The organism is Methyloversatilis sp., from assembly GCF_030696805.1.
GTDB lineage: Bacteria > Pseudomonadota > Gammaproteobacteria > Burkholderiales > Rhodocyclaceae > Methyloversatilis.
Genome location: NZ_JAUYRO010000041.1, coordinates 56,025 through 111,238 on the forward strand (window position 1 = coordinate 56,025; position 55,214 = coordinate 111,238).

Below are 55,214 nucleotides of genomic sequence, written 5' to 3' on the forward strand. Positions count from 1 at the left end.
ATCGTCATGCTTTCACTTCGAGACTGTCTCGATCACAGCAATCTGAGCGAACTGGAAGTCGGCGTGCTCGCCGACTACACCGGTCTGCCAACCATGCTCGCCGCCACGCTGGCCGGTGCAATGCTGCAAAGCGAAGGCGGTGCCGACCTGATGCTGCGCATCCTGCAGGATGCCGACACGCAGGCGTCAGAGCGCCTCGACCTCGATCAGCGCGCACGCACCAAGGCTGCGATCGAACGCTTCTGCACCGTGCATCGTCCCGAGTTGCACTGAGGCCACAAATGCCCGCGCGAGCGGCGCTCGCTCCCACAAAAACCGCGGCTGAACGGTGGACGCGACTGACCTGTCGAGGCAACCCGCCCTTGAGGCGACCCACCGTGGCAGCGACCGAACTGTGGGAGCGACCGCCCGGTCTCGATCCGCACGTCGCCCGGGGTCGTTACCCGAGCGAACGCTTGCGGCTCAGCGCGCCGATGAGGGCGAGCCCGGCTGCGAACAGGGCCCAGACGCCCGGTTCGGGCACCGCGGTGACGGTCAGCGATATGTTGTCGATGCCGGTGTTGAAGCTGTCCGGGCCGAATCGCAGCACGAGTCCGTTGGCGCTCGATACGCCGGGCATGAAGCTGATCGGCGTCAGGCCGGCGTCGAAGGCGCCGGAGCTCCACAACGTGTCGCCGGTGAGCAGATCGAGCACCACGGCGGATGAGCCGTCATTGCGGTTCAGGTAATCGCCGAAATCCATCGAGTTCAGCGTGACGATGTGACCGCTCCCTGGCGTGAAGGTGAATTCAGCGCTGTACAGCGAAGCATTCAAACCGCCCCACGCAACATCCACCAGACCACTGTAGCCCGCCGACCAGAAATTCAGGCTCGATGCAGACGTTTGACCGGTGCTCGCCACCAGCGATCGATGCGACACGTCGAGCACGCCGGCGATATCGCCGTAGCTCTGGCCGATGGCCACGCCGTTCGAGCAGACCTGGTTACCGTCGTTGCCGCAGATGTTGCCGGAGAAATCGAGCAGCACGCCTGTAGCGGCTGCAGCCGGTGCGGATGCCAGCAGCGCGGTCAATCCGAGCGTGGCAAACAGGGTCGGAATCCGGTGATACGTCATGAAGCGCTCCTTGTGGGCCTGAAGGTGTGTCACGCCAGCAAAAAGCAGGCCGTAGCGCGCAAGTGATTGAAATACATACGGTTTGCTCGTCATGTTGCGCGCGAGCTGTAAAGTCGGGCGACACCTGCCCTGCACGGGCTGTAGTGCACGCACTACACAACATTCACATCTGTCGTGATACCGGGTCGGTGCATGGCTGCCTAGCATGGGCACCATGAACCGGCCAGCGAACCTTCCGATGATGTCGCAACGCAAGCGCGGCTTCCGGCTGGGCGTCTATGTGTTCAAGGACGCCGAGATCGTCGACTTCACCGCGCCGCACGGGGTGTTTTCGGTGGCGCGGCGGTTCGACCCGGAACTGGACGTGTTCCTGATCGCCGATGCGATGCGGCCGGTGCAGGCGCAGGCGGGTTTCACCGTACTGCCCAACTACAGCTTCGCCGACCAGCCGGCGATGGATGCCTTCCTGATTCCCGGCGGCGCCGGCACGCGGCAGGAAACCTGGAACACGCGGCTGCACGACTACATCGACGCCCTGCCCTCGACCTGCCTGCTGACCAGCGTGTGCACCGGCTCGTGGATCTACGGCCACATGGGCCTGCTCGACGGCATTCCGGCGACCAACCGCAAGGAACCGGACCGGCTTGAAGCGTCACATCTGGGCAAGGTGCCGATCGACCGCCTGGCCGAAATCGCGCCCGCCTGCCGCATTTCGCGCGCCCGCGTGGTGGACGCCGGCCGCATCGTGACCGCCGGCGGCATCGCCTCGGGCATGGAACTGGGCTTTCACCTGCTGCGCCGCGCCGGCTACGACGAAGGCTTCAGCCGCGAAGTGGCGCGCTGCATGGAATACACCGCCGCCTACGACACCTACGCACACGACATCGAATACGCCCCCAACCCGGTTCCGTGCCACGCGAAGCCAGAGCCGCAATCAACGCATTCGCCGCAATCAACGCTTTCTCAGTCAGTACCGCAGCCCGTCCCACTTTCCCAGCCCGCCCCTCTTTCCCAGTAAGCCCCCTCCGAGGAGATCGTCCATGAGCACATTCAGAAATCCGTTCGACGCCAACGTGAAACTCAGCGGCTGCTCGTGCGGGCGTCACCACAGCCAGGCCGAACACGAACAGGCGGAACTGCTGTCGGAAGAAGCCATGCTCGACCGCGTGGTCGAAGGCGCGGTGATGCGCGCGCTGTTCCCGCACGATGAAACGCGCCGCAATTTCATCCGCGCCGTCGGCACCAGTACGGCGATGGCGGCGATCTCCACCTTCCTGCCGCTGGGCACCGTGAAGGACGCCTTCGCCTCGCCCGGCCCGCTTGAAAAGACCAGGCTCAAGGTGGGCTTCATTCCCATCACCTGCGCCACGCCCATCATCATGGCGCACCCGCTGGGCTACTACTCGAAGCAGGGTCTCGACGTGGAAGTGGTGAAGACCGCCGGCTGGGCGGTGATCCGCGACAAGTCGCTGGCGAAGGAATACGACGCCGCCCACATGCTGTCGCCGATGCCGCTGGCGATTTCGGTCGGCGCCGGCTCCAACCCCATCCCCTGGACGATGCCGGCGGTCGAGAACATCAACGGCCAGGCCATCACGCTGGCCGTGAAGCACAAGGACAAGCGCGACCCGAAGATGTGGAAGGGCTTCAAGTTCGCCGTGCCGTTCGACTACTCGATGCACAACTACCTGCTGCGCTACTACCTGGCCGAGCACGGCATCGACCCGGACACCGACGTGCAGATCCGCTCGGTGCCGCCGCCCGAAATGGTGGCCAATCTGCGCGCCGGCAACATCGACGGCTTCCTCGCGCCCGACCCGGTGAACCAGCGTGCGGTGTATGACGGCGTGGGCTTCATCCACGTGCTGACGAAAGACATCTGGGAAGGCCACCCGTGCTGCGCCTTTGCCGCCAGCAAGGAATTCGTTACCACGATGCCCAACACCTACAAGGCCCTGCTGCGCGCCGTCATCAGCGCCACCGCCACGGCCAGCAACCCGGCCAACCGCAAGCAGATCGCCGAAGCGATCGCGCCGGCCAACTACCTGAACCAGCCGGTCACCGTGGTCGAACAGGTGCTCACCGGCACCTACGCCGACGGTCTCGGCGGCATCCAGAAGGTACCGGGCCGCATCGGCTTCGAGCCCTTCCCGTGGGAATCCTTCGCCGTATGGATCCTGACGCAGATGAAGCGCTGGGGCCAGATCAAGGGCGACATCGACTACCAGAAGATCGCCAAGGAAGTGTTCCTCGCCACCGATGCCGCGGCGCTGATGAAGGAAGTGGGCCTGCCGGTGCCGACCAGCACGACCAAGAAGTTCTCGGTCATGAAGAAGGAATTCGATCCGGCCAAGCCGGAGGAATACCTGAACAGCTTCAAGATCCGGAAGGTATCTGCATGACACGCAACAAACCCTGGCTGGCACCGCTGCTGTCGGCGCTCTTTTTCGCGCTGTTCGTCGGCGTGTGGTATCTCGCGACCTCGACCACGGCGGCCCCGGTCGCCGGGCCGGCGGTTGATCCCGAGTACGCCGCGCTGCTCGGCGCGGAAGCGGCGACCGGCGGCCAGTCGGCCATGCCCGGCCCGGGCGAGGTGGCAGCCAAGATCTGGGAACACGTGACGGACCCGTTCTACGATCGCGGCACCAACGACAAGGGCCTCGGCATACAGATCGGCTATTCGATCGCCCGCGTGCTCGCCGGCTATCTGCTGGCGGCGCTGGTGGCGATACCGCTCGGCTTTTTGATCGGCATGTCGCCGCTGGTCTACAAGGCGCTCGACCCCTTCATCCAGATCCTGAAGCCCATCTCGCCGCTGGCCTGGATGCCGCTTGCGCTCTACACCATCAAGGACTCGGGCATTTCCGCCATCTTCGTCATCTTCATCTGCTCGCTGTGGCCGATGCTGGTGAATACCGCGTTCGGCGTTGCGTCCGTCCGGCGCGAATGGCTGAACGTGGCGCGCACGCTCGAAGTGAAACCGATCCGCCGCGCCTTCCTGGTGATCTTGCCGGCCGCTGCACCGACCATCCTCACCGGCATGCGCATTTCCATCGGCATCGCCTGGCTGGTCATCGTCGCGGCCGAAATGCTGGTCGGCGGCACCGGCATCGGCTACTTCGTGTGGAACGAGTGGAACAACCTCTCCATCACCAACATCATCACCGCCATCCTGCTGATCGGGCTGGTCGGCATGCTGCTCGACCACCTGCTGGCCTGGGTCGCGCGCGCCATTTCGTGGAGAGAGTGACCATGGAAAAACTCTTTGTGGAGCGCCCCCAATGACCCAGCCCTTCCTGAAGATCGAAGGCCTGAAACGGCAGTTTCCGCAGGCCGGCCAGCCGGATCCCGATCCGGTGTTCGAAGACGTGCATTTCGGCATCGAACGCGGCCAGTTCGTCTGCGTGCTCGGCCACTCCGGCTGCGGCAAGACGACCATCCTGAACATCCTCGCCGGTCTGGATGAAGCCACCGCCGGCCACGTCATCATGGACGGCCGCGAAGTGCGCGGCCCGTCACTCGACCGCGGCGTGGTGTTCCAGAGCCACGCGCTGATGCCCTGGCTCAGCGCGCTGAAGAACGTCGAATTCGCCGTGCGCAGCCGTCACCCGGAATGGACGCGCGAACAGGCGCGCGCGCACGCGGTGAAGTATCTAGAAATGGTGCATCTGGGCCACGCCATCGACAAGAAGCCGGCCGAGTTGTCCGGCGGCATGAAGCAGCGCGTCGGCATCGCCCGCGCGTTCTCGATCGAACCCAAGATGCTGCTGCTCGACGAACCGTTTGGCGCGCTCGACGCGCTCACCCGCGGCAGCATCCAGAGCGAACTGATCGGAATCGTCGAAGCCACAAAGCAGACCGTGTTCATGATCACCCACGACGTGGACGAAGCCATCCTGCTGGCCGACCGCATCGTGCTGATGACCAACGGCCCGCGCGCCAAGATCGCCGAAATCGTCGTCAACCCGATGCCCCGGCCGCGCGACCGCGAAACCCTGCATCAGCAGCCGGAGTTCTATCCGCTGCGCAACCACCTGGTCGACTTCCTCGTGAAGCGCTCGCGCGCCTTCGCGCCCGGTGCCGACTGGGACCCGAAAAACCCGCCCCTCGTGTACCCCGGCGCCCCCGCCCGCGCGGCCGCCTGACCCACCCTCAACCATCCAAAGGAGAAGCACATGAAACGCGAAGACGTCACCGACCTCATCGTCGAAGCCAAGGTTGCCAAGGGCCTGAAGTGGGCCGACATCGCCAGCGCCATCGGCCTCAGCAAGGAATGGGTCACCGCCGGCCTGCTCGGCCAGATGACCTTCACCGCCGAACAGGCCGGCATCATCGGCAAGATGCTCGACCTCCCGGCCGACGCCGTCACCCAGCTCCAAGTCGTGCCCTACAAGGGCTCGCTGCCCACCTCCGTCCCGACCGACCCGCTGATCTACCGCTTCTACGAACTGATCAACGTGTACGGCACCACCTTCAAAGCCCTCATCCACGAAGAATTCGGCGACGGCATCATGAGCGCCATCGACTTCAGCATGGACATCCAGCGCCAGGCTGATCCCAAGGGCGATCGCGTCAACGTGGTGCTCTCGGGCAAGTTCCTGCCCTACAAAACCTATTAAGTTCTCAGTAGTGCGGCGGTAACTCGTCGCGTGGATTTCGCAGCACCGGCGCGCTGCCTTCGGGCAGCTGCTGGCGCAAACCCATGACTTCGCGCAGCAGCAGATCGATCTGCTGCTGTTGGCGGTAGATCGTCTGGTTCAGCTGGTCCAGCAGGTCTTCCGCGTAACTGGCCTTGATCTCCAGTTCGGTCAGGCGGGCATCGGTGTTGGCGGGGGTGTCCATGCCGCTATTGGATCACCGTTCCGTCGAGGGGTGCCGCCTGGCGGGCCAGCCAGTCCTCGATGGGCATGGGGCGGGCCAGGTAGTAGCCCTGCATGGCATCGCAGCCGTGCTCGACCAGGAAGTCCGACTGGCTGCGCGTCTCCACTCCCTCGGCCACCAGCTTCAGGCCCAGGCTGACGGCCACCGAGAAGATCAGCTTGACGATGGCGGTGTCGGTGGGATCGGCGGGTGCACCGTCAATGAAGCTCTTGTCGATCTTCAGTTCATACAGCGGCATGCGCTTGAGGTAATTCAGGCTGGAGTAGCCGGTGCCAAAGTCATCGATGGAGAAACGGATGCCCAGCGCCACCAGCTCCTGCATGCGCGCGATGGCGCCGTCCACATCTTCGATGAGCATGCCCTCGGTCACCTCCAGGATGATCTCGCTGGCCTGCGCCTGATTCTCAGCCAGGATGGCGGCAACCCGTTGAACGAAATCGGTCTGGCGGAACTGGCGCGGGCTGACGTTGACGGAGATCGGCGTTGCTTTTCCCAGTGCCTGCAGCCGCACCGAGGTCAGGCACGCCTGCTTGAGCGCCCACTCCCCCAACTCGACGATCAGCCCCATCTCCTCCGCCAGCGGAATGAACTCCGAGGGCGGAACATGGCCGAGCGCCGGGTGGTGCCAGCGCATGAGCAGCTCGGCGCCCGTGGCCTGACCATGGCGGTCGAACTGGGGTTGCAGCACCATCCGCAGCTCATTGCGCGCCAGGGCGTGCGACAGCGCTTCCTCGGTGGCGATGCGCTTCTCCACCACCGCCTGCATGGCGGCTTCGAAGAAGGCGACCTGGTTGCGCCCGGCCTCCTTGGCGCGGTACATCGCGGTGTCGGCCTCGCGCAGCAGGTCGCTGCTGGTCTGTCCCGCCTTGTCGATCAGGGTGACGCCGATGCTGGCGCTGCAGCGATAGCTGCGGCCGTCGATCTCGATCGAGCGGCGCAGTTCGTCGCGGACCTTTTCGGCGATGCGCATGGCCAGACGGGCGCTATCGGCCACTTCGGGCGCGAGCTCGGTGATCAGGACCACGAACTCGTCGCCACCCAGGCGCGCCACCGTGTCCTCGGCGCGGAACATGGCCTGCAGGCGCTGGGCGACCTGCTGCAGCAGCTGGTCGCCCACGGCATGACCGCGTGCGTCGTTGATGTTCTTGAAGTGGTCCAGGTCGATGAAGAGCAGCGCGCCCTCGACGCCGCTGCGTGCTCGCGCAGCCACCGCCTGCTGCAGCCGGTCCAGCATGAGCCGCCGGTTGGGCAACTGGGTCAGCGGATCGTAGAAGGCCAGGTTTCTGATCTCGTCCTCGGCCGCCTTGCGTTCGGTGATGTCCACCAGGGTGCCCACGTAGTTGACCACCGTACCGTCCGGGCTGTGGACCGAGGTGATGGTCAGCCACTGGGGATGGACGGAGCCGTCCTTGCACCGCACCCGCAACTCACCGTGCCAGGACGCGTCTTTCGCAACTGAATTCCACAGTTCGCGCATGAAGGCTTCGTCGTGCTGGTTCGACGGCAGCAGCAGATCGGGTTGCGCGCCGACGGCATCGGCTGCCGCGTAGCCGGTGATCTCGGTGAAAGCCCGGTTGACCTTGAGGATGACCCGCGAGGCATCGGTCACGAAGATGCCTTCCTGCGATTCGAAGGCGGTGGCGGCGATCAGCAGCTCTTCCTGCGCCTGCTTGCTCTGGGTGATGTCGCGATGGATGCCGAACAGGCCCACTGCCCGGCCTTCGGCATCCAGGATGGGCCATTTGCTGGTGCTGACCCAACGCAGCTCGCCCTGGCCGTTACGGCGCTGCCGGGGCTGCTCCAGCAGCGGCTGGCCGGTCGCCATCACGCGCTGGTCTTCGGCGTCCACAACGCGACCCTCCTCGGCCGTGAAGATCTCGCCGGTCGACTTGCCGATCAGCTCGCGCCAGCTGTCGTGCCCCAGGCTTTTCGCCATGGACTGGCTGCAGAACAGCATGCGCGACTGTGCGTCCTTTGAAAACAGCTGGTCGGTGGTGTTGTCCAGCAGGGTGGAGAAGTCGCGGTTGAGCTTTTCCAGCGCGCGGGTGCGTTCCGCGACCCGCTCCTCCAGCGATTCGTTGAGCAGCCGCGTGCGCTTGAATTCGGCGGTGAGCGAGTCTGCCATGGCCTGCAGATTGGTCACCAGCGTGTTGGTTTCGATCATGCTGCCGCGCGGCCATGTCACTGCGCTGCCTGCCGCCAGCTTGGCCGGCAGGTCCAGGGTGATCTCGCGCAGGGATTCGATGGTGGCGGCGATGCGCCGGCTGAAGAGTTCCGCCACGAGGGCCGCCAGCAGCAGCATGGCCAGCAGGAGGCCCATCCGCTTGGCGGCGGACTGGCTGAGCATGCGCTGGATCGGCGCGATCGGCTGCTCCAGCAGAAGCCGCCATTCGGCCAGGTCCCCCACCCACGTCTCGCTCACGTAGGTGGACTGGCGCCAGCGGTCGTAAAGATGGCGGGTATTTGGCAGCTCCGGCATCCACTGGCTGACCCGCTCGTCCAGCCGGGTGAGTTCGCCCGGCCCGCGTACATAGGGCTTGCCCGCGGCCTGGTCCGGGCGGTTGCTCAGGATGACGGCGCCGTTCTTGTCGATCAGCGTGTAGAGAATTTGTTTCTCGGCCGTGTCGTTGTTGATGAGCTCGGCCAGCTGCCCCAAATTCAGCACGCCGGCCACCGCACCCTGGTAGCGCCCCTGGACCAGCACCGGCGCGAGGATGACGGTGATCGGGTTGGGTGTGGGGCCCAGACGCCCCTGCACGACCTCCGACAGCATGGGCCGCAAGGTCTGCCGCAGCACCGGGTAATAGGGGCGATCGGAAAAGTCCACACCGATGGCAGACTTGCCAGAAGCGTCGCGTGGTGGCGAATAAGCCGAGGTGCGGAAGTTCGCATCCAGCAGCCCCAGGCGCAGGAAGTTGGGGTCCGAAGCGCGCGCCTGTTCAAGCCGCCGCTGCATGAGCGCCGGCGCCTCCATGGCTGCCACCTCTGCCAGGGTGGTGACGGCGAGGGTGCGGTTATGGACCCACAGGTCGAGCTGCCCGCTCAGGCGCTGGCTTTCCTGGCCAAGGTCCATGCGCGCGCTCTCCTGGGCGTTTTTCAGCTCATGGCTGCTGTCGTAGGCCAGCAGCAGGAGCATGGGCGTGAGCACCGCCAGCACGAAGGCGTTCTGCAGCACCTCCCTGAACGTGACCAGGACCCGTCCGCTGTAGCGTGCATAGCCCGTGTAGATCAGCCGGGCCAGCAGGGCGTTGCTGATGCCGTTGACCGCCTGTTTGGCCATGGTGACCAGGGCGCTGTCCAGCGCCAGGTTCATCACCTGGTGGTAGAACAGGTAGACCAGCGGCATGCCGATCAGCAGCCAGTAGACCGATACGGCCAGCACCAGGCTGATGCGCAGGCGCTGCATCAGCACGGCGGCGAACCAGAGCTCGGCCGTCATGATGACGATGGCGTAGGGATGGCGCCAGATCCACCAGGTGACGCTGCTGATCAGCAGCGCGGCCAGCACACCGCGCGCGGTACCAAAAAACTGCAGCGCCAGGATCGAGAAGATGCTGCCGAAAAGGAATTCGACGTTCAGGAAGATCGGGTACTTGAGATAGTTCCCGGCCAACCCGGCGCCCAGCAAGGCCAGATACAGCATCCACCGGGACCCGGGCCTCGCATCAGCCGTGGCTGGAAATAATGGTTTCATACCTTGCCGAATTCGCGGCCCGCATCTGCAAGCAGACCTGTGAAGGCCCCGAGGGGCCTTGCTTGACAGAGCCTGGACGGCAGCGCGACCTTGTCTTTACAGGTCACCAAGACGAGCGCTTATTAGTGACCGATGTTGTCCCTGACTCTCGACGGCAGTCTAATGGGAATAGCAGCTCGTCGGGCCATGCCCTGACGATTTCCGGGTCAATTCATGCCTCCCAGGCCGACCCGGATGCCCCAACGCTGCGCCTCGCCCCTGCATCCATCGGTCGCGTCTGTTGTGGCCGCAAGACAAGCCACCTCAAGCGATGCATTAAGTTCCTCCCCTAAGCTGCTTGCTGGCCATGGTGTGCACGTAACAGACTGATTTCTCAGGGTTTTTCGCTGGGATTTCGTGCCGCGTTGAGGCCGCGCAGCCGCACAATAGGCCCAGATTTGCGACATCACCAGCACACCCACAGAGAGGCCGCAACACCATGTTCAGCACCTGGAAAAAATTCGCCGCACGTCCCCAGCCCGTCGAGATGGTCGAGGCGGTGCCGGTACTGAACCGCTCGACGGCCTACCGCCGTTTCCTGCGCTCGGTGTACCAGGCGCCGGCCCGCCTCAACCTGGCGGGCTATATGCGCGAGGTCCAGGTGCTCGATGTGTCCCTCAAGGGCGCGCTGGTCGACATGGGCGCGGCCTTGCCCTGCCCCCTGGGCGCGCGAGGCCGCTTGCGCCTGCTGCTCTCGCCCACCGTCTTCATCGCGATGGACGTGGCGGTGACGCGTGTGCACGGTACCCAGCTGGGCCTGCAGTGCCTGCACATCGACCTGGACAGCGTCACCCACCTGCGTCAGCTGATCGAGCGCAACTCCCAGGACCCCACCCTGCTGGCCCGCGAACTCTCGGTGCTGGTCGGCGCGGCAGCCTGAGCCGCTCAGCCGCGCAGCCGTCTTTGCGATCGCCCGGCGGACGATCCCGGTCTCAGGCGTAGGTGATCCAGCTGGCCAGCTCCGGCCGGTCCAGGTGTGGCAGCGTGTTGTAGCTCAGCAGGCTATGGCGCTTCGGGTTGTAGGTGAACTCGCTCACCGCGCTGTTGCGGATGCGCAGATTGAGCTCGATGATGGTCTCGGGCGTGGTGCCCAGCACGTGACCCACGGCGGTGGCGATCGGCCCCCCGCTGGAAACGATCAGCACGTTGCCTTCGAAGTTCTTGCGCACATGGTCCAGCGCCCCGGTCACGCCGGCCAGGAAGTCGCTGTAGCTGGGCATGCCGCGCGGGCTCACCACGCCATCCATCCACTGGCGCAGGCCGTCGCGCAGCAGGCGGAAATGGTGGCGGTACAACTCGGGGGTGTCGGGATTTTGCAGCGGCTGCGGGTGGATGGCCGCGATCACCGCCTCGCTGTCGTACTCATTCAGGCCTTTGAGCGCCTGCACATCGTTGGCATAGCCGGCTCCCTGCGCAATACCTTCCCAGGTCTGCGCATGGCGGCGCAGGGTGCCGGTGAGCACGGCTTCGAAACTGATGCCACGCTCACGCCAGTACTGTCCCAGGCGCTCACTCTGCTGGCGGCCTAGTTCACTGAGCTGGTCGTAGTCGGCAGCGCCGAAGGAGGCCTGGCCATGGCGCACGAGGTAGAGGGTTCCCATGGCGTGATTGTGGCCAGTCCGGCGCGATGCGCTTGTCACCGCGGCGACGGATGCTATGAATTCAGGAGCAAATCTCGACGATCCCTTTCGGGGTCTGCAGCCGGGCCCGCAACTGCGCCGGGCCGGTCTGCACGGCCACACCCGGCAGGTCCAGCGCGCGACAGGCTGCCGCCAGCGTGTCGGCCTGCGGGTGCTGCAGCGTCAGCGACGACAGCGTCACCCCGCTGGCCGGCATGCTTGCAGCCGGGTGCACCGCGCCCCACTGGATCAGGGTGGGCAAGGCCCCGTCAAAAAGGCGCTGGCCGTCTGCGCGCAACGTGATCTGCCATTGCAGCAGGCCTTGCGGGGTAGGGCGCGAAGCGGCGATGACCTCGCCGCGCTCGATGCCCAGCGCCTGCAGCGCGGCCACGGCGGCATGGGCGTCCGGCACGCGCGACACCCAGTGCGTCAGCTGCGGTCCATTGCGGCGCAGGCGGTCCTGCAGGCCCGGGTCGTCCATGTCGAACCAGCGGCGGCGCGCCGGTGGCGGCCCAGCAGGATCCATCGCGATGATCTCGAAGTAGGCCAGCGGGTAGGTCGGGCTGGCGATGCTGAAGAGGCGGTTGTGTGTGCCCATGAAGGCATGCTGGCCGCCGGGCCCGGGCGTCACGCCCAGCGTGGCCTCGCACCAGGCCACGCCTTCGTCCAGTGAGGAAGCGATCACCACCAGATGATCGAGCGCCGCGCTCACAACAAGACGGTTCCTGTGATGCAGGTCTGCACCTGCCCACCCACCCAGACCTGTCCCTGTGCATCACGCTCCAGCAGCACGCGCCCGGCGCGACCCAGGCAGCTGCCCTGCGCGGCCACGTAGCGCGCGGGCAGCCGGCCCTCGGCCATCAGCCACTGCGCCAGGCTCGCGTTGAGGCTGCCTGTCACCGGGTCTTCGTTGACACCCACGGGCGCAGCGAAGGCGCGCACCTCCAGGTCCGGCGCGGCCAGCTGCGGCGCATCGGCCGCGTGTTCGGCAAAGGCGCGGGTTTCTCGGCTGCTGCGGGCGATCAATTGCACCGCGCCGCTGTCCTGCATGAGCGCGGCCACGCCCACCTTCTGGCCGAGCTCGCGCAGGCGCTGGTGGTCGGGCGCCAGCGCCAGCACCGTGTCCACGCTGTCCAGCAGCAGGCCCAGCCAGGACGGGCCGTTGTCCAGCACTTGCGCGGCCAGGATGTGCTGCGGCGTGATGCCCAGGGCCTGTGTGATCTGGGTCAGCAGTTCGGGCGCGGGCGTGCTGCGCGTGAGTGGTGGTGCGGCAAAGGCCAGCTGCTGGCCGGCGCGGCGGATGCTGACCAGGCCCACGGCGCATTCCTGCACGATTAGGTCTTTGCTTGTCGGCACACCACCGGCTTCCAGCCAGGCGTGGCAGCTGCCCAGGGTGGGATGGCCGGCAAAAGGCAGCTCGCCGCCGGGCGTGAAGATGCGCACCCGGTAGTCGGCGCCGGCCTGCGTGGGCGGCAACAGGAAAGTGGTTTCGGACAGATTGGTCCAGTGCGCGAAGCGCTGCATCTCTTCATCCGTCAAGCCCTTGCCGTCCAGCACCACGGCCAGCGGGTTGCCCCGGTAGGGCGTGGCGGTGAAGACGTCGACCTGCTTATAGGGGCGTTGCAGGTGGCTCATGTCGTGTGCGCCCGGATCACGGCGGCCAGGGCAGCCACGCCGCGTTCGATCTCTTCCTCGCTGGCCGTCACAAAAGACAGGCGCAGGGTGCGCGGGTCCGGCGCGCCGGCGTAGAAGGCAGCGCCCGGCACGTAGGCCACACCGCGCGCCACGGCCTTCGGCAGCAGGGCCGTGGCATCCAAGCCCGCGGGCAGGCGGGCCCAGAGGAACATGCCGCCCACGGGCCGGTTCCAGCTCACCTCCGGGGGCATGTGCCGGCTCAGCGCCGCCAGCATGGCATCGCGCTGCGCCTTGTAGAGCGCGCGGATGCGCGGCACGTGGCGGTCCAGGAAACCGTCTTTCATCACCTCGGCCACCACACGCTGGTTGAAACCCGGGCTGTGCAGGTCGGCCGCCTGCTTGGCCTGCAGCAGCTTGGGGAACACTTCCTTGGGCGCGACCAGATAACCCAGGCGCAGGCTGGGTGCGAGCACCTTGGAGAAGGAGCCGAGATAAATGCAGCCCTGCGGGTTGCGCGCCGTCAGCGGCGCCGGGGGCGGCTGGTCGAACCAGAGTTCGCCATAGGGGTTGTCCTCCAGCAGCGGCAGGGACAGTTCGGCTGCCGTGCTGCTGAGTGCGGCGCGCCGGGCCTCGCTCATCATGCGGCCGCTGGGGTTCTGGAAGTTGGGCAGCACGTAGAGGAAACGCGCAGGTGTGCCCGCGGCCTGCGCCTGGCGCAGCGCGGCGATGTCCACGCCTTCGTCGTCGCTGGCCACGCTAAGCACTTGCGGCTCCATGGGCGCGAAGGCCTGCAGGGCGCCCAGGTAGGTGGGCGTCTCCACCAGGATGCGGCTGCCGGTGTCGATCAGCACCTTGGCCGCGAGGTCCAGGCCCTGCTGCGAGCCGGTGGTGATGAGCACCTGCGCCGGGTCCACGTTCCAGGGCAGGGATGCCGCCACCATCTCGCGCAGCGGGCCATAGCCTTCGCTGGCCGCGTACTGCAGCGCGGCGTTGGCGTCGTCGCGCAGCACGCGCGCGCAGGCCTGCTCGAACTCGGCAACCGGAAAAGTCTTGGGCGAGGGCAGGCCGCCGGCGAAGCTGATGATGCCCGGCTGCTCGGTGAGCTTGAGCAGTTCGCGCAGCACCGAAGGGTTCATCAGCGCGGCGCGCCCGGAGAGCACCCAGGGCGAGGTGGTGGGGCTGCGGTTTGTCATGGGGTGCTTCTTTCTTGGGCAGGGGCTCGGGCCGTATCGACCGGCATTTTGCGCCCGGCGAAGACCACGGCAATGACGGCCAGGCCGAAGCCTACCGTCACAGCATCGAGGGTCTCGCCCAGCAGCGGCACGGCGAAAAGCATGGAGACGAAGGGTTGGAGCAATTGCAGCTGGCTCACGCGCACCGTGCCGCCCCAGGCCAGGCCGCGGTACCACGCAAAAAACCCCAGCCACATGGAGAACACCGCCACGTAGGCAAAGCCGCCCCAGGCCGCGGCCGAGACGGGCGTGCTGGGCCAGCTCCATATCGTCAGCGGCAAGGTCAGCGGCAGGGACAGCAGCAGCGCCCAGCAGATCACCTGCTCGGCCGGCATGTGCTGCGCAAGGCGTGCGCCGTAGCCATAGCCCACGGCGGCACACAGCATGCCCAGCAGCAAAAGCGCATCGGCCGGGTGCAGCGTGAGCCCCGCGCTGCCCGAGCGCAGCACGGCATAGCCCACCACCAGCGCGGTGCCGGCCAGGGCGCAGAGCCAGAAACCCTTAGAGGGCCGCTGCCGCTGCAGCGCCGCGCCCACGGCGGCGGTGGCCAGCGGCAGCACGCCCACGATGACGCTGGCGTGCACGGCTTCCACATGCCGCATCGCGACGGAGGTGCAGATGGGAAAACCGAAGACCACACCGAGCGCCACCAGGGCCAGAGGCTTCCAGTCGGCACGGCGTGGCAGCGGGGCGCGCACCGCCAGCAGGAAGAGCCCCGAGAGCACCGCTGCCACCACAGCCCGCCCTACGGCAATGTACAGGCCATTGAGTTGCGGAGCCTCGGGCGTGCCCGTGGCCAGGCGGGTCATGGGCAGGGTCAGGGCGAAGATCAAGACACCCAGCAGCCCGAGCCAGAGGCCGCGGCGCTGGATGGATTCAGGTGCGAGGGGTCGGTCAGACATCGCACCGACTTTACCGTGCAGCGGCGCGCGCTGAAGGTTTCTCATGAACGGATCGCCTTGACGGAAGGGAGGTGCTTCTGTCGAATACAAAGTCTGCTTGAAGGCAAGCTTGGAAGCGGCGGAGCAGAGAAGGTGATGTGAAATGTGAGGCCTGACCCCAAGGGCACGCGTGAGGCTTGGCCACCGCTCTGTCTTCATGTGTAAGGTGAAAAATCATTGGCCATGAACACACCGAGATGTCAATGCCCCTTTTGGGGGAATGACCAACAGCCTACTCTCTTGATAACCTGAATTTGCATCGATCTTGATGCATTTGATTTCCAAGGGATTCCAGTGAAAAAAATATCTACTCTCGCGCTTGCTTGCTTGGCCGCTTTTGCAGCAAATGCTCAAACCGCCGCGTCATCCAACCAGCAAGGCGCTTTCGCCGAGGCTTCGGTTGGCACGACTACGTTCAAGTTCGATGCGCCCGCGGGCTTTAGCAAGAAAGACAATGACAGCAGTTTTAGCCTGGTTGGTGGTTATATGTTTAACCCGAACATCGGAGTGGAGGCTGGCTACCTGGATATGGGCAAGGCTTCGATCTCAGCAAGCGGATCGGGTTCGGGCACCTTGTACGGCAAGTCCCTGACGTATAACGGAACTCTTGGTGTCGAGGCTAAGGCAACCGGATTTTTGGTTGGCGTTAGGGGCGTACTCCCCGTATCGGAGCAATTTAGTGTCAGCGCCCGCGCAGGCCTTCTGAACTGGACCACCGACGCTACGGCCAAGGTCTCGGGCACGGGAACCTATGACGGCACGGCCTTCTCCGCGTCTGCATCAGCCAAAAAGAGCTACAGCGGCACGGACGCGTATGTCGGCATCCGTGGCAGCTACTCGTTCACCAAGCAAATCTCTGCTGGTATCGGGTACACACAATACCGCTTGGGTGGTGATGTCAGCACCGACGCGAGCAACGTCGACATCAACGTCGCATATCGCTTTTAAGCTTTCACTCCAAGGGTAGAAATTGGGCCCTTCGGGGCCCTTTTTTATAGCTGTCTTTGGTTGGATAACAGGATGACTGATCACTCATCGCCCGGAGTCGCTGGCACATCAGGGGCCAGGCGCATGAACCGGTCAAAATCGCTGCGGTTTGCCTTTGTCGCTTCGGACTTCAGATAGTCCAGTGTCATCACCGAAGCCATCTTTTCTGACACGGCAGCGGCAATGAACTGGTTCACCGAGATGTCGTCGCGCTCGGCCAGTTCGCGCACCTTCTGATGCACGGAGTTGGGAAGTCGGACAGTCAATGCGGTCATGATGATTTACTCCTCAGCAATGTCAAAAATTCTCCCGGCGTGATGGCTCTCACCTTCAGCTCCGGGGCGCGCTTGAAGTCTTTCACGTTGTGCGTCACGATGTACTGGCTGCCGGAAGCCACCGCGCACTCCAGAACCATGTCGTCATCGGGATCGCGCAAGAACGGTCGCCACAGGAAATGCACATCCTGCAGGTGCGCAATCGAAGCCAGGTAGCGCAGGAAACCAACAGCCAGTTCGGCATTGGCTCCGGGTGGCCAGTGCTCCTCCCGGGTCAGGACGGATTGCCACTCCGTGTAAAGCGCAACCGTCAGCGCAATCTCAAACTGACTGCTCGGCAGCATCGACAACAGGCGAAAGCTCGCCCCATGGCGGGAACGGGCAGCAGCCACCAAGACGGATGTATCCAGAATGACTCTCAAAGTGCGTAGGCCGGTAATAGTGGTTGCGCCAGTGATACCAAATTATATCCCTCCCCTTGGGTCACGCAAGTCGCAAAAGGCGCTGTATCCAATCGACGTGTCAGCCCTACCCGCAGTCTGCGGCAGCTCTCAGACGGCCAGCAGACAACCCCGAATTCCTGTGGTAACTCAGGCCGGCAGGGCGCCCAGCGTGCGCAGCAGGGCGCGGTTCACGTCTTCGGGGGCGTAGCCATAGCTCTCGGTGAGCAGGCGCGTGGTGCGGGTATCTGCCAGTTCGAGCGCGCGCGCCAGCTGCAGGGCCGGGTGGTAGGGGCCGCTGTGCTCCAGCAGGGCCTGCAGGATGCGCTGCGACAGGGGCAGCCGCTGGAGCGCCGTGGCCAGTGGCTCGCCCAGCAGGCGGTCGAGCTGCGAGAACAGGCCGCACAGATGGACTTCGCGGCGCAGGTCTTCCTCGTCGCCGGCGTCGAGCAGGTGCTCCAGCAGGCGGGCGCGGATGACCATGCCCAGGCGCACGGGCAGCAGGGCGGGCTCGCTGGCGGCTTGCGGCAGCTGGGCCAGCAGCCAGGCCTGCACGTGCTGCAGGCCCCAGACCTGCAGGCCGCGCTGCAGGGTGTCGATCTCCCCGCGCAGCTGAGGCGCCGTGGTGTTGACGTGCTGCAGGAAGCGGTAGGCCAGCACCGGGTCGGCGCAGAGCAGGGTCTCGATGCGGTCCAGGTCGGCGTCGTCGTCGATGGCGCGTACCACGCGGCTGATGGCCGTGCGGTCGGGCTGCCGGGCCTGGGCGGGCAGGCTGTGCAGCACATCCTCGACGGGCCAGCCGGCAAGGGCCCAGGCGGCGTGCTGGTCGAGTGCGGCGTCGGTTTGCGTCCGGTGGCCGCTGCCCAGCACGATCTGCCCCGGGAACAGGGCTGCCTGCGCGGTGTCCGTGAGGTACACGCTTGGGCGCTGGGTCGTCGGTGTGGCAGGGGCGGGCAGGCGGCCCGGCCAGAGCAGGGGCAGGCCGCGTGCCTGCGCCTGCTGCGCGCGCGGGCGCAGCACTGCGTCGGTTTGCACCTCGGGCGGCAGCACCAGCCAGGGCCCGTCGGCGCGGCCGTGCGCCAGCAGGTCGAGCAGCAGCAGGGGATGGCCCACACGCAGCAGCAGCTGGGGCGCACGCGTTGGCCAGAGTTCGGCCAGCGTGGCCAGCAGGTGGCGGGCATCGATGCCACCGGTCTCGGGCAGGGGGTCGGCGTGCAGCTCGACCGCGGCGATCTCGCGCCGGCGGTTCCAGAGCAGGCGGTAGCCGAGGGTGAGCTGGTCCAGGACGGAGTCGCTCATGCTGTGCCTTGCAGGAAGTGGGAAAGGGCGTGGGCGCGTCAGCCCAGGTAGTTGAACAGCGACAGGCGCTGGATCTGGGCGTAGGTCTGCAGGGCCGCGTCGTAGCCGGTCTGCTGGTTCTGGAACTCGGAGATGCCCTTGATCATGTCGATGTCTTCGGCGCGCGAACGATCGGCCTGCAACTGGATGGTCTTGTCCTCCTGGTTGCCGTCGATGATGTCGGCGCGCTTGAGCAGCTCGCCCGCGACGCCGCGGGCCGACTGGATGCGGTCCATGCCGCTGTCGATCTGCGCCAGCGACAGCGATGTGCTCTGCGCCAGCAGATGGCCGTTGGACTTCTTGTCGATGCCGGCGATGGCTGCGTCCATCACGGCAAAGAGGTCGCTGCGCGTGCTGGGGGCGATCGCCACGGTGTCGCCGTTGACGGGCACGCCGCGCGCGATGAAGGACAGGCCGTCGAACTGGATGTCCTGTCCGTCCACATAGGGCCGGGCCGCCGGCAGCACCGGGGTTGAGGTGGTGGTGTTGAGCACATCGTAGGTGGTCACCGGTGGCGTGGTCGCCGTCACGGTGAAGGTGATGGTGTAGTTGTCGCCCGTCAGCGCGCTGGGGTTGAGAATCTGGCCGACGTCGGTCCAGAGCTGACCGGTGTTGGCACCTCCCAGGCTGAGGTTGAAGACCCCGTTGCCGGTGGGCACGTTCATCCAGACGGCCTGGCCGTCCAGGGCCGAGGGGATGCCCACCGTGGTGCTGGCGCGCTGGCCGGGAATGCCGTTGAAGGTCACGCCGCTGGTCACGTCGGTGAAGGGGTTGCTGGCGCTGCCCAGGCCGCCGAACAGCGGGACGCCATTGCTGTCCTGTTTGTTGGCGTAGGTGAAGATCTGGTCGCGCAGGCTGCGCATTTCCTGGGCAATGCTGCTGCGGTTGACTGAGGTGAGGGCCCCGTCGCCGGCGTTGATGACCAGCTCGCGAAAGCGTTGCAGCAGGTCCAGGCCGTCGCCCAGGGTGGCCTCGGCCGCGGACATGGAGTTGCGCTGCAGGTTCAGGGCGCGCTGCTCGACATCGACGCGGGTCAGGCGCGTCATGGCGCGCTCGGCCTGCGCGGCGCCGGTGGGGTCGTCGCTGGGGCGCACGACCTTCTTGCCGGCGGACAGCTTGTCCTGCAGGTCGGCCAGGCCGGCCTGGCGGCTGGTCAGGTTGGAGCGTGCGAGGTCGTAGGTGTTGGCGGTGCCGAGTCTCATGCTTCAGTCCTTCCGGCGCTCATCTTCAGCGGCCCAGATTCTGGATCAGGGTGTCAAACAGGTTCTGCGCGACCTGCATCATCTTGCCCGCGGCCTGGTAGGCCTGCTGGTACTGGATCATGCGTGCGGCCTCTTCGTCGAGATTGACGCCGGATACCGCCGTGCGGTCCTTCTCGAGGTTGGTGGCGATGTTGGTGGATACCTTGGCGGCCGACTGGGCGCTCTGCACGCGGGTGCCGATCAGCGCAATCGCGCTGGCATAGCCGTCGGTCAGCGGGCCGCCGTCGAACAGGGCGAGGTCACGCAGATTGAGCATGGCCTCGGCGTTGCTGGCGTTGATCTGCGGGTAGAGATTGGGGCCGACGGCAAAGGTGTCGCCAGCCTGCGGCACGCCCTTGAGCGTGAGCGACCAACCGCTGTTGGCCGGCGGGAGCGGCACCGTGGTCCGGTCATCGTAGTCGATGGCCTGGCCCGGCACGTAGGTGTAGCTAACCGAGTTTGCCGGCACATCGTCGGAGCGGGTGAAGTTGCCCGCGCCGGTGAAGGTCAGCGTCACCGTGGCGGGCGTCGGTACCGTGCGCACAGCCAGGTTCTGAACCGTCAGGGTCCCGGCGTTGGCGATGCCGGCGCTGGCGCCGGCCGGGCTGGCCATGGCCAGGCCCTTGGGCGAGGCAAAGGCGGTGGTGATGCTGTTGGCGGCGGTGCTGAAGGGCTTGAGCACGAAACGGTCGCCGGCGTTGGCGGCACCGCCACCGAGCGTGATATTCAGACCATCGATGGCTACCACCTGAGTCGCTGGCAAGGCTGGAAACGTGAAGGCGGTCTGCACGCCGTCGGCCAGGCGCGTGATGGTGCCGGCCGTCGCGCCGCTGAAGTTGAGTTCGTAGTCGGAGGCGACGAAGGCGGGCGCACCGCTCGGATTCGTCTGTACGGCCAGGGCGAGCGTGGCGGTGCCCGTGTTGTCGGTGGATGGGAAGCCGCCGGGCAGGGCCGCCAGATTGAAGAGCGCCGTGCCGGCATTGCCGTTGAGATCCAGTCCCAGGGTCTGCTGCTCGTTCATCTTGGTACCGATGGCCAATGCCATGCGGCCCAGCAGGTTGCCGGCCTCCACCAGGTCATTGTTCTGGAAACGCAGCAGGCCGCTGATCTCGCCACCGCCCAGCATCGATTCGTCCAGCGTGTTCGTGGTGCCGGCAATGGTGATGGCCAGCTTGGCCTTGGAGGGGTTGTTGAAGTCGTCGTTGACGATGGACACCTTCGATACGGTGGTGCCCAGCACGAGCGGCTGGCTGCTGGCAATGAACACGCCGACCGTACCGTCGTCGGCCCGGATGTTGGTGGTCTGGACGTATTTGTTCAGATCCCGGATGAGCTGGTCGCGCTGGTCGAGCAGGTCGTTGGGGCTCTGGCCGGTGCCCAGGGCGCGTGCAATCTCCCCGTTGGCCTTGGCGATCTGGTTGGCGAGGCTGTTGATGGCGATCGCGTCGGTCTTGAGCTGCTCCAGGGTTCCGATCTTGAGCTGGTTGATCTGGGTCTCGAGATCGCGGAAGCGGGACGCCACCTCATCGGCGCGGGTCAGCACGACCGAACGCGCCGTCAGGTCGGTCGGTGCGCTGACGATGTCCGAAAACGCATTGAGCATGTCGCTGACCGAGGCGCCCAGGCCGTTGGTGCCGGTCTGGAACAGGTCCTCCAGCTGGGTCAGCTTGTCCAGACGCGTCGCGTCGCCCGATTCGATGGATTGCGCAATCGCAGCCTGTCGGGTCAGGAAGTCGCTGTAGGTGCGCGTGACGGTCAGTACTTCCACACCCTTGCCGAAATAGCCGCTGCCGGTGAACTGGCCCGGGACGTTCTGCAGCACCGCGCTCTGGCGCGAGTAGCCCGGGGTGTTGACGTTGGCAATGTTGTTGCTGACGGTCTGCAGGGAGGCCTGGTTGGCCTGCAGTGCGAGCACGCCGATGTTCAGAATACTGCTCATGGCGGCTGACCTCAGCTTTGTGCACGCTGCACTTGCAGCGTGGTGTTGATGGCGCGGCTTAGCTTGCTCGCGTAGTCGGGGTCGGTGGCGTAGCCGGCGTCCTGCAGGCCCTCGGACCAGCCCTGCACCGAGCCGGTCTGCTGGCGGGCCTGTGCATAACGCGGGCTGTTCGAGATCAGTTGGGCGAAGTCGCGAAAGGACTCGGCGTGCGAGTCGTAGGCGCGAAAGCGTGCCAGGGTCTTTTGCGGCTGACCGTCGACGTATTCCGTCGTGGTGACCTCGGCGACCTTGCCCTTCCAGCCGGCACCGGCCTTGATGCCGAAGAGGTTGTGCGAGGGGCTGCCGTCCTTCATGAGGATCTCGCGCCGGCCCCAGCCGCTTTCATGTCCGGCCTGGCCCAGCAGGTAGCTCGCGGGCAGGCCGCTGCTGCGCTGCACGTCCTGCGCGGCAGCGCCGTGCTGCTGCACGAAATCGCGTGCGGCCGCTGGTGCCGGCACCGTGGGGGCGGCAGCGGCTGGCGCCGTGCTCGCGTCGGGCTTGGCCTGGTCCTTCATGCTCATCTGCTGCATCAGCTGACGGGCGATCACTTCGGACAGTCCGCCGGGCTGGCCGGCCATCTGCACCGCGAACTGCTGGTCCAGCAGGTCGCTGCCCAGGTCGCTGCCGGGGTTGTCCAGCATGCCGCTTTTCATGCTGGCCGTGGCATCGCGCATGCTCTTGAGCAGCTCGCGCATGAAGAGCGCCTCGAACTGCTTGGCGGTTTCCTTGATGGCCTCGGGCGTGGCCTGGCCGGCCTGGAACTTCAGGCGGTTCAGGCTGGCGCCATCGGCGGCCAGCGACTGCGACATGGGGTTGAGCGTGCCGGACTGCATCTCAGATCACTTCGAGTTCGGCATTCAGGGCGCCGGCGGCCTTGATGGCCTGCAGGATGGCCAGCAGGTCCTGCGGCGTGGCGCCCAGGGCGTTGAGCGCACGCACCACGTCGACCAGCTTGGGGGCATTGGGCAGCTGGATCAGCATGCCGGGCTCCTGGCGGACTTCGATGGTGGCCTGCTCGGTGACCACGGTCTGACCGCCCGACAGCGGGCCGGGCTGGCTGATCACCGGCCTGGAGGTGATGCTGATGGAGAGATTGCCGTGGGCGATCGCACAGGGGCCCAGGGTGACCGCCTGGTTGAGCACGATGGAGCCGGTGCGCGAGTTGATCACCACCTTGGCCGCGGGCACCGAGGATTCCAGCGGCAGCTCTTCCATCTCGGCGATGAAGCTGATGCGGTCGTTCGCGTCGGTCGGGGCGCGCACGTCCACCGTGCGGCCGTCCAGGGCGCGGGCCACGCCGTCACCGAAACGAGTGTTGATGGCCGCGGCCACCCGGCGCGCGGTCTGGAAGTCACTGGCCTCCAGGCCGAGCTTGAAGCTGGTGCCTTCGAGCAGCGGGGTGGGCACGGCGCGCTCGATCTGGGCGCCAGAGGGGATGCGGCCGGCGCTCAGGTGGTTGATCTGCACGCGGCTGCCGCCGGCGGAGGCGCCGGCACCGGCCACGACCAGGCTGCCCTGGGCCAGCGCGTAGACCTGGCCGTCGGCGCCGCGCAGCGGGGTGGAAATCAGGGTGCCGCCCTTGAGTGATTTGGCGTTGCCCAGCGAGGAGACGGTCACGTCCATGCTCTGGCCGGGGCGCGCGAAGGCGGGCAGCTGCGCCGTCACCAGCACGGCGGCCACGTTCTTGAGCTGCAGTCGCGTGGCCAGCTCCGGCGAGAGGGCGATGCCCATCTGCTGCAGGTAGTTGTTCAGCGTCTGCGTGGTGTAGGGCATCTGCGTCGTCTGGTCGCCGGTGCCGTCCAGGCCGATCACCAGGCCGAAGCCGGTCAGCTGGTTGCTGCGCACGCCTTCGATGGCGGCCACTTCCTTGATGCGGCTGGCCAGCGCGGGTTGGGCGACGAGCAGGCACAGGCCCAGCAGCGCTGCGCCTTGGCGCAGGGCGGTGAACAGGGTACGGGGAAGGCCGGTGGTCATGATGAAAGGCTCAAGTTCTGGCGGGAAAAGTCGAAACAAGCGATAACTGATTCTGTAAGCGCTCAGAACGGTGAAATGTTGAAAAAGAACCGGGTTAACCAGCCTACTGTTTGCGCTTCATGTTGCGGGCCACGGCCCTTGGACTCCACGCGCACATTGGCCACGGCGCTGGAGTTGACGATGCTGCCCGGCAGGATGGCCAGCGGATCCACCGTGCCGGTGAAACGCAGCACGTCCACGTTGTGGTTCAGCCCGATCTGTTTTTCCCCGGTGACGACCAGGTGCCCGTTGGGCAGCACCTCGGCCACGGTGGTGGTGATCGAGCCCGAGAAGGTGTTGGCCGCTTCGGTGCCGCCCTTGCCCGAGAAGTCGGCCTCGCTGGCCGCGCCGATGCGGAAGTTGTTCTCGGCGACGGTGCCGGGGAACTTCATGCCCGGTACGGCGGTGATGCTGCCGTCGATGCTGCTGCTTCGGTTGGCCGTGGAGCTGGACTTCTGGCTGGCCGTGACGTTCTCGACGATGCGCACCGTCAGCGTGTCGCCCACCTGGCGCGCGCGCCGGTCCTCGAAGCTGGGGCGGTAGCTGGCGTTCTGGAACAGGCTGCCGGTGGCCGGGCGTGTGGCAGGCTGCACGGCGGCCTGCGCCACGCGCGGCGCGGCGAAGTCCACATTGGCCGGCTTGGGCATGGAGGAGCAGCCTGCGAGCCAGAGCGCGCCGACCATGAGTGCGTAGTGTTTCATCACAGTTGTCCCAGTTTCTGCAGCATCTGGTCCGAGGTCTGGATGGCCTTGGAGTTCATCTCGTAGGCGCGCTGGGTCTGGATCATGGTCACCAGCTCCTGCACCACGTTGACGTTGGAGGTTTCCAGAAAGCCCTGCATGAGCTGGCCCAGGCCGTTGGCGCCGGGCGTGCCGGTGTTGGGCTGGCCCGAGGCCGCGGTCTCGGCAAAGAGGTTCTGGCCGCGCGGCTCCAGGCCGGCGGGGTTGATGAAGCTTGCCAGGGCAATCGTGCCGATGGGCTGGGGCGCCACGTTGCCCGGGATGTTGGCCGTGACGTTGCCGTCGGCCGAGATCGAGACATTGGTGGCGTTGGCCGGCACCGTGATGCCGTTGGCCACAGGCAGGCCGTTGGAGGTGACGATCTGGCCCTGCGAGTTCACCTGGAAGGCGCCGTCGCGGGAGTAGTTGATCGTGCCGTCGGGCATGGTGATCTGGAAGAAGCCGTTGCCCTGGATGGCCACGTCCAGGTTGTTGCCCGACTGCTGCAGGCTGCCCTGGGTGAAGGAGCGGCTGGTGGCCACGGTGCGCACGCCCAGGCCCACCTGCAGGCCGGTGGGCAGCTGCGACTGCTCGGAGGTGCTGGAGCCGGCCTGGCGCAGGTTCTGGTACATCAGGTCCTCGAACACGGCGTGCGCACGCTTGAAGCCGTTGGTGGACGAGTTGGCCAGGTTGTTGGAGATCACGTCCAGCTGCATCTGCTGGGCTTCCATGCCGGTCTTGGCGATCCACAGGGAATTGAACATGGTGGCTTCCTAGGTGTGAGAGTGGGGGCGCATCAGCCCTGCAGGCTGAGCAGCTGGCCGGCGGAGCGGTCGTTGGATTCGGCGCTCTGCATCAGGCGCATCTGCACCTCGAACTGACGGGCGGTCTGGATCATGCCGACCATGGTCTCCACCGCGTTCACGTTGGAGCCTTCGAGCACGCCGGTCATCATGCGGGCGTTGGCATCGTTGGGCAGCGGGTTGCCCGAGACCGGGCGGAACAGGCCGTCGTTGCCGCGCTTGAGCGGGTCGTCGGCGGTGGGCGTGGCCAGCTTGAGTCGGCCCACCACGGTCGAAGGCTGGTTGCCGGTCTTGGCGCTGATGGTGCCGTCAAACCCCAGGCTGACCACCGAGTCCCGCGGCAGCTCGATCGGCCCGCCGCCGTCGGACAGCACGGGCAGGCCGTTGCCGGTCTGCAGCACGCCGGCGGGGGAGATTTCGAAACCGCCACTGCGCGTGTAGCCCTCGGTGCCGTCCAGGCCCTGCACGGCGAACCAGTTGTTGCCCGTGGGCATGGCGTCCAGATCGCGGCCGGTGCGCATGGCCGGGCCGGGCGCCTCGCGATGGCCGGCCGTGGCCTCCAGCGCGAACACGCGGGTGGTGGCACCGTCGCCGCGCAGGGGCACGGCGCGGTAGGTCGAGAGCTCGGCGCGAAAGCCGTTGGTCGAGACGTTGGCCAGGTTGTTCGAGAGCACCGACTGCCGGTGCGCGGCCGCGTTGGCCCCGGTCATGGCGGTGTAGATCAGGCGGTCCATGGCGAATCTCCGTCAGTGGGCGCTTAGCGCAGGTTCACCAGGGTCTGCATCACCTGGTCTTGCGTCTTGATGGTCTGGGCGTTGGCCTGGTAGGCACGCTGCGCGGTCATCATGTTGACGAGCTCGGCGGTCAGGTCCACGTTGGAGTCCTCCAGGGCGCCGGCGCGAGTGACGCCGAACTTGCCCTGGCCCGGCTGGCCCAGCAGGGGCTGGCCCGAGGTGAAGGTCTCGATCCAGTTGTTGCCGCCCACGGGGGCCAGGCCCTGCACGTTGCGGAAGTCGGCCAGGGCCACCATGCCGGCAGCCTGTGACTCCCCGTTGGAGTAGCGCGCCGTGATCACGCCCGTCTCGGAGATGGACAGGCTCACGAAAGAGCCGGAGGTATAGCCATCCTGGCTCAGGTTGGTCACGCCGAAGGCCGCAGCGAACTGGGTGATCCCGGAGACGTCCAGCGTCGCCGAGATGTCGGGGGTGGTCGGAGACGGTGTGGCGATCGTCACCGTCGGGTTGGTCGCCGGTGCGTACAGCGAGCCGGTGGAGTCGAAGCGCAACTGGAACAGCACCGTGCCGGCGGAGTCGCGCACATCCCAGTTGTCCAGCGCCGGCGCCGGGGCGGCGGCTGCCGTGGAGGCGGCGCGCGTGAAGTTCACGCCAAAGGCGATGGGGCTGCCCTGCGTGTCGAAGACGGTGAGCGCCGTGCCGTAGGTGGTGCGCGGCGGGGTATCGGTGCCGGCGTTGTAGACGCGGGTGTCGCTCGCGTCGAGGTTGAGTTCAGCGGTGATGCTGGTGGTCGCCTGCGCGGCCACGGGCGCGCCGGTGGGCAGCACCAGCGCACCCGGGGTCGTGCTGGTGGCCACGCCGGCGGTGTCGGTGGGGTAGCCCCTCAGGCTCGCACCGGTGTTGGTGATGATGGAGCCGTTGTTGTCCAGCTTGAAATTGCCTGCGCGCGAGTAGGCGATGGAGCCGTCGGCCAGCTCCAGCTGGAAGAAGCCCGCGCCGTTGATGGCGAGATCCAGCGCGTTGCCGGTGATCGTGAGATTGCCCTGGCTGAACTGCTGTGCGACCGCATCGATGGCCACGCCCAGCCCTGCCGCATTCGTGCTGGTCCCTGGACCGACGGACGATGCCACCAGCGAGGTGAACTCCGCGCGCGAGTTCTTGAAGCCGGTGGTGTTGACGTTGGCGATGTTGTTGCCCACCACGTCCAGGTTCTTGCTGGAGGCGTTGAGGCCCGAGAGGCCAGTCTGGAATCCCATGATGTTTTCCTTCGGTTAATTAGAGAACGGCGGAGATGCCCGTGTAGGGCACGCGCTTGCCGCTGTCGAGGTCCAGCGTGAGCTGGCCGTCGACCAGACCCACCGCCTGAACCCTTTCGGTGCTGTAAGGTGTCGCCGCCACGCCCTGTTGGCCATTGACGGCAGTGACGCGGTAGTTCAGGTTCGGGTAGTTGCTGTAGGCCGAGGCATCCCAGCTGAAGGAGTGGCGGCCCGGGGCCATCGCGCCCGAGTTCACCGTGCCCAGCACGTCGCCCGTGGGCGACAGGATCTCGACCTTCACCGCGCTGGCGCTGCCGCCCAGGTCGAAGGCCGACCCCACCAGGCCGCTGTTGACGTCCCGCGTGAGGCCATTGCCGGGCACCAGCACGTCGTGTCCGATCAGGTTGGCTGCCTGCAAGGTCTGCATGGCTCCGAACTGGCCGGTCAGGCCGGTGAGCGTATCGTTGACCTGCTGGATGCCGCTGACCGTGTTGATCTGCGCCATCTGGCTGGTCATCTGCGCGTTGTCCATGGGATTGAGCGGATCCTGGTTGTTGATCTGCGCGACCAGCAGCTTGAGGAAACGGTCCTGCATTTCGGTGCTCGTGGTCGCGCCAGAGCCGCCCTTGGTGGCGGACGGCGTCGTGGTGCTGTTGCTGATGGAGCTGATCATGGGGTGCTCGCTTTCACTGGCCGATCTGCAGCGTCTTGAGCAGCAGGGACTTGGCGGTGTTCATGACTTCGACGTTGTTCTGGTAGGAGCGCGACGCGGAAATCATGTTGACCATCTCCTCCACCGGGTTCACGTTGGAGTGGCTCACATAGCCCTGCGCGTCGGCCGAGGGGTGGGTCGGCTCGAACACACGGCGCCCCGGTGTCTGGTCTTCCTTGACGCTGCTGACCTTCACGCCGGCCGAGGACGGGGAGTCCATCAGCACGGTCTCGAAAGTCACCTGGCGGGCCTTGTAGGTCTGGCCGTCGGGGCCGGCCACGGCGTCGGCATTGGCCAGGTTGCTGGCCACCACGTTGAGGCGCTGCGACTGCGCGCTGATCGCGCTGCCTGAAACGCCGAAGATGGAAAACATGGACATGATGGTGTTCCTTGGCCGGTGGCGGCTTACTGGCCCTGGATCGCGCTCAAGATCGTGCGCGAACTGCCGTTAATGAAACGCAGGGTGGATTCGTAGCGCACCGCGTTGTCGACGAACTTGCCGCGCTCGCGGTCCAGGTCCACGGAGTTGTTGTCCATGGCCGGCTGGGTCTGCGCGGCGTAGCCCAGGCTGGAGCCCAGGGTGCCGCTGCCGCCGCTGAGCGGGATGTGGCGCGGATTGGCCGCCGCGGTGGCCGGCTGGGCGCTGCCGGCCAGATCCTTGCCGGCCAGGGCCTGGCTCATGGCCGATTGGAAATTGAGGTCACGGGCCACGTAGCCAGGGGTGTCGGCATTGGCGATGTTGCTGGCAATCGTGCGCTGGCGTTCGGCGCGCGCCACCAGGGCCTTCCCGTGGAAGTCCAGTGAACTGGTCAGTCGATCGAACATATGACACCTCTGCTTTTCGGTGGGGCTGCCTATAGCGGACGGCTGGCAGGACCCCGTGCGGAAATTATGGAAAGAACTTTAATTTCCGAGCCGCTGAAATAAGGGGGGAAAGCTGCGCTTTTGCCGGGTTTGCGCTTCGCCCCTGTTCCTATAGTCGGCAATGTGGGTGGAGTCCTGAGCCTTTTTTTGTAACACCCAGCGACACGGCTCAGGCAGGAGGTGCAGTTCATGACAACAGGACAGAGAACAGAAAAGAGGCGCACGGCTGGCTGGCCGGGCGCTTTGCTGCTGGCCGCCTTTATGTGCCTGCCGCTGCCGGGCCTGGCCCAGGCGGTGAGCAGCGAGGCCCAGTTGCCGGCGCTGGCGCAAGCCTGGCTGGACCAGACGCTGGCGACCCAGGCCGTGCGGGACGGCCTGCCCGTGCGCCTGGAAGCTAGCTTGGGCGCGCTCGACAGCCGCCTGAGCCTGTCGCCCTGCGCCCGCGTCGAAGCCTATCTGCCGCCGGGCAGCCGCCTGTGGGGCAGCAGCCGTATTGGTCTGCGCTGCCTGGACGGCGCCCGCCGCTGGAATGTTTCCATGCCGGTGACCGTCAAGGCCACCGGTCCGGCCTGGGTGCTGCGCCGTGACCTGGCGCCCGGCCAGCAGCTCGAAGCGGGCGACCTGATGCAGGCCGAAGTGGAGTGGACGGCCGAAGCCAGCCCGGTGCTGAGCGGCCGTGAGGCCTGGGCCGGCCAGGTGGCCAGCCGGGCCCTGGGCGCTGGCCAGACCCTGCGCCAGAACATGGTGCGCGCGGCCCAGGTCTTCCAGGCCGGCGCCCAGGTGCGGGTGCTGGTGCAGGGCGGCGGTTTCCAGATCAGCGCCCAAGGCCAGGCCCTGTCGCCCGGCGTGGTTGGCCAGCCGGCAAGGGTTAAAACCGATAGTGGGCGCGTGCTTTCAGTCACGGTTCTGGATGCCCGGACCGTGCAGGTTGAGCTCTGAGGCCGCCGATTGCAGGAAAAACGAAGAAAAACCTAAAGTCAGTCATGATGCTGCCGATACCCAACGTACGGGGCTTTTTGTCCCCTCTTGGTGGATAGCCCTATCCGCCGCAGCATTGGAGAACGCCATGAAAGTAGGTCAACCGGCAGACATGCCCAAAGTTTCGACACCGCCGGCCGCGGCGTCTGGCGCGGCTGCACCTGCGAAAAAGGAAGCCGCCGCCACGGCCGCCAGCTCCGCCAACTCGGCTGGCGTGGCGGTGACGGTCTCGACCTCGGTGCGCAGCCTGGAGCAGGCCAACCGCGGCGAGGCGGCTGACGTCAATACCGAGAAAGTCAACGCGGTGCGCCAGGCCATCGAAGACGGCACCTATGTCGTCAATGCCGAGGCCATCGCTGACAAATTGCTGTCCAACGCCCAGGAAATGCTGAACCGCACGCAGAACTGAGCACCCCACGGAGTAACCCATGCTGCCCGCCGAGATTGAAAAACCGCTTGCCCTGATCGAATTGCAGTGCGAGGCCGTGGCGGCCGCCGTGGCCAGCGGCGAGCCCCAGGCGCTGGAAAGCGCCAGCAATGCGCTGCGCCAGGCTGCGGTGGACTTTGCCGGTTTCATGGAAAGCCAGGGCGGTGCCCAGCAGGCCGGCCCCGAACTGCGCGGGCGCCTGAAGAAGCTGGCCACCCAACTCACCATCCAGCGCGAGAACCTGATCCGCCGCAGCGTGGTCGTGGAGCGCGCCCTGCACGCCATGGTGCCCGCCACCCGCAAGAACACCTATGCGGCGCCGGCCGGCCGCGCCAGCGGCTACAAGGCTTTCTCGGCCTGAGCGCACAACGCTTCCAACACAAAGGCTGCCGCGGGCAGCCTTTTTTGTTTCCGATGGAAACCTTGCGGGGTTTCACGGTTTGTTATGAGCGCGGCCCTGCGCTATATTGGCCCGAATTCTTCAAACAAAACAAGCACTTAGCTTGCAGCAAGGGAGGCGCGAAGATGAACGTCCGTCCATGTTATTCCGCACTTTTGCGGTCGATGTCACGTTAGACGGCACTACATGACCTCGCCTACCTCGTCGCGGTTTGAGAAGTACGCTGGAGCCCTCGTTGTGCTCTTGCTAGCTTCGTATGCGCTGTACTGTGGAGTGACGGCTATCGTTACTGGCGAACTCAGTGGCACGGGGACACGGAGGAACAATTGGCACCATACTGGCCTGCAGGCTCAACTCGAGGGCGTATTCCTTGTGGCTGTTGGGGCAACGATCGCGCTCCTTCCCTTCGTTGATTTCGTGAAATCGCGGCTGCTGAGGGTCGTTCTCGTGCTCGATCTAATTCTGTTTTTTGTTGCCGCCCTCTTGTACAGGTCTCTATGAGAAGTCCGTTGTTGCTCGCAGTACGGGCGGTGCCGTCTAACAGATCGATCGAGAGTGGATCGCCTACGGCTCCCACTCATCTCAAACGTTAGACAGCACCACACGCCTATTCATCGCGATGTTCGTGTTCACTGTATTCATTACAGCTTTTGTGCTTATTGCGGCCTACAACATCCGTCTGTATCTGCGCACACGCGACAATCCTGGAGCCCTCCGCACTAAGATTGAGCGGGAATTCCGGGCCTACTCGGTTGCCTCACATGATGCGAAGTTTGCGTTTGTTGGCCTAACCGCTGAAGTAGTTAAGGAGGACGAGGAGGTAAGTACGGTCAATTACGCCATCGTCGCGATCAAGTCACGCCGAATAGCTCGCAATGAGAGCGGCGAATACTTTCTGTACGTGACAGACGGAACCGCCAAACCATTTTTCAAGCACATACCTCACTCGAACGCGAAGATCCTGCTGCGCGAAAAGTACACGGAGCCTCCCGATGCTGTCTAACATTTCACTCAACTCGGACCTTTCGCGACAAACCGCGAAAGGCCAGTTAGCTGTACGTTAACCGAACCCCAATGACAAAGGGCTGCATCATGCAGCCCTTTTATCTGGCGCATGCCGTATTCAATGCTGCCGCATCTTCGCCCGTAAGCGTGCAATCGACTGGCTGTGCAGCTGGCACACGCGCGATTCGGTGATGCCCAGCACGGCGGCGATTTCCTTGAGGTTCATGTCCTGCTCGTAGTACATGCTCATGATGTACTGCTCGCGCTCGGGCAGGTGCTTGATGGCCTCGGTCAGCGCGCTGCGGATGCGCTGGTTGCGCAGCAGCTGCAGCGGGTCGGAGTCGCCGTCGACCATGTGGCGGTCGAGGAAGGTGTCATCGCCTTCGCCGCTGCCGGTCATGTCTTCCAGGTACACCAGCTGCGTGCCCTTGACCTTGTAGAGCAGGGCCTGGTATTCGGCCAGTTCCATGCCCAGCTCGGCGGCGATCTCGGATTCGCTGGCCGAGCGGCCCAGCTTGTGCTCCAGACGGGTGAGGGCGACCTCAATCTCTTTCTGGCTCTTGCGCGAGCCGCGGCTCATCCAGTCGTTCTCGCGCAGCTCGTCGATCATGGCGCCGCGGATGCGCTGGGTGGCAAAGGTTTCGAACTGCACGCCCTGGCTGGCCTCGAAACGGGTGAGCGCCTCCGACAGGCCGATGAGGCCGACCTGGATCAGGTCGTCGACCTGGATGCTGGGGGGCAGCTTGGCCATCATGTGGTGGGCCAGTCGGCGCACCAGCGGCGAGTACTGCCGGATCAGGGCGTCGCGGTCGAGCTGACCTTTGGCGGTGTACATCAGAGGCTCCTCGCGGCGCGCGGGGTGCGGCCGGCTGCCGGGGGGGGCGTCCAGCGCGGTGGCTGCAGCGCGTGTTCCAGGGTGCGCAGCGCCAGGCGCTGGACCTCCCCGGCTTGCTCGGGGCAGACGGTCAGGGCCGGCACCTCGCAGGCAAGGAAATCCCGGGCGCAGTCCTGCAGGTTCCTGCTGATGCTGTGCCCCGAGACGCGGGTAGCTAAATTGGCGTTGTCCATCACAGCCACGATGGTAGGCCTAAGTTTGCCCAGGTTCAACAACTGCTTGAGGGCGTGGTAAGCCGTCAGCAGCGCGGCGTCGCTGGTGGAGACCGGCAGCAGCGGCGACAGGCCGCTGCCCTGCAGGCAGCGCGCCAGCTCGTGCGCCGGGGCGTAGAGCAGGATCAGTTCGTAGCCGTGGAAGAGTTCGGCCAGCTGGCGCGCACGGTCGGCGCTGGCGGCGGCCGGCGGGCTGGACTGGGGCGTGCCCAGGGCGGTCAGGCCCAGCGCGGCCGGCACGATGGCCCAGTCGTCCGGGCCCTGGCCCAGGTGGCTCAGTTCATCGCTGTCGAGCAGCAATTGCTGCAGGCCGGGCTGGTCTTCGGTTTCGCGCACGTGCGCGTCCAGCACGGCCACCGGGTAACCCAGGGCCGTCCAGCTGGCGCACAGTTGCCAGAGCAGGGGCAGTTCGCTGCGGCGGTCGCCGTGGCTGGCCAGGGCGACGATGCGCGGCAGGTTCTCGGCCGCCAGGGCGCCCAGGCCGGCGGCCTGGTGGATCCCGGTGTCAAGCATGCAGACGTCCTTGTGCCATGGTGCTACCCGGCGCTGCGGGGTGGGCGAAGTACAGGCCCAGGTCGCTCATCTGCGGGTCGTGGGCGGACTTGCCGGCCGAGCGCATGGACTGGCGCACCAGCTGCGCGGCGTCGGCCCGCTCCCAGTCTTCGGGCACGCGCTGGCCAGTGCTCACGCCGCGCAGCACCAGGTGGTGGCGGATGAGGGTGTCCAGCGCGGGGCCGAGCTTGACGGCTTCGTCGGTCTTGGTCAGCACGGTCTGCTGCACGCCGCCGGCGCGGAAGGAGGCCACGGCCTCGTCCTGCGTGTCGCCGTGGCTGGCCGCGTTGAGCACCAGCAGACGTTTGATCTGCGGCAGCTCCAGCATGTCCAGCATGTCACGCTTGCGCGGGTCGCGCGGGGCCACGCCGGTGGTGTCGATCAGCACCAGCTTCTTGTTGCCCAGCAGGTTGAGCAGGTCCTGCAGCGCGGCGCGGTCGTGCGCCATGTGCGCCACCACGCCCAGCATGCGGCCGTAGGCGCGCAGCTGTTCGTGCGCGCCGATGCGGTAGCTGTCCAGGGTGATCAGGCCCACGCTGGCCGCACCGTGGGTGCGTGCGCAGGCGGCCGCCAGCTTGGCCGCGGTGGTGGTCTTGCCCACACCGGTGGCGCCCACCAGGGCGTAGACACCGCCCTCGTCGTGCAGGGCGCGTTCGCCGGCGTCGGTCTTGAGGTTGCGTTCCAGCACGTCCATCATCCAGCGCATGGCTTCGGTGGGGGCGGCATCGTCGGGCAGTTTTTCGAGCACGGCACGCGCCAGGCCGGGCGAGTAGCCGGCGCGGATCAGCTTGAGCGTGAGGTTGGCGCGGATCGGGTTCTGTTTGGCCTGGCCCAGCCAGGCCATGGTGCTGAAGCGCTCCTCGATCAGCTCCTTCATGGCATGCAGTTCGTTGACCAGGCCTTGCTGCGCGGCAGCGGCAGCGGCGGGCGCAGCGGCCGGTGCGGAGGCCCTGGGTGCAGGCAGCGGGGCCGGCGCGGCGGCGGCCTTGCGCGCCGGGGCCGCGGTTTCGCTGTCGGCCGGAATGATTTCGTAGACGGAGCGCGCCGGGGCGGCGGCGGGTGCGGCCTTGCCCTGCTGGGCCTCATGGCGGCGTTGCAGCATGCGTTCGCGCACATAGTCCTGGAAGGACAGGGTGCTCATGGCCAGCTGGGCGGCGTCATCCTCGACCGGGGTCTGGGCGTCGGCGCGTGGGGTTGCCACGGGCGTAGCGGCCGGTCTGGCGCGGGCTGGCACAGCGGCAGCCGCCGGTGTGGCGGCGGTCGTGGCGGTGGGGACGGTCTGGTCCAGCGCCGCCAGCGCGTCTTCGGTGGTGGCTACCACTTCAACGCCTTGCGGGGTCTGGCGGTTGGAGAGGATCAGCGTGCCTTCACCAAAGGCCATGCGGGCCTTGGCCAGGGCTTCGCGGGTGGTGGCAGCGTAAAAGCGTTGGATGTTCATGTCAGGGCACCTCGAAGGATCGGGCCGATGCGGATGGAATGGGTTTCAGGAATCTCGCTGTGCGCCAGCACCTGCATGCGCGGCGCGGTGCGGCGCACCAGGCGGGACATGGCATTGCGGATGGTGTCGGGCACCAGCAGGCAGGCCGGCACGCCGGTTTCTTCCTGCTTCATGGCCACGGTGGCGGCGTTGCGCGTGAGCATGTCCGCCACGCCGGGGTCCAGCGCGGGGCCGCCGGCATGGCCCAGGGCCTGCACCAGCAGGCGCTCCAGCGGCGGATCGATGGCGATGACGTTGAGTTCCTTGGCGGGGCCGTAGATCTGTTGCACGATGGCCGGCGAAAGCGCCACGCGCACGCGCTTGGCCAGTTCGGCGGGGTCGGTGGTGCTGGTGGCGTGCTCGGCGATGGTTTCGATGATGGTGCGGATGTCGCGGATGTGCACCGACTCCTCCAGCAGCAGCTGCAGGACTTTCTGGAACACGGCAATCGAGATCATCTTGGGGACCACTTCTTCGATCAGTTTCGGCGCCAGCCGGGCCACGTGTTCCACCAGTTGCTGGGTCTCGGTGCGGCTGAGCAGTTTGGCGGCGTGGACCTGCATCAAGTGTGACAAATGGGTGGCCATGACGGTCTCGGAATCAACGACCGTAAAGCCGGCCATTTGCGCCGCTTCCTTCTGGCGTTCGTCGATCCAGTGTGCGGGCAGGCCGAAGGCCGGGTCGGTGGTGGCGGTGCCGATCAGCGGGGTGGTGATGCCGCCCGGGTTGATGGCCAGGTACATGCCGGGGAAGGCCTCGCCGTCGCCGACCACCACACCGCGCAGGCTGATGCGGTAGCCGCTGGGCTTGAGCTCCAGGTTGTCGCGCACGTGCACGGGCGGGGGCAGGAAGCCCACTTCCTGCGCGAACTTGCGGCGCACGCCCTTGATGCGCGTGAGCAGGTCGCCCTGGCGGTTCTTGTCCACCAGCGTGATGAGGCGGTAGCCCAGTTCCAGGCCGAGCTGGTCCACGGGCTGCAGGTCGTCCCAGCTGGCTTCGCCATCGCTCGCAGGCGCCGCGGCGGCGGCAGCGACCTCCTCGGCAGGCTCGGGCTTGTTGGCGATCACCCAGGCAGCGTAGGCCATCAGCGCGGCGATGGAGAGGAACACGATGTTGGGCATGCCGGGGATCAGGCCCAGTACGCCCAGGATGCCGGCGGTGATGCCCAGCGCGCGCGGCGAGACGAACATCTGCGAGGCGATCTGGCGGCCCAGGTCCTGGTCCTTGCCCACGCGCGAGACCACCATGGCCGCCGAGACCGAGACCAGCAGACCGGGGATCTGCGCGACCAGCGCGTCGCCCACAGCCAGCAGGATGTAGCTGTCGGCGGCCTGGCCGGCGGAGAGGTTGTGCTGCAGCATGCCGATGGCAAAGCCGCCGATGATGTTGATGAAGAGGATCAGGATGCCGGCGATGGCGTCGCCGCGCACGAACTTGGAGGCACCGTCCATGGAGCCGAAGAAGTCGGCTTCTTCGCTGACTTCAGCGCGGCGGCGCTTGGCTTCCTTCTCGTCGATCATGCCGGCAGAGAGGTCGGCGTCCACGGCCATCTGCTTGCCGGGCATGGCGTCCAGGGCGAAGCGCGCCGACACTTCGGCAATACGCTCGGCGCCCTTGGTGACCACCATGAAGTTGATCACCACCAGGATGGCAAAGACGATCAGACCGACGGCGAAGTTGCCACCGATCAGGAAGTGGCCGAAGGCCTCGATCACCGCGCCGGCTGCGCCCGGGCCAGTGTGGCCTTCCATCAGTACCACACGGGTGGAGGCGACGTTGAGCGACAGACGCATCAGGGTGGTCAGCAGCAGCACGGCCGGGAAGGACGCGAAATCCAGCGGGCGCAGCATGTAGGCGGCCACCATCATCACCATCAGTGCCACGGCGATGTTGATGGTGAACAGGATGTCGAGCATCCAGGCCGGCAAGGGCAGCACCATCATGGCGAGGATGGCGACGACCAGCAGCGGCGCGGCGGCGCCCGAGAGCATGGCGGCGTGGCGGCCGAAACGGCCTTGCAGGGTCTGGAAGAGCAGGTTCATGCGGCGCTCGGTTTCGGTTGGGCCGGGTTCGGCGTCTTGGGCTGCAGGGGATCAAGTCCGGGGGGGACGGGCGGCTGGGGCGGCTCGCCCGGCATCGGGCCTTCGCCGCGCATCGCGGCGCGCAGGCGGTAGATGTAGGCCAGCACCTGGGCCACCGCGGTGTACAGGCTGGAGGGGATGTCCTGGTCCAGCTCGGCGTGCGCGTAAAGCGCACGCGCCAGCCCCGGCGACTGCAGCACCGGCACCTCGTGCGCCTTGGCGATGTCGCGGATCTTCATCGCCAGCAGGTCGGCACCCTTGGAGACCACGCGCGGCGCGCTCATGGTCTTCTCGTCGTATCGAATGGCCACGGCGTAGTGCGTGGGGTTCATGAGGATGAAGTCAGCCTTGGGCACGGCCTTGATGCTGCCGCGCTGGGCGATCTCGCGCGCCTTGTTGAGCCGGTGGCCCTTCATCTGCGGATTGCCCTCGGACTCCTTGTGCTCGTCGCGCATTTCCTTGAGCGACATCTTGAGCTCGGACTTGTGCAGGAAATTCTGCAGCGGCAGATCCACCATCGCCACCAGCAGGATGACCGTGAGCAGCAGGCCGGTGCCGGTGAGCAGCCAATCGAACATGCTGGCCAGCGCGCCCACGGAAGGCTGCATGATCAGGGCTGCGACCGAGGGCAGGGTGGAGTGGATGAAGGCCGCCGCCAGCGCCAGGACGAAGACCATGATGAAGGTGGTCTTGGCGACCTCGGCCAGCTTCTTCTTGGAAACCAGACCCTTGAGGCCGGCCAGGGGGCTCAGGCGCGTGAGGTCCGGCATGATGGGCTTGAGGCTGAGCACCCAGCCACCCGAGGCCAGGGTGCTGAGCACGGCGACCGTGGTCACGATGAGCGCGAAGACGACGCAGCCGAGCAGGCCGGTGAGCGCCATGACCTGCAGGCGATCGAGCATGCTGTCCGGCTGCTGGACCACCGCCGCGTCGAAGGTGAGCTGACGGCCCAGCGCCAGCTTGAGTTCGCCGTACATGTAGGGGGCCAGGAACAGCAGGGTGATGGCGCCGCCGCCGAGCACGGCGAGGTGACCGATGTCTTGTGAACGCCCGACCTGGCCGTCTTCACGCGCGCGCTGCAGCTTGCGCGGCGAGGCGGGTAAATTGCGGTCCTGACTGCTGGAATCCATGGTGGCGCGAAGCTGAAGTTCACGCCATTGTCGTCAAGGGGTGCCGCAACTAAAGGCCGAAAAGACCGGCCTTTCCACCCTTGATCTTGAGGGGGCTTTTAACGCCAGGGCACCCGCGGAACTGGCTTTGCCAGGCCGCTGGGTGCGCCCCCCTCCCGCCGAAGGCGAGAAAGGGGCTGAGGGCTGCGGCTCCAAGCCTGCCTGCGCAGGCTTGGACAGCCCGAAGAGCTACGGCCTCTGGCCGTCAGCACCGAGCGGCGTAGCCGCTCAGGGGGTTAAAAACCTAAACTGGCCAGCAGGTCGTCGACCTGGGACTGGCTGGTGACCACCTCACCGGACTTGCCGTCATCCACCACCGGGCCGGACAGCACCACGTTGTCCACCCCGATCGCGGCAACGCCGGACGAGGGTGCGCTCACGCGGGACTGCAGCTCGGGTGGGGCGGTCTGGATCAGCAGCTCGACCAGCTGGTCCTCGATGACGGTGGCCAGGTTCACCACGCGGGCGATCACCTGCCCGGTCAGGTCATGGAAGTCCTGCGCCATCATGATCTCGGTCAGGTGCTGGTCGACCTCGCCATTGGCTTTTTCCAGGTCGGTCAGGAAATTCATGATGTGGCCCTTGGCCACGGCGGCCACCGGGTCGGCCACCAGCAGGGCAATCATGTGCCGGGTCTGGGCGCCGATGTGATCGTGCTGGGTCTTGGCCTGGTCGACGCGGTTGAGCACCTTTTCGGCGGCTTCGCCGGTCAGGCGGGCGATGTAGGACAGGCGCGAGCGGGCATCAGGCAGTTCGCCGGCCGTGCCTTGCAGCTTGTCGGCCAGTCCGAGTTCCTGCAGGGCGTCGTGCAGCTGACGGGTCAGCTGGCCAATCTTGTTGTGGACGTCCGGGGCAGCGTCCGGGGAAGTGGCATCCCCGGCGTTGTGGGCAGAGGCGCTATGTTCCATGGTTCAGGCGAGCCCCGCTTTTTTGAGGATGTGGATCACCTTTTCTTCCAGGGTGGCCTTGGTGAAGGGCTTGACGATGTAGCCGGCCGCACCCTGCTGGGCGGCCAGCACGATGTCTTCCTTGCGGGCTTCGGCCGTCACCATCAGCACCGGGATGTGCTTGAGCTTTTCGTCCTTCTTGATCTCGGCCAGCAACTGGAAGCCGTTCATGTTCGGCATATTGATGTCGCTGACGACGAAGTCAAAGTTGCTGGCGCGCAGCTTCTGCAGCGCCACGACGCCGTCCTCGGCTTCGTCGGCATCGGCAAAGCCGCTTTCCTTGAGCAGGTTGCGCACGATGCGCCGCATGGTGGAGAAGTCGTCGACAACCAGGAATCGGGGGTTGGCCATGGCCTAGCCTTTCTGTTTTATTGGGGCTGCTGTATCGGCAGATTATCGCAAGTCCGGGCGATGACCACATCTTTCGGGTGCTTTGCCACGGGATTCATTGTGCCTGCCTGACGGGCGCTGGCGCAGCGCCCGGGGCAGCCGGCGCTTCGGTGGGCGGGGCCGCGGCCTCGGGCTCCGCCAGCACCGGCACCCGGCTCGTGCCCAGCAGGCGCTCCTCCGCTTCGCGGGTCAGGACCATGATGCTGATACGCCGGTTCACCGGCGACTGGGGCTGGTCCGGCTCGAGCAGCACGCTGGAGGCCAGGCCCGTCACGCGGATGAGCTTGTCCTCGGGCATGCCGGCGAGCACCAGTTCGCGGCGCGAGGCGTTGGCCCGGTCGGCCGAGAGCTCCCAGTTGCTGTAGCCCTGCAGGCCGCCGGTGAAGGCCGTCTGGTCGGTGTGGCCGTCCAGGCTGATGCGGTTCTCCACGCCGCCCAGGGCGGTGCCGATCTCGCGCAGGATCTCGCGCATATAAGGCTGAACCATGGCGCTGCCGCTGGTGAACATGGGGCGGCCCTGCTCGTCGACAATCTGGATCTGCAAGCCGTCCGGCGTGGTCTCCAGCCGGATCTGGTTGCTGTACTGGGCCAGCTTCTTGTTATTGGAGATCGCGGCGCTGATCTTGGCGCTCAGGGCGGCCAGGCGTTTGGCATCCTGCTGGGCCGCTTCGGCGCGAGCCAGCTCCTGGGCGCGCCGCTTCTTGAGCGGGTCGGCGCTCTCGCCCTTGTGCTGTTGGCCGACCTGCTGCGTCAGGTCGGCGCCGCCGCCGGGCAGCACGGTGGGGCTGGCGCCGGCACCGGTGCCGCCCGTCATGGCCACCTTGAGCGGCGAGGCGAAATAGTCGGACAGGCCCTTGAGGTCGCCCGTGGAGGTCGAGCCCAGCAGCCACATCAGCAGGAAGAAGGCCATCATGGCGGTCACGAAGTCGGCGTAGGCGATCTTCCAGGCACCGCCATGCACGGCGTGACCGGCCTTCTTGACCTTCTTGACGATGATGGGCTGGAGCTTTTTGGCGTCGGAGGCCATATCGGGCGTCTCTCAGGTCCGCGTCACTTCTTGCCGCGCACGTGGCTCTCGAGTTCGGTAAAGGTCGGGCGTTCGGTCGAGAACAGCACCTTGCGGCCGAACTCGATGGCTGTGGAGGGGTTGTAGCCCTGCATGCTGGCCAGCAGCGTGGACTTGATGCACTCCAGTTCCTTGGAGCCGTCGGCGGCCTTCTGTTCCAGCAGGCCGCCCAGCGGCTCCACCACGGCATAGGCCAGCAGAATGCCCAGGAAGGTGCCGACCAGGGCCGAGGCGATCATGCCGCCCAGCACAGCCGGCGGCTGGCCCACCGAACCCATGGTGTTGACCACGCCCAGCACGGCGGCCACGATGCCGAAGGCCGGCAGCGCGCCGGCCAGCCGGGCAATGGCGGCGATGGGGGCGTGTGTTTCCTGATGGTGGGTCTCGATTTCGTTGTCCATCAGCGACTCGATCTCGTGCGCGTTGAGGTTGCCCGAGACCATCATGCGCAGGTAGTCGGTGGTGAACTCGACCACGTGGTGGTCGTTGCCCACCACGGGGTACTTCTGGAAGATCGGTGATTCGTGCGGGTTCTCGACGTCCTTCTCGATCGCCATCAGCCCTTCCTTGCGGGCCTTCTGCAGGATGTCGTAGAGCATGGCCATCAGCTCCATGTAACGCGCTTTGGTGTACTTGGAGCTCTTGAGCGCCTGCGGGATCATGGCGATGGTGGCCTTGAGCACCTTGGGCTGGTTGTTCACCACGAAGGCGCCGAGCGCGGCGCCAAAGATGGTGGTGAGCTCGAAGGGCAAGGCCTTGAGAATCACATTGATGTTGCCGCCGTGCAGGATGTACACCCCGAAGATGCACACCATGGCGACGACATAACCAATGATAACTAGCATGTTGTTACAGGGTCAGTATGGAGTGGGCGGGTGCGGGTGCTTATGGTCTGTGCCGGACCATTCTAGGGGAAAGGTCGGGTGACGCGCTACGAAAAAAAGGGGGCCAATCGGCCCCCTTTTCACGGAAATGACGGTTTGTTCTGGCGCCTCAGTGCAGCAGGATGCCGCCCGCCGCGCTGCCTTTGCCGGCGCGTGCCGGCGGCTCGCACAGGCCGCAGACGTAATGGCGGGAGTTTTCGTAGGGTTCGGACACAAAATGCCCGCTGCACTTGGAACACTTGGTCATGGCCAGCATGCTGTTGTCCACGAACTTGACCAGGCGCCAGGCGCGTGTCACCGACAGCAGCGGCTCCATCTCCAGGGTGACCATCTGCTCGTTGTAGAGGCGGAAGGCCTTCATCACGGCCTCGATATCCTCCAGGCTGCTGGTCTTGCTCAGGTACTCGTAGATATTGAGAAAGAGCGAGGCATGGATGTTGGGCTGCCAGGTCAGGAACCAGTCGGTCGAGAAGGGCAGTTGGCCCTTGGAGGGCGACTTGCCGGCCACTTCCTTGTACAGGCGCAGCAGGCGCTCGTAGGACAGGCTGGTCTCGCTCTCCAACACCTGCAGCCGGGCGCCCAGCTTGATCAGGGCGACGGCGCGCTCGATCTCGCGCGATTCATTGAGGACGCTTTTGCCGGTGGCCATGGTGCGTGCTCCGGGTTCAGGTGGCTTCGGCGAAACGGCCGGCCATCAGGATGCTGGCATGCAGGCGGGTGGTGGCGTCGTTGTCCACCTTGCGCGCGGCCTGGTTGGCCAGCAGGCTCCACACCACCTCGTCGTCCATGCGGAAACGGCACAGCAGCATGCTGCTGGAGGCGATCTTGGAGATCTGCGCGGGGGAGAGGGCAGCCATCAGGTCGGCCGATTCCTCCGAGATCCCCAGGCGGAACTGCGCTTCGGCCTTGTCCTTGCGGATCAGGTTCTGCGCCAGCATCAGATAGGTGAGGTTGGTTTCACGGATCTCGGCGGTCATCTGTTCGTCGGTCATCTGGGTCTCCTTTACGGCGCAATTCAAAGGTTTCGCGTTGGGGTTGATTCTGAACACCGGTCGCGAAACTTGAATCAGCCGACGGCTGTCTGTGCTGAGAGGTAATGCGTACAGGCTTGTAGGGGGAAATCCTACAAACAGGGTAAAAAGGGAATGCCATGAAATAAGACGCGAACACCGGGCAATTCCTGTTTTCCGGCGGGGCGGGCTGCCTTATTCTGTGCGCCTATATATAGAGTTACAGCCACTTTCAAGCGACGCACCATGAAAGCAGTCATCCTGGCCGGCGGCCTGGGCACCCGGATTTCCGAGGAAACCCACCTCAAGCCCAAACCGATGATCGAGATCGGGGGCAAGCCCATCCTGTGGCACATCATGAAGATCTACAGCGCTCACGGCGTCAACGACTTCGTGATCTGCTGTGGTTACCGGGGTTACGTGATCAAGGAATACTTCGCCAACTATTTCCTGCACACCTCGGACATCACCTTCGACATGGGCAACAACCGCATGGAAGTGCATCGGCGCCACGCCGAACCCTGGCGCGTGACCGTGGTCGATACGGGTGAGGAGACCATGACCGGTGGACGTCTCAAGCGCGTGGCCGACTACGTGGCCGAGGATGAGGACTTCTGTTTCACCTACGGCGACGGCGTGGCCGACGTCAACATCAGCGAAGCCATCCGCTTTCACCGGGCCCATGGCAAGCTGGCCACCGTGACCGCCGTGCAGCCACCAGGTCGCTACGGCGCGCTGCAGATGCAGGGCGACAGCGTCAACGGTTTCGCCGAGAAACCGCGGGGCGATGGCGGCCTGATCAACGGCGGCTTTTTCGTGCTCTCGCCGCGCTGCATCGCCCGCATTGCCGGCGACGCCACCAGCTGGGAAGTTGAGCCCCTGAGTGGCCTGGCGGCCGATGGCGAGTTGAAGGCATACACCCATCAGGGCTTCTGGCAGCCCATGGACACCCTGCGCGAGAAGAACCTGCTCGAAACCCTCTGGGCTTCGGGGCAGGCGCCCTGGAAGGTCTGGTGATGACGCAGGTGCATGCCGGCCGGCCCGATGCCGCCTTCTGGCGCGGCAAGCGCGTGCTGCTGACTGGCCACACCGGCTTCAAGGGCGCCTGGCTGGCACTGTGGCTGCAGCGCCTGGGCGCGCAGCTCACGGGCCTGGCGCTGGCGCCGGCTACCGAACCCAATCTCTTCGAGCTCGCCGGCCTGGCCGCGGACATGGACCACCGCCTGGCCGACATCCGCGATGCAGCGGCAGTGGCGCGGGTGGTGCAGGAGACCCGGCCCGAGATCGTGCTGCACCTGGCCGCCCAGGCCCTGGTGCGAGAGAGCTACCGCGACCCGGTGGCCACCTACGCCACCAACGTCATGGGCACGGTGCACCTGCTGGACGCGCTGCGCCAGCACCCCGGCACGCGCGTGGCCGTGCTGGTGACGACCGACAAGGTCTATCGCAACCACGAGTGGCAGCACCCTTACCGCGAGAACGATGAGCTGGGCGGGCACGATCCCTACAGCGCCAGCAAGGCGGCCAGCGAAATCGCCATCAGCAGCTATCGCGATGCTTTTCTGTCGGCCCAGGGCCTGGCCCTGGCGAGCGCGCGCGCCGGCAACGTGATCGGTGGCGGTGACTGGGCGGCCGATCGTCTGCTGCCGGATGCCGTACGCGCCTGGCAGCTTGGCCAGACACTCCCGATTCGCCGGCCGCAGGCCACGCGCCCCTGGCAGCATGTGCTGGAGCCGCTGGCCGGCTACCTCTGCCTGGCGCAGGCCCTGTGGCAGGACCCGGCGCTCGCCGGCGCCTGGAACTTCGGCCCCCACGCGCACGAACGCGCCACGGTGCGGCAGGTGGTGGAACTGGCACGCGCGGCCTGGGGTGGTGGCGCGGTGCATTACGAGAACGAGCCGACCGGCCCGCACGAGGCGGGCTGGCTCGCGCTGGACACCTCGAAGGCGCAGGCGCAACTGGCGCTGCAGCCGCGCTGGCCCCTGGCGCCGACGGTGCAGCGGACCCTGGGTTGGTACCGGGCCCAAGGGGACGGTGGCGACGCCCGAGCCCTGTGCCTGGCTGACATCGAAGCCTGGGAAAGGGCCGCATGAGCAACCTGACGGTGATCGACCTGCCCCTGGATGGGCTCAAGCGTGTGCAACGCCAGCGCCTGGTGGATGAGCGCGGCGTGTTTGCGCGCCTCTTCTGTGCCGGGGAACTGGCGGACGCCGGCTGGACGGTACCGGTGGCCCAGATCAATCACAGCCTCACGCGCGCGCGTGGCACGGTGCGCGGCCTTCATTACCAGCGTGCCCCCCATGCCGAGATGAAGCTGGTGAGCTGTGTGCGCGGCGAGGTCTGGGACGTGGCCGTGGATCTGCGCACCGACTCGCCGACCTTTCTGCAGTGGCACGCGCAATTCCTGAGTGCGGCCGATGGCGCAGCGATACTGATCCCGCCGGGCTTTGCCCATGGATTCCAGACGCTGAGCGACGAGGCTGAACTCGTCTATTGCCATTCCGCCGCCTACGCGCCAGCCGCCGAGGCTGGCCTGCACGCGCGCGATGCGAGATTGGCGATCCCCTGGCCGTTGCCGGTGCAGGGTCTGTCGCCGCGCGATGCCGGCTTTGCCTGGCTGACACCGAATTTCGGGGGAGTGACTTCGTGAAGTGCCGCCACTGCGGAAATGAATTGCGCCGGCCTTTCCTGGACCTGGGCAGCGCCCCGCCGTCCAACGCCTATCTGAAGCCGCAGGACCTGCAGGCACCCGAGACCTGGTACCCGCTGCGTCTGCTGGTCTGCGAGACCTGCTGGCTGGTGCAGACCGAAGACCACGCCGGGCGCGAGCAGCTCTTCAGCGACGACTACGCTTACTTCAGCTCTTTCTCCACGTCCTGGCTGGCACACGCCCAGGCCTATGTGCTGGCCATGCGCACGCGTTACGGCCTGGCGGCTGGCAGCTGCGTGGTGGAGGTGGCGGCCAACGACGGTTACCTGCTGCAGTACGTGCAGCAGGCCGGGGTGCCCTGCTACGGTATCGAGCCCACGGCCAGTACGGCCGCAGCAGCGCGCGCCAAGGGCATCGAGATTGTCGAGCGCTTCTTCGGCGTGGCGCTGGCGCGCGAGCTCGCCGCCCAGGGCCGGCAGGCCGACCTGATGGCGGCCAACAATGTGCTGGCCCACGTGCCCGACATCAATGATTTCGTGGCCGGTTTTGCCCTGCTGCTCAAACCCCAAGGGGTGGCCACCTTCGAATTCCCGCACCTGCTGCGGATGGTGCAGGAGTGCCAGTTCGACACGGCCTACCACGAGCACTACTCCTACCTGTCACTCACCGCGGTGCAGCGCATCTTCGCGGCCAACGGCCTGCAGGTCTTTGACGTGGAGGAACTGCCCACGCACGGCGGCAGCCTGCGTGTGCATGCCCAGCGCAGCGATGGCGGACGCCAGCCCGTGGGGGCGGCCGTGCCGGACTTGCTGGCGCGCGAGCAGGCCGCGGGGATGACGGCGCCGGGCTTCTACGCCGGCTTCCAGCGCGAGGCCGAGCGCGTCAAGCGCGAACTGCTGGAATTCCTGCTGCAGGCGCAGCGCGAGGGACTGACCGTGGGCGCCTATGGCGCAGCCGCCAAGGGCAACACCCTGCTGAACTTTGCCGGCGTGCGGCCGGACCTGCTGCACTATGTGGTGGACCTGAACCCGGCCAAGCAGGGCAGGTACATGCCCGGCAGCCGCATCCCCATCGTTTCGGAAGACCATCTGCGCCAGCACCGGCCGGACCGGGTGTTGATCCTGCCGTGGAATCTGCGCGCAGAAATCACCACCCAACTGGCCTACGTCCGCGACTGGGGCGGCCGTTTCGTGACGGCCGTTCCGCGGCTGACGCTGGACTGAAATCCCGGTTTCCGGCGGGACGGCTCAGGCCGTGCGGCGCAGGAACCCGTCGGGTGCCACCGTGACCTGCAGCTTGTGCGGGATGGTGGTGTCGATCTCGAAGTTCTTGTTCCCGCTCAGGTATTCGTAGACGGCCGTCTTGGGGTTGTCGCCCGGCGACCACGGACGGTCGGGGAAGAGATCGCTCGGCATGTCCTCGACAAAGGTGTCGAACACCACGCAGTAGCAGCCCACGCTGGTCAGGGGTGCATAGGCCTGCAGTTCGGCCAGCACGTGGGCGTGGGTGTGGTTGGAGTCCAGGCAGACCATGACACGCTGGTGCTTGCGCGCAATGGCTTGCACCTGGGCAATGACTTCGGGCGAGATGCTCGAGCCCTGGATCATCTCGATTTTGTGGGCCATGGGGTGGGCTTCGATGGCCGCGCGGTTGTGCGCGCGGATGTCGATGTCCAGGCCCAGCACCTTGCGCTGGCTGGCCTTCGGGTCCAGCACGCTGCCGCCCTGCACCGCATCGCAATAGTCCAGCATGGCCAGCAGTGAGGCGCTGAGCACCAGCGAGCCGCCGTGCGCGATGCCGGTTTCGATGATCAGGTCAGGCCGTGTGCTCCAGACCAGTTCCTGCATGGCGACCATGTCCTGCGGGTACTGGATGATGGGGCGCCCCAGCCAGTCGAAGTTGTAGACGTACTTGCGTCGCATCGACGCTTCCAGCCAGGCTTGTGACTGGGCCGTGAAGGGGGCATCCTGGGGGTAGCCGGCCACCTGGGCGCGACGTTCCTGGGCGAATTGTTCGGTCGGGTTGCTGGACATGGGTCACCAAGCGGTTCAGGAAAGGGAGGCCTGCGCGGGCAGGACGGACAGGACGGGACGGGGCACAAACGCGAACTCCGTGCGGATGCGGGAGATGTCAATGGGGACAAAGCTGACGGTGGGCGCACCGGGCGCCACGTCCACGCGGCAGCCGGTCTGCCGCTGCAGTTGTCCGGTCCATTGTTCATGGCGCGTCTGCAGACCGCTGGCCACGTTGTACAGGCGCTCGCGGCCCTGCCTGGCGATGCGCGGCAGCAAGTCGGCCACGTCGTCGATATGGATGTAGTCCTTGGCCGAATCCGGCGAAGTCTGCAGCAGGATGCGGCCGCCACGCGCTTCGCGCAGCAGGCTGGGCACGAAGTTGGCCGAGTCGGCGTCCTCGCCCCCGACCACATTGGACAGGCGTGCCACACGCACGCCGGCGCGTCCGCCATGCAGGCACAGTGACTCGCCCATGAGCTTGGACAGGTTGTAGAGATCGGACGGATCCTGCGGCTGCACGCCCAGGTCTGCGTCCTCGCGGCCCAGGGCCGCGCGCGCGTAGACGCGGGTCGACGACAGGTAGAGCAGCGAGGAGAAGTCCGCGCGCTGCAGCAATTCGGCCAGCAGGGCCACATGGGCCTGCACGGTGTCAAAGGGGCGCTGGCGGAAATCCGCCGTCAGGCCGATGGCGTAGATCACCTGGCCCAGCGGTCGCTGGTACAGACCGGGGTCGCCGCGCTGCGGCGTGTCGACCATCTGGCCCTGCGCGCGCAGGTGTGCCGTCAGGTGCCGGCCGATGACGCCGCTGGCGCCCAGCACGGTCCAGTTCATTGCCGCTCCCCCACCACGCGCAGGGGCTGGCCAGCATAGACCGTGTAGGCGGCCAGTTCGCCACGCACGATGCTGCCGGCACCCACCACGCAACCGCGGCGCAGCACGGCGCCGTCGAGCAGCACGCAGTTGGCGCCGATCCAGACGTCGTCCTCGATCAGGATGCCGCCCTTGCCGGGCAGGAAACCCTGTTCGCGGATCAGGCGGTGTTTGTCCTGGTAGGCGTGGTTCACCGGGGCGAAGGTGCAGTTGGCGGCAATCGCCACATGGTGGCCGATGCGGATGCCCTGGCCCGTGTAGAGCACGCAGCCCGAGTTGATGATCACGTGCTCGCCGATGATCAGGTCTCCCGAGCCACCCGCTGGCTTGACCTTGACGAAGCTGTCGATGACAGAGTGCGCACCCACGGCAATGCGGCTGCCGCGCACCGAATCTTCGATGTCGGCCAGGGGGGAGATGCGGGCGCTGGGGTCGATCTGGAGCATGGCGGACGGAACGCTACAGGGTGGGACTATTGTGCCGCACGCCCGAGCGCTTCCTGGGCGTAGCGCAGATAGGTGACTGCAAATTCGGTGTGGCCATGCGCATGCTCGACCTCGGCCAGGCAGGCCAGGGCCACCGGGTCCTGGGGCACCGCGGCGAGCACCTGCTCGGCCAGCCGCGTCACCTCTGCCCAGGAGCCTTGACCGATGTTTCCGTGCTTGCCCGGAGCTTGCGTGCGGGCCGTCTCCAGCAGCGTTTGCAGGCGCTGCTGGGCTTCGGGCAGGGGCACGCGCTCGCCGGGAGCCAGGCCGACGCCGGGAACGAGCGGTGTACTCCATTCGGCAGGCAGGTCGGGCAGCCAGCTTTCGATCAGATGGCTCTGGGCTTCGGGATCGCCAGGGTGCTGCCCCTGGGCCAGCCACTGCAGCCACATGAGGCGCAGCCCCTCACCGAAGTGGTGGTTGAACAGATCCTCGCGCATCAGGACCGAGCGCTCGACTTCCTGGCGCAAGCCCAGGCGCAGGGCGTTGAGTTGCGTCACGTCGGCCGCGAGCCGGGCGGCGATGCGTACGTAGTCCTGAGCATTCTGAGCGAGCCATTCGCTGCGTCCCAGGTAGGTGAGGATGCCGGTGCTGAGCCTGCTTTTGAAGCTGTCGCCTTCCATGGACACGAGGGGCACGCCCATCCACAGCAAGTCGAAGGTGGTGGTTCCGCCGGTCAGTGGGAAGGGGTCAAGCGCGATGTCGATGCGGTGGTAGGTCAGGTACTGGTTGCTGACGTCCAGCGGCACCAGGTCCAGTTGCGCCACGTCCATCCCCAGCCGGGCGCAGCGCTCCCGGTAGCTGGCGGTAAAAGCCGGCTTGTCGAAATTCTTGCCCTCGATGAGCAGGCGCGATCCTGGCACGGTATGCAGCAGTTGTCCCCAGAGCGCGAGCACCTCGTCGGTCAGCTTGCCCAGGTTGTTGCAGGAGCCGAAGGTGACATGACCGCTTTGCAGCGCAGGTGTCGGACGGACCTGGTAGAGCGGCTGGTAGCGCCATAGCGGCTGGCGGCTCATAGGCCGGTAGCTGCAGAACAGGGTGGGCAGCCGGTACAGCCGTTCGCTGTACTGGTCGTCGGCATCGGGCGGATCCGTCACCTCGTCCGTGAATTTGTAGTCCATGGCCGACAGGCCCGAGGTGGCCGGATACCCCAGCCACGAAACTTGCACCGGGGCGGCCCGGTGTGCCATGGCCAGTAGGGCGTTGTGGCCGGTATGGCCCGCCAGATCGATCAGGATGTCGATGCCCTGGGCCCTGATGGCGTGGGCTTGTGCGGTGGCATTCATGCCGTCGAGCGGTACGAAATGATCGGCATGGCAGCGCACGCGTTCGGTGACCGCATCGACCTGTGGATACAGGTAGAAAGCCCACACCTCGAACTGACGCCGGTCCAGCTGCGCCAGCAGGCCCTCGACGAAATACATGACCGAATGGGTGCGGAAGTCCGGAGAAAGGAAACCGACTTTCAGACGTCGCCAGGGGCCGTGGCGCTGGGACGCGAAATCCGGCCACTGCGGCTTGAGCACGGGTTCGAACACCGCGGCATATTCGCGCGCAGCGCGCGTCAGCTGCTGGGCGTCGGCGTCCGGGTCCGCCAGCATGAACAACAGCCGATTGGCATGGTTGGCAGGCTCGAGCGGGTTGAGCGCGATGGCTTCCTCGGAGTCACGAACCGCTTCACGGATCTGGCCGAGTTCGCGCCTGTGGATGGCCCGCTGGTTCAGGGCGGCGACACGCTCGGTTGGATTCTTCGCCGAGCCGACAGCCTTTTCTGCTGCCTCCAGGCCTTTTTCGTGTTGCCGCGTGTCATACCAGCATTGCGCGAGCTTGACCCAGGCCATCGCGTGATCGCCGCGCAGGACGGAGACTCTTTCCAGGAGCGGAGAAGCTTCGTCGTTGCGAAGATTCTCCAGCAGCACATTGGCGTAGTTGATCAGCAGTTCGGCGTCGTCGGGCCACAGCGCCGCCCCCTGCTTGTAGGCGGTGAGGGCGTCTTCCGTGCGGCGCTGCTTGTGCAGGGAGAAACCGAGCATCCGGTGGGCGCGCAGGTGCCGGGCGTTCTTGCGCAGCGCCTGCCGGCAAAGCTTTTCCAGCAGTGGCCAGTCGTGCGCCAGCAGGGCGGACTGGAGCTTCGCGTCGATGGCGTCCGGCGCGGCAGAGTAGGAGCGCGCGGCCTTCACGGATTACTGACGCAGCAGGGCCAGTACTCCCTGAGGGATCTGGTTGGCCTGGGCCACCATGGCGGTGCCGGCCTGCTGCAGGATCTGGGCACGCGACAAGGCTGCGGTTTCGGCCGCGAAGTCGGCGTCCATGATGCGGCTGCGGGAGGCAGACAGGTTTTCCGAGGTGATCTGCAGGGCCGAAATCGCGGTCTCGAAGCGGGATTGCAGGGCGCCGAGCTTGGCGCGCTCGCCGCTGAGGAAGGACAGGGCCGAGTCTACCGTCTTCAGTGCGTCGTTGGCCTTGATGACGGTCGTCACGTCCAGCGCCGAGACTTTCTTGAGCGTCGAGTTGGCATCGGCCACGGTCGAAGTCGCGCTGCTGGTGTTGGCGTTCAGGCCAAAGGACTTGTCCGAATCCAGGGTCACGTAGCCGCTGGCAATGCCGCTGGCCACCGAGCCGTTGGTGGCGCCGCCGGTCAGGGTGACCGCGGAGCCGACGGAAGCCGGGCTGCCGGTCGCTACAGCGGGCGCAAACTTGGTCATGACGATGTTGCCCGCCATGGAGCCGTCGACGGCTTCAGCCACGACGATGTCGTTGCCGGTGCCGCTGGTCAGCATGATGCCGGTGCCGGCTGTGTTCAGGCTGGCGATCACCCCGGTCTTGGACGATTTCTCGTTGATGGCCGAGATCGCGTTGGACAGGCCGTCGGCCCCCGTGATGGCAGCGATCGAGAAGGAAATTGTCTCGGCCGTTGTATTGTCAGAGGTCAGGTTGATGGCATACGAACCTGCGGCAGTGAAGGTCAGTTCGGTCTCGGTGCGGGCCGAGGCGGCGACGCCGGTGTTGGCTGTCTGCAGGTTGATGGTGTCGGCGGTGGCCTTGGCTGTGCCGTTGGCTGCCAGGGTCACGGTGGCGCTGCCCAGCGCGCCGTTGACGGCCAGGGTGTCGATGGTTGCGCCATTGGTGCCCCAGGCGCCGGTGGCAGCGGTCGGGCCGTTGGCCACCACCTGGTTGTTGCCGTACTGTGTGGTGCGCAGGTTGGCCGTGGCCGCCACGATGGTCTGGCCGGAATTGGCGCCGACCTGGAACTGGGCGGTGCCGAAGGTGCCATCCAGGATCTTCTGGCCGTTGAATTCGGTGGTCTGGGCAATCCGGTCGAGTTCAGCGACCAGCTGGCCGACTTCCTGGTTCAGGGCCTGGCGGTCCGAGGCGCTGTTGGAGGCGTTGGCCGACTGCACGGCCAGTTCACGCACGCGCTGCAGGATACTGCCCGCCGAGCCCAGCGCACCTTCAGCCACCTGGGCCAGGGAGATCCCGTCGTTGGCGTTACGCGCCGCCTGGTTCAGGCCGCGGATCTGGCTGGTGAAGCGCTCCGAAATCGCCAGACCGGCGGCATCGTCCTTGGCGCTGTTGATGCGCAGACCCGAGGACAGGCGCTGGATCGCTGTACTGAGCGAGCCCTGGCTGACACTCTGATTGCGCTGAGCGGTGAGCGAATTGATATTGGTATTGATAACGGCAGCCATTGAAACACTCCTTCAGTTCAGGGTTGTGGCCCCAAAAGTGGCCGGTTCGCGCCATGAAAGATGGGACATGGCAAAACGATGGATTGATTGTGGGCGGCGCGTTTCGGGCTGGTGCCCCGATAAAAAGGGGGAAAACGGGCCAGCTTTTGCATTTAGTCCTCAAGTTCAGCCGAAAAGCGCCGAAATGGAGGTGTACCCAGCTGTTGCCGGAGTTTGTTTCCTTTCCCAAGAGAACGAATGGGGGGATAAGGTGGCGTAATTCGGTGAATCAGCCCTTAAGTTTTGTTCTAGCCGGGCCGAAAACAGATTCAACGGTCCTTCCGGGGCCCGCCATTCACCGCGACAGTGATGTCGCACTGGTGAATCAAGTCGCCAGCATCGTCTGGCGTCCTGGCTGGCGGTAACGCCATCTGTTTGTCACAGGAGATTTGCAATGGCATCCATCATCAACACCAACATCAACTCGCTGACCGCGCAGCGTAACCAGGGCCTGAGCCAGGCATCGCTGAGTTCTGCGATCCAGCGCCTGTCCTCGGGTCTGCGCATCAACAGCGCACGTGACGACGCCGCCGGTCTGGCGATTTCGGAGCGTTTCACCAGCCAGATCCGCGGCCTGAACCAGGCCGTGCGTAACGCCAACGACGGCGTGTCGCTGGCGCAGACGGCTGAAGGCGCGCTCAAGGCCTCCAGCGACATCCTGCAGCGCGTGCGTGAACTGGCCGTGCAGTCGGCCAACGCCTCCAACAGCGCCTCGGACCGTCAGGCCCTGAACCAGGAAGTGACCCAGCTGGTCGCCGAACTGGACCGCATCTCGCAGACCACCGAATTCAACGGCCAGAAGCTGTTGGACGGCACCTTCGGCACCGCCCAGTTCCAGGTCGGCGCCAATGCGGGTCAGACCATCGTGGCGACGACGGCCAACCTGCGCACCACCCAGTACGGCAACAACCGGGTGACGACCACCGGCCCGGGCATTCAGGCTGCCGCGGCCATGCCATTCGCCAACAACGGCGTGCTGGCGGGAGACACGGTCGCGATCAATGGCAGCGTGGGGAGCGCCAATATCACCTACGCCATCAATGCCCAGGCGAAAGAGATTGCCGACGCGATCAATCAAGTCGCCGATAGCACGGGTGTCCGGGCGACCGCACGAACCGAAATGGGAATGACCTTTGCGGCGCCGGGCTCCTACACCCTGGAGCTCACTTCAAGCAATACCACCCTGGAAACGGTGAGCTTTTCCCTGTCTGGAACCCAGGGGGCGGATGGGTTGGCAGCAGCCCTTGCCGCCATCAATGATCGCACCAGCAAAACGGGCATCACGGCCACGCTGGATGCTGCCGGGTCTGGCCTCATGCTGAGCAACACGACCGGCAACAACATCATGATCGGCGAAGCCGTCACCAATGCCGGCAACGTGACGATGCAGAAGTACGCGCGTGACAGCAGCCAGGCACTGGTCGCGGTCGGTGGAAGTGTGACCATGCTCACGCCCAATGCGGGCAACTTCAACTACGTCACGAGTGGCTACCTGGCGCTGGACTCCGACAAGTCTTTTGGGGTGGATGCCAATGGCGGAACTGCCATGGTGGATGCGAGCTCCACCCTGCGCAAAGTTTCGGATCTGGATGTGCTGTCCGTTCTGAAGGCGTCGGATGCCTTGCAGACGGTGGACTCGGCGCTGTCCTTCATCAGCGGTGAGCGCGCCAAGCTGGGCGCCTTGCAGTCGCGCTTCGACACGGCTATCTCCAACCTGCAGGTGACGTCCGAGAACCTGTCGGCCTCGCGCAGCCGGATTCTGGACGCCGACTTCGCACAGGAAACCGCCTCGCTGTCGCGTGCCCAGATCCTGCAGCAGGCTGCGACCGCGATGGTGGCCCAGGCCAACCAGCTGCCCCAGGGCGTGCTGGCTCTGCTGCGGTAAGCCCCAGGGTCGCTGAATGACAGCCTGGCGCGGGTGACCGCGCCAGGCTGTTTTTTTATTCAGCCGCCGCTGCGTGAACGGACTCAAGTTCAACGGGAATCCGCCGATAACCGAGAGAGGTGGAAATATGGTCTTTTCTCGCCCCAAATCAAAGTGACAGATTCGGGGACGAGGCAGATAATTCTGCAAGGAATGCCGGCACCGTGCCGGCCAGGAGTTCGTCATGGCCACGATGTCATCGCCGGGTATCGGCAGCAATCTGGATGTCAAGAGCATCGTCTCGCAGCTGGTGGCGCTGGAGAAGAAGCCGCTGGAGAAGCTGCAACTGGCAGCGGCCACCGTGCAGACCAAGATCTCGGTGTTCGGCCAGGTCAAGTCACTGGTGTCTTCGCTGAACGATGCCGTCAGCAAGCTCAGCAGCGTGACGGGCTGGAATGCGGTCAGCGCCAGCACCTCCGACAGTGCCTATGTCGGCGTCAGCGCCATCGGGGGCACACAGCCCACATCCTTCAACGTGGAAGTGCAGAGTCTGGCCAAGGTGCAGACGAGCTATACCGCGCCCCTTCTGCCAGTGGGCGGGGCGATCGGGGCCGGCACCCTGAGGCTTGAGATTGGCAAATGGACCGGAGCCCCCACCCCGAACTTGTTTACGGCCGGCAGCGGCACGCCTGTGGACATTACCATTAGCGCCTCCGATACGGTGTCCGACGTGGCCAGTAAGATCAACGGCGCCAATGCCGGCGTCACCGCCACGGTGCTGAACGATGCTTCGGGTGAGCGCTTGCTGTTGCGCGGCAAGAATACCGGTGAGGATGCGGGCTTCCAGCTCAGCGTCACCAGCGATGCCGACACGGACCCGGCTGACGCGCTCGGTCTCTCGCGCCTGGTGAATGGACGTACGATCGACCAGTTTTCGGCGAATGCGGCGGCCACCATCAACGGGATCCCGGTGACCTCGACCACCAACACCTTTGCGGACAAGGTGTCCGGCGTCACCTTCACCGCCGTGAAGCAAACGACCGCTCCCGTGACGATCACCATCGCCAAGGACACCTCGGCGGTCCAGAAGAACATCGAGGCCTTCGTCAAGGCCTACAACGAGATCAACGGGGTGCTCAATGAGGCCACCAAGTACGATCCCGCCACCAAGACCGGCGGCCTGCTGCAGGGCGACGCCACGGCGCTGTCCCTGCAGAGCGCCTTGCGCGCTGCAGGCCAGTCCTTGAGCACCGGCTCCAGCGTTTACGGCCGCCTGAGCGATGTGGGCATCAGCGTGCAGCGCGGCGGCAACCTGGAGATCAACAGCAGCAAGCTGTCTGCGGCGATGGAGAAGATGGATGAGCTCAAGACGCTGTTCAGCAACGCGACGGCAGGCAACGCCGAGGGAATCGCCGTCCGTTTCAAGGGCCTCACCAAGACGCTGCTGGCCAGCGACGGCTTCTTCCAGAGCAAGGATGCAACGCTCAAACGTTCCCTGGACAGCAACGCCAAAGACCAGGTCCGGGTGAACGAGAAGGCCAGCCGAGTGGAGGCCGCCCTGAATCGGCGCTACAGTGCGCTGGATGTGCAGCTC

The 55,214-nt window shown here is 65.8% G+C and carries 56 protein-coding genes (1 of these 56 only partly in view); 18 read left to right on the forward strand and 38 right to left on the reverse strand.

The window, feature by feature from the left end:
* Window positions 1-6: 6 nt before the first annotated feature.
* The gene (locus Q8R75_RS07005) at window positions 7-273 is read left to right on the forward strand and encodes a hypothetical protein (RefSeq protein ID WP_305611530.1); all 267 of its coding nucleotides are present in this window, start codon (window positions 7-9) and stop codon (window positions 271-273) included.
* 166 nt (window positions 274-439) lie between these two features.
* Here Q8R75_RS07005 and Q8R75_RS07010 read toward each other — a convergent pair whose 3' ends face one another.
* On the reverse strand, window positions 440-1,114 hold the full coding sequence (locus Q8R75_RS07010) for a PEP-CTERM sorting domain-containing protein (RefSeq protein WP_305611528.1): 675 nt from the start codon (window positions 1,112-1,114) through the stop codon (window positions 440-442).
* 214 nt (window positions 1,115-1,328) lie between these two features.
* Between Q8R75_RS07010 and Q8R75_RS07015 the strand changes: the two genes are divergently transcribed.
* Genes Q8R75_RS07015 through cynS form a run of 5 tightly spaced genes read left to right on the forward strand, consistent with a single transcriptional unit; the run spans window position 1,329 to window position 5,733 of the window.
* Window positions 1,329-2,132, forward strand: coding sequence for a DJ-1/PfpI family protein (locus tag Q8R75_RS07015; protein WP_305611527.1), 804 nt, complete (start codon window positions 1,329-1,331; stop codon window positions 2,130-2,132).
* A gap of 22 nt (window positions 2,133-2,154) precedes the next feature.
* Window positions 2,155-3,516: a CmpA/NrtA family ABC transporter substrate-binding protein gene (locus Q8R75_RS07020; RefSeq protein WP_305626855.1), complete on the forward strand. Its 1,362-nt coding sequence runs from the start codon at window positions 2,155-2,157 to the stop codon at window positions 3,514-3,516.
* Window positions 3,513-4,364, forward strand: a complete 852-nt coding sequence (gene ntrB, locus Q8R75_RS07025) for a nitrate ABC transporter permease (protein WP_305612787.1) — start codon at window positions 3,513-3,515, stop codon at window positions 4,362-4,364. The genes Q8R75_RS07020 and ntrB overlap by 4 nt, the downstream gene beginning before the upstream one ends.
* 31 nt (window positions 4,365-4,395) lie before the next feature.
* On the forward strand, window positions 4,396-5,259 hold the full coding sequence (locus tag Q8R75_RS07030; protein ID WP_305612789.1) for an ABC transporter ATP-binding protein: 864 nt from the start codon (window positions 4,396-4,398) through the stop codon (window positions 5,257-5,259).
* A 30-nt stretch (window positions 5,260-5,289) separates the two neighbouring features.
* Window positions 5,290-5,733, forward strand: a complete 444-nt coding sequence (gene cynS, locus Q8R75_RS07035; protein ID WP_305663554.1) for a cyanase — start codon at window positions 5,290-5,292, stop codon at window positions 5,731-5,733.
* Window positions 5,734-5,737: 4 nt separating this feature from the next.
* Here cynS and Q8R75_RS07040 read toward each other — a convergent pair whose 3' ends face one another.
* On the reverse strand, window positions 5,738-5,956 hold the full coding sequence (locus Q8R75_RS07040; protein WP_305663555.1) for a SlyX family protein: 219 nt from the start codon (window positions 5,954-5,956) through the stop codon (window positions 5,738-5,740).
* A gap of 4 nt (window positions 5,957-5,960) precedes the next feature.
* On the reverse strand, window positions 5,961-9,638 hold the full coding sequence (locus Q8R75_RS07045; protein WP_305663556.1) for an EAL domain-containing protein: 3,678 nt from the start codon (window positions 9,636-9,638) through the stop codon (window positions 5,961-5,963).
* Between the two features lie 529 nt (window positions 9,639-10,167).
* Between Q8R75_RS07045 and Q8R75_RS07050 the strand changes: the two genes are divergently transcribed.
* The gene (locus Q8R75_RS07050; protein WP_305663557.1) at window positions 10,168-10,608 is read left to right on the forward strand and encodes a PilZ domain-containing protein; all 441 of its coding nucleotides are present in this window, start codon (window positions 10,168-10,170) and stop codon (window positions 10,606-10,608) included.
* Between the two features lie 52 nt (window positions 10,609-10,660).
* On the opposite strand, the gene Q8R75_RS07055 is transcribed toward Q8R75_RS07050, so the two are convergent.
* From Q8R75_RS07055 to Q8R75_RS07075, 5 genes are all read right to left on the reverse strand, one after another.
* Window positions 10,661-11,329, reverse strand: coding sequence for a histidine phosphatase family protein (locus tag Q8R75_RS07055; protein ID WP_305663558.1), 669 nt, complete (start codon window positions 11,327-11,329; stop codon window positions 10,661-10,663).
* Between the two features lie 61 nt (window positions 11,330-11,390).
* Entirely contained in the window at window positions 11,391-12,059 is a 669-nt protein-coding gene (locus Q8R75_RS07060) for a VOC family protein (protein WP_305663559.1), read from the reverse strand.
* Window positions 12,056-12,982: a PhzF family phenazine biosynthesis protein gene (locus Q8R75_RS07065; protein ID WP_305663560.1), complete on the reverse strand. Its 927-nt coding sequence runs from the start codon at window positions 12,980-12,982 to the stop codon at window positions 12,056-12,058. Before Q8R75_RS07065 ends, Q8R75_RS07060 begins: the two co-directional genes overlap by 4 nt.
* Entirely contained in the window at window positions 12,979-14,175 is a 1,197-nt protein-coding gene (locus Q8R75_RS07070) for a PLP-dependent aminotransferase family protein (RefSeq protein WP_305663561.1), read from the reverse strand. Before Q8R75_RS07070 ends, Q8R75_RS07065 begins: the two co-directional genes overlap by 4 nt.
* Window positions 14,172-15,161: a DMT family transporter gene (locus Q8R75_RS07075; protein WP_305663562.1), complete on the reverse strand. Its 990-nt coding sequence runs from the start codon at window positions 15,159-15,161 to the stop codon at window positions 14,172-14,174. Before Q8R75_RS07075 ends, Q8R75_RS07070 begins: the two co-directional genes overlap by 4 nt.
* Window positions 15,162-15,449: 288 nt before the next feature.
* On the opposite strand from Q8R75_RS07075, the gene Q8R75_RS07080 reads away from it, so the two are divergent.
* Entirely contained in the window at window positions 15,450-16,103 is a 654-nt protein-coding gene (locus Q8R75_RS07080; protein WP_305663563.1) for an outer membrane beta-barrel protein, read from the forward strand.
* A gap of 80 nt (window positions 16,104-16,183) precedes the next feature.
* On the opposite strand, the gene Q8R75_RS07085 is transcribed toward Q8R75_RS07080, so the two are convergent.
* The 14 genes from Q8R75_RS07085 to flgB all read right to left on the reverse strand — a co-directional run bounded on the left by Q8R75_RS07085 (window position 16,184) and on the right by flgB (window position 28,476).
* Entirely contained in the window at window positions 16,184-16,417 is a 234-nt protein-coding gene (locus Q8R75_RS07085) for a toxin-antitoxin system HicB family antitoxin (protein WP_305663564.1), read from the reverse strand.
* On the reverse strand, window positions 16,414-16,839 hold the full coding sequence (locus tag Q8R75_RS07090; RefSeq protein WP_305663565.1) for a putative toxin-antitoxin system toxin component, PIN family: 426 nt from the start codon (window positions 16,837-16,839) through the stop codon (window positions 16,414-16,416). Before Q8R75_RS07090 ends, Q8R75_RS07085 begins: the two co-directional genes overlap by 4 nt.
* Before the next feature lie 168 nt (window positions 16,840-17,007).
* Window positions 17,008-18,156, reverse strand: a complete 1,149-nt coding sequence (locus Q8R75_RS07095) for an HDOD domain-containing protein (RefSeq protein ID WP_305663566.1) — start codon at window positions 18,154-18,156, stop codon at window positions 17,008-17,010.
* Window positions 18,157-18,194: 38 nt separating this feature from the next.
* Window positions 18,195-19,397 (reverse strand): flagellar hook-associated protein FlgL, encoded by a 1,203-nt coding sequence (gene flgL, locus Q8R75_RS07100; RefSeq protein WP_305663567.1) that lies wholly within the window; start codon window positions 19,395-19,397, stop codon window positions 18,195-18,197.
* Between the two features lie 25 nt (window positions 19,398-19,422).
* Complete coding sequence (gene flgK, locus Q8R75_RS07105) at window positions 19,423-21,375, reverse strand: flagellar hook-associated protein FlgK (protein ID WP_305663568.1); 1,953 nt, start codon at window positions 21,373-21,375, stop codon at window positions 19,423-19,425.
* 11 nt (window positions 21,376-21,386) lie between these two features.
* Window positions 21,387-22,247, reverse strand: coding sequence for a flagellar assembly peptidoglycan hydrolase FlgJ (gene flgJ, locus Q8R75_RS07110; RefSeq protein WP_305663569.1), 861 nt, complete (start codon window positions 22,245-22,247; stop codon window positions 21,387-21,389).
* 1 nt (window position 22,248) lies between these two features.
* Window positions 22,249-23,388 carry a flagellar basal body P-ring protein FlgI gene (locus Q8R75_RS07115; protein WP_305663570.1) on the reverse strand — a complete coding sequence of 380 codons (1,140 nt, stop codon included), beginning with the start codon at window positions 23,386-23,388 and terminating at the stop codon, window positions 22,249-22,251.
* Window positions 23,389-23,450: 62 nt separating this feature from the next.
* Window positions 23,451-24,128: a flagellar basal body L-ring protein FlgH gene (locus tag Q8R75_RS07120; protein ID WP_305663571.1), complete on the reverse strand. Its 678-nt coding sequence runs from the start codon at window positions 24,126-24,128 to the stop codon at window positions 23,451-23,453.
* On the reverse strand, window positions 24,128-24,910 hold the full coding sequence (gene flgG / locus Q8R75_RS07125; protein WP_305663572.1) for a flagellar basal-body rod protein FlgG: 783 nt from the start codon (window positions 24,908-24,910) through the stop codon (window positions 24,128-24,130). Before flgG ends, Q8R75_RS07120 begins: the two co-directional genes overlap by 1 nt.
* Before the next feature lie 32 nt (window positions 24,911-24,942).
* Window positions 24,943-25,683: a flagellar basal body rod protein FlgF gene (locus tag Q8R75_RS07130; RefSeq protein WP_305663573.1), complete on the reverse strand. Its 741-nt coding sequence runs from the start codon at window positions 25,681-25,683 to the stop codon at window positions 24,943-24,945.
* 23 nt (window positions 25,684-25,706) lie between these two features.
* Window positions 25,707-26,939, reverse strand: coding sequence for a flagellar hook protein FlgE (gene flgE / locus Q8R75_RS07135; RefSeq protein WP_305663574.1), 1,233 nt, complete (start codon window positions 26,937-26,939; stop codon window positions 25,707-25,709).
* Window positions 26,940-26,958: 19 nt separating this feature from the next.
* Complete coding sequence (locus Q8R75_RS07140; RefSeq protein ID WP_305663575.1) at window positions 26,959-27,612, reverse strand: flagellar hook capping FlgD N-terminal domain-containing protein; 654 nt, start codon at window positions 27,610-27,612, stop codon at window positions 26,959-26,961.
* Between the two features lie 13 nt (window positions 27,613-27,625).
* Window positions 27,626-28,030 (reverse strand): flagellar basal body rod protein FlgC, encoded by a 405-nt coding sequence (gene flgC / locus Q8R75_RS07145; RefSeq protein WP_305663576.1) that lies wholly within the window; start codon window positions 28,028-28,030, stop codon window positions 27,626-27,628.
* Between the two features lie 26 nt (window positions 28,031-28,056).
* Window positions 28,057-28,476 (reverse strand): flagellar basal body rod protein FlgB, encoded by a 420-nt coding sequence (gene flgB, locus Q8R75_RS07150; RefSeq protein ID WP_305663577.1) that lies wholly within the window; start codon window positions 28,474-28,476, stop codon window positions 28,057-28,059.
* Between the two features lie 228 nt (window positions 28,477-28,704).
* On the opposite strand from flgB, the gene flgA reads away from it, so the two are divergent.
* The 4 genes from flgA (at window position 28,705) to Q8R75_RS07170 (ending at window position 31,323) form a co-directional block, all read left to right on the forward strand.
* Window positions 28,705-29,454: a flagellar basal body P-ring formation chaperone FlgA gene (gene flgA / locus Q8R75_RS07155; protein ID WP_305663578.1), complete on the forward strand. Its 750-nt coding sequence runs from the start codon at window positions 28,705-28,707 to the stop codon at window positions 29,452-29,454.
* Window positions 29,444-29,902, forward strand: coding sequence for a flagellar biosynthesis anti-sigma factor FlgM (gene flgM / locus Q8R75_RS07160; protein WP_305663579.1), 459 nt, complete (start codon window positions 29,444-29,446; stop codon window positions 29,900-29,902). The genes flgA and flgM overlap by 11 nt, the downstream gene beginning before the upstream one ends.
* Before the next feature lie 19 nt (window positions 29,903-29,921).
* Window positions 29,922-30,281 carry a hypothetical protein gene (locus Q8R75_RS07165; RefSeq protein ID WP_305663580.1) on the forward strand — a complete coding sequence of 120 codons (360 nt, stop codon included), beginning with the start codon at window positions 29,922-29,924 and terminating at the stop codon, window positions 30,279-30,281.
* 664 nt (window positions 30,282-30,945) lie between these two features.
* On the forward strand, window positions 30,946-31,323 hold the full coding sequence (locus Q8R75_RS07170; protein WP_305663581.1) for a hypothetical protein: 378 nt from the start codon (window positions 30,946-30,948) through the stop codon (window positions 31,321-31,323).
* 120 nt (window positions 31,324-31,443) lie between these two features.
* Here the strand turns inward: Q8R75_RS07170 and Q8R75_RS07175 are convergent, their stop codons facing one another.
* From Q8R75_RS07175 to flhD, 11 genes are all read right to left on the reverse strand, one after another.
* Window positions 31,444-32,160 (reverse strand): RNA polymerase sigma factor FliA, encoded by a 717-nt coding sequence (locus tag Q8R75_RS07175; protein WP_305663582.1) that lies wholly within the window; start codon window positions 32,158-32,160, stop codon window positions 31,444-31,446.
* Window positions 32,160-32,945 (reverse strand): hypothetical protein, encoded by a 786-nt coding sequence (locus Q8R75_RS07180; protein ID WP_305663583.1) that lies wholly within the window; start codon window positions 32,943-32,945, stop codon window positions 32,160-32,162. The genes Q8R75_RS07175 and Q8R75_RS07180 overlap by 1 nt, the downstream gene beginning before the upstream one ends.
* A complete protein-coding gene (flhF, locus tag Q8R75_RS07185; protein ID WP_305663584.1) occupies window positions 32,938-34,422 on the reverse strand; it encodes a flagellar biosynthesis protein FlhF in 1,485 nt (494 codons plus the stop codon). The genes Q8R75_RS07180 and flhF overlap by 8 nt, the downstream gene beginning before the upstream one ends.
* Window positions 34,419-36,503: a flagellar biosynthesis protein FlhA gene (gene flhA, locus Q8R75_RS07190; protein ID WP_305663585.1), complete on the reverse strand. Its 2,085-nt coding sequence runs from the start codon at window positions 36,501-36,503 to the stop codon at window positions 34,419-34,421. Before flhA ends, flhF begins: the two co-directional genes overlap by 4 nt.
* Window positions 36,500-37,672 (reverse strand): EscU/YscU/HrcU family type III secretion system export apparatus switch protein, encoded by a 1,173-nt coding sequence (locus Q8R75_RS07195; RefSeq protein ID WP_305663586.1) that lies wholly within the window; start codon window positions 37,670-37,672, stop codon window positions 36,500-36,502. The genes flhA and Q8R75_RS07195 overlap by 4 nt, the downstream gene beginning before the upstream one ends.
* A 275-nt stretch (window positions 37,673-37,947) precedes the next feature.
* Window positions 37,948-38,619, reverse strand: a complete 672-nt coding sequence (locus tag Q8R75_RS07200) for a protein phosphatase CheZ (RefSeq protein ID WP_305663587.1) — start codon at window positions 38,617-38,619, stop codon at window positions 37,948-37,950.
* A 3-nt stretch (window positions 38,620-38,622) separates the two neighbouring features.
* A complete protein-coding gene (gene cheY, locus Q8R75_RS07205) occupies window positions 38,623-39,009 on the reverse strand; it encodes a chemotaxis response regulator CheY (RefSeq protein ID WP_305663588.1) in 387 nt (128 codons plus the stop codon).
* Window positions 39,010-39,103: 94 nt separating this feature from the next.
* Window positions 39,104-40,075: a flagellar motor protein MotB gene (motB, locus tag Q8R75_RS07210; protein ID WP_305663589.1), complete on the reverse strand. Its 972-nt coding sequence runs from the start codon at window positions 40,073-40,075 to the stop codon at window positions 39,104-39,106.
* A gap of 23 nt (window positions 40,076-40,098) precedes the next feature.
* On the reverse strand, window positions 40,099-40,959 hold the full coding sequence (gene motA, locus Q8R75_RS07215; RefSeq protein WP_305663590.1) for a flagellar motor stator protein MotA: 861 nt from the start codon (window positions 40,957-40,959) through the stop codon (window positions 40,099-40,101).
* A 148-nt stretch (window positions 40,960-41,107) separates the two neighbouring features.
* Complete coding sequence (flhC, locus tag Q8R75_RS07220) at window positions 41,108-41,647, reverse strand: flagellar transcriptional regulator FlhC (protein ID WP_305663591.1); 540 nt, start codon at window positions 41,645-41,647, stop codon at window positions 41,108-41,110.
* A gap of 16 nt (window positions 41,648-41,663) precedes the next feature.
* Complete coding sequence (flhD, locus tag Q8R75_RS07225; protein ID WP_305663592.1) at window positions 41,664-41,990, reverse strand: flagellar transcriptional regulator FlhD; 327 nt, start codon at window positions 41,988-41,990, stop codon at window positions 41,664-41,666.
* 264 nt (window positions 41,991-42,254) lie between these two features.
* Here flhD and rfbF point away from each other — a divergent pair, with 264 nt between their 5' ends.
* Genes rfbF through Q8R75_RS07245 form a run of 4 tightly spaced genes read left to right on the forward strand, consistent with a single transcriptional unit; the run spans window position 42,255 to window position 45,881 of the window.
* Window positions 42,255-43,025: a glucose-1-phosphate cytidylyltransferase gene (rfbF, locus tag Q8R75_RS07230; protein ID WP_305663593.1), complete on the forward strand. Its 771-nt coding sequence runs from the start codon at window positions 42,255-42,257 to the stop codon at window positions 43,023-43,025.
* Window positions 43,025-44,101, forward strand: a complete 1,077-nt coding sequence (gene rfbG, locus Q8R75_RS07235; protein ID WP_305663626.1) for a CDP-glucose 4,6-dehydratase — start codon at window positions 43,025-43,027, stop codon at window positions 44,099-44,101. The genes rfbF and rfbG overlap by 1 nt, the downstream gene beginning before the upstream one ends.
* The gene (locus Q8R75_RS07240) at window positions 44,098-44,658 is read left to right on the forward strand and encodes a dTDP-4-dehydrorhamnose 3,5-epimerase family protein (protein ID WP_305663594.1); all 561 of its coding nucleotides are present in this window, start codon (window positions 44,098-44,100) and stop codon (window positions 44,656-44,658) included. Before rfbG ends, Q8R75_RS07240 begins: the two co-directional genes overlap by 4 nt.
* Window positions 44,655-45,881 (forward strand): class I SAM-dependent methyltransferase, encoded by a 1,227-nt coding sequence (locus Q8R75_RS07245; RefSeq protein ID WP_305663595.1) that lies wholly within the window; start codon window positions 44,655-44,657, stop codon window positions 45,879-45,881. Before Q8R75_RS07240 ends, Q8R75_RS07245 begins: the two co-directional genes overlap by 4 nt.
* Window positions 45,882-45,905: 24 nt before the next feature.
* Here the strand turns inward: Q8R75_RS07245 and Q8R75_RS07250 are convergent, their stop codons facing one another.
* The 5 genes from Q8R75_RS07250 to Q8R75_RS07270 are packed head-to-tail and all read right to left on the reverse strand — an operon-like array spanning window position 45,906 to window position 51,717.
* Entirely contained in the window at window positions 45,906-46,691 is a 786-nt protein-coding gene (locus tag Q8R75_RS07250; RefSeq protein ID WP_305663596.1) for a cephalosporin hydroxylase family protein, read from the reverse strand.
* A gap of 15 nt (window positions 46,692-46,706) precedes the next feature.
* Window positions 46,707-47,504, reverse strand: a complete 798-nt coding sequence (locus Q8R75_RS07255) for an NAD-dependent epimerase/dehydratase family protein (RefSeq protein WP_305663597.1) — start codon at window positions 47,502-47,504, stop codon at window positions 46,707-46,709.
* A complete protein-coding gene (locus Q8R75_RS07260; protein ID WP_305663598.1) occupies window positions 47,501-47,989 on the reverse strand; it encodes an acyltransferase in 489 nt (162 codons plus the stop codon). Before Q8R75_RS07260 ends, Q8R75_RS07255 begins: the two co-directional genes overlap by 4 nt.
* A gap of 26 nt (window positions 47,990-48,015) precedes the next feature.
* Window positions 48,016-50,208 carry a tetratricopeptide repeat protein gene (locus tag Q8R75_RS07265; RefSeq protein ID WP_305663599.1) on the reverse strand — a complete coding sequence of 731 codons (2,193 nt, stop codon included), beginning with the start codon at window positions 50,206-50,208 and terminating at the stop codon, window positions 48,016-48,018.
* A gap of 3 nt (window positions 50,209-50,211) precedes the next feature.
* A complete protein-coding gene (locus Q8R75_RS07270) occupies window positions 50,212-51,717 on the reverse strand; it encodes a flagellin (protein ID WP_305663600.1) in 1,506 nt (501 codons plus the stop codon).
* 433 nt (window positions 51,718-52,150) lie between these two features.
* Between Q8R75_RS07270 and Q8R75_RS07275 the strand changes: the two genes are divergently transcribed.
* On the forward strand, window positions 52,151-53,641 hold the full coding sequence (locus Q8R75_RS07275) for a flagellin (protein ID WP_305663601.1): 1,491 nt from the start codon (window positions 52,151-52,153) through the stop codon (window positions 53,639-53,641).
* 223 nt (window positions 53,642-53,864) lie between these two features.
* Window positions 53,865-55,214, forward strand: the 5' portion of a protein-coding gene (gene fliD / locus Q8R75_RS07280; protein WP_305663602.1) for a flagellar filament capping protein FliD. 69 nt of this gene lie beyond the right edge of the window; only the first 1,350 of its 1,419 coding nucleotides appear in the window; the start codon lies at window positions 53,865-53,867; its stop codon lies off the right edge, out of view.

Coding starts and splice junctions, on each gene's coding strand:
- rfbF (WP_305663593.1), top strand. CDS start 42,255: ATGAAAGCAGTCATCCTGGCCGGCGGCCTGGGCACCCGGATTTCCGAG.
- flhD (WP_305663592.1), bottom strand. CDS start 41,990: ATGACCGACGAACAGATGACCGCCGAGATCCGTGAAACCAACCTCACC.
- Q8R75_RS07050 (WP_305663557.1), top strand. CDS start 10,168: ATGTTCAGCACCTGGAAAAAATTCGCCGCACGTCCCCAGCCCGTCGAG.
- flhF (WP_305663584.1), bottom strand. CDS start 34,422: ATGAACATCCAACGCTTTTACGCTGCCACCACCCGCGAAGCCCTGGCC.
- flgB (WP_305663577.1), bottom strand. CDS start 28,476: ATGTTCGATCGACTGACCAGTTCACTGGACTTCCACGGGAAGGCCCTG.
- Q8R75_RS07130 (WP_305663573.1), bottom strand. CDS start 25,683: ATGGACCGCCTGATCTACACCGCCATGACCGGGGCCAACGCGGCCGCG.
- Q8R75_RS07120 (WP_305663571.1), bottom strand. CDS start 24,128: ATGAAACACTACGCACTCATGGTCGGCGCGCTCTGGCTCGCAGGCTGC.
- flgL (WP_305663567.1), bottom strand. CDS start 19,397: ATGAGACTCGGCACCGCCAACACCTACGACCTCGCACGCTCCAACCTG.
- flgJ (WP_305663569.1), bottom strand. CDS start 22,247: ATGCAGTCCGGCACGCTCAACCCCATGTCGCAGTCGCTGGCCGCCGAT.
- motA (WP_305663590.1), bottom strand. CDS start 40,959: ATGCTAGTTATCATTGGTTATGTCGTCGCCATGGTGTGCATCTTCGGG.
- motB (WP_305663589.1), bottom strand. CDS start 40,075: ATGGCCTCCGACGCCAAAAAGCTCCAGCCCATCATCGTCAAGAAGGTC.
- Q8R75_RS07195 (WP_305663586.1), bottom strand. CDS start 37,672: ATGGATTCCAGCAGTCAGGACCGCAATTTACCCGCCTCGCCGCGCAAG.
- Q8R75_RS07180 (WP_305663583.1), bottom strand. CDS start 32,945: ATGCTTGACACCGGGATCCACCAGGCCGCCGGCCTGGGCGCCCTGGCG.
- Q8R75_RS07115 (WP_305663570.1), bottom strand. CDS start 23,388: ATGACCACCGGCCTTCCCCGTACCCTGTTCACCGCCCTGCGCCAAGGC.
- Q8R75_RS07020 (WP_305626855.1), top strand. CDS start 2,155: ATGAGCACATTCAGAAATCCGTTCGACGCCAACGTGAAACTCAGCGGC.
- Q8R75_RS07200 (WP_305663587.1), bottom strand. CDS start 38,619: ATGGAACATAGCGCCTCTGCCCACAACGCCGGGGATGCCACTTCCCCG.
- Q8R75_RS07005 (WP_305611530.1), top strand. CDS start 7: ATGCTTTCACTTCGAGACTGTCTCGATCACAGCAATCTGAGCGAACTG.
- Q8R75_RS07240 (WP_305663594.1), top strand. CDS start 44,098: ATGAGCAACCTGACGGTGATCGACCTGCCCCTGGATGGGCTCAAGCGT.
- Q8R75_RS07065 (WP_305663560.1), bottom strand. CDS start 12,982: ATGAGCCACCTGCAACGCCCCTATAAGCAGGTCGACGTCTTCACCGCC.
- rfbG (WP_305663626.1), top strand. CDS start 43,025: ATGACGCAGGTGCATGCCGGCCGGCCCGATGCCGCCTTCTGGCGCGGC.
- flgG (WP_305663572.1), bottom strand. CDS start 24,910: ATGTTCAATTCCCTGTGGATCGCCAAGACCGGCATGGAAGCCCAGCAG.
- Q8R75_RS07270 (WP_305663600.1), bottom strand. CDS start 51,717: ATGGCTGCCGTTATCAATACCAATATCAATTCGCTCACCGCTCAGCGC.
- Q8R75_RS07015 (WP_305611527.1), top strand. CDS start 1,329: ATGAACCGGCCAGCGAACCTTCCGATGATGTCGCAACGCAAGCGCGGC.
- flgK (WP_305663568.1), bottom strand. CDS start 21,375: ATGAGCAGTATTCTGAACATCGGCGTGCTCGCACTGCAGGCCAACCAG.
- Q8R75_RS07055 (WP_305663558.1), bottom strand. CDS start 11,329: ATGGGAACCCTCTACCTCGTGCGCCATGGCCAGGCCTCCTTCGGCGCT.
- Q8R75_RS07175 (WP_305663582.1), bottom strand. CDS start 32,160: ATGTACACCGCCAAAGGTCAGCTCGACCGCGACGCCCTGATCCGGCAG.
- Q8R75_RS07030 (WP_305612789.1), top strand. CDS start 4,396: ATGACCCAGCCCTTCCTGAAGATCGAAGGCCTGAAACGGCAGTTTCCG.
- Q8R75_RS07010 (WP_305611528.1), bottom strand. CDS start 1,114: ATGACGTATCACCGGATTCCGACCCTGTTTGCCACGCTCGGATTGACC.
- ntrB (WP_305612787.1), top strand. CDS start 3,513: ATGACACGCAACAAACCCTGGCTGGCACCGCTGCTGTCGGCGCTCTTT.
- Q8R75_RS07075 (WP_305663562.1), bottom strand. CDS start 15,161: ATGAGAAACCTTCAGCGCGCGCCGCTGCACGGTAAAGTCGGTGCGATG.
- Q8R75_RS07255 (WP_305663597.1), bottom strand. CDS start 47,504: ATGAACTGGACCGTGCTGGGCGCCAGCGGCGTCATCGGCCGGCACCTG.
- flgE (WP_305663574.1), bottom strand. CDS start 26,939: ATGGGATTCCAGACTGGCCTCTCGGGCCTCAACGCCTCCAGCAAGAAC.
- Q8R75_RS07085 (WP_305663564.1), bottom strand. CDS start 16,417: ATGACCGCATTGACTGTCCGACTTCCCAACTCCGTGCATCAGAAGGTG.
- cynS (WP_305663554.1), top strand. CDS start 5,290: ATGAAACGCGAAGACGTCACCGACCTCATCGTCGAAGCCAAGGTTGCC.
- cheY (WP_305663588.1), bottom strand. CDS start 39,009: ATGGCCAACCCCCGATTCCTGGTTGTCGACGACTTCTCCACCATGCGG.
- Q8R75_RS07070 (WP_305663561.1), bottom strand. CDS start 14,175: ATGACAAACCGCAGCCCCACCACCTCGCCCTGGGTGCTCTCCGGGCGC.
- Q8R75_RS07260 (WP_305663598.1), bottom strand. CDS start 47,989: ATGCTCCAGATCGACCCCAGCGCCCGCATCTCCCCCCTGGCCGACATC.
- Q8R75_RS07045 (WP_305663556.1), bottom strand. CDS start 9,638: ATGCTGTATCTGGCCTTGCTGGGCGCCGGGTTGGCCGGGAACTATCTC.
- flhC (WP_305663591.1), bottom strand. CDS start 41,647: ATGGCCACCGGCAAAAGCGTCCTCAATGAATCGCGCGAGATCGAGCGC.
- Q8R75_RS07165 (WP_305663580.1), top strand. CDS start 29,922: ATGCTGCCCGCCGAGATTGAAAAACCGCTTGCCCTGATCGAATTGCAG.
- Q8R75_RS07275 (WP_305663601.1), top strand. CDS start 52,151: ATGGCATCCATCATCAACACCAACATCAACTCGCTGACCGCGCAGCGT.
- flgC (WP_305663576.1), bottom strand. CDS start 28,030: ATGTCCATGTTTTCCATCTTCGGCGTTTCAGGCAGCGCGATCAGCGCG.
- flhA (WP_305663585.1), bottom strand. CDS start 36,503: ATGAACCTGCTCTTCCAGACCCTGCAAGGCCGTTTCGGCCGCCACGCC.
- Q8R75_RS07040 (WP_305663555.1), bottom strand. CDS start 5,956: ATGGACACCCCCGCCAACACCGATGCCCGCCTGACCGAACTGGAGATC.
- flgA (WP_305663578.1), top strand. CDS start 28,705: ATGACAACAGGACAGAGAACAGAAAAGAGGCGCACGGCTGGCTGGCCG.
- Q8R75_RS07140 (WP_305663575.1), bottom strand. CDS start 27,612: ATGATCAGCTCCATCAGCAACAGCACCACGACGCCGTCCGCCACCAAG.
- Q8R75_RS07250 (WP_305663596.1), bottom strand. CDS start 46,691: ATGTCCAGCAACCCGACCGAACAATTCGCCCAGGAACGTCGCGCCCAG.
- Q8R75_RS07095 (WP_305663566.1), bottom strand. CDS start 18,156: ATGAGCGACTCCGTCCTGGACCAGCTCACCCTCGGCTACCGCCTGCTC.